The sequence below is a fragment of the Thiomicrospira pelophila DSM 1534 genome, from assembly GCF_000711195.1.
Taxonomy (GTDB): Bacteria; Pseudomonadota; Gammaproteobacteria; order Thiomicrospirales; family Thiomicrospiraceae; genus Thiomicrospira; species Thiomicrospira pelophila.
In genome coordinates this window covers 1555733-1613403 of the sequence record NZ_JOMR01000001.1, presented here as the reverse complement: position 1 = coordinate 1613403, position 57671 = coordinate 1555733, and the positions used below count along the sequence as shown (strand labels likewise).

The 57671-nt window shown below is 43.9% G+C and carries 55 protein-coding genes (2 of these 55 running past the window's edge); 26 read left to right on the top strand and 29 right to left on the bottom strand.

Features of this window, described 5'->3' with window-relative positions:
• The 3 genes from ppc to N746_RS0107725 form a co-directional block, all read right to left on the bottom strand.
• On the bottom strand, positions 1-2153 hold the 5' portion of the coding sequence (gene ppc / locus N746_RS0107735; RefSeq protein ID WP_029935470.1) for a phosphoenolpyruvate carboxylase. The gene continues 652 nt to the left of window position 1, outside the view; only the first 2153 of its 2805 coding nucleotides appear in the window; its start codon is at positions 2151-2153; its stop codon lies off the left edge, out of view.
• A gap of 165 nt (positions 2154-2318) precedes the next feature.
• A complete protein-coding gene (ppa, locus tag N746_RS0107730; RefSeq protein WP_029935467.1) occupies positions 2319-2843 on the bottom strand; it encodes an inorganic diphosphatase in 525 nt (174 codons plus the stop codon).
• 75 nt (positions 2844-2918) lie between these two features.
• Entirely contained in the window at positions 2919-3893 is a 975-nt protein-coding gene (locus tag N746_RS0107725) for a class 1 fructose-bisphosphatase (protein ID WP_029935466.1), read from the bottom strand.
• A 129-nt stretch (positions 3894-4022) separates the two neighbouring features.
• Between N746_RS0107725 and thiI the strand changes: the two genes are divergently transcribed.
• Positions 4023-5468 carry a tRNA uracil 4-sulfurtransferase ThiI gene (gene thiI / locus N746_RS0107720; RefSeq protein ID WP_029935464.1) on the top strand — a complete coding sequence of 482 codons (1446 nt, stop codon included), beginning with the start codon at positions 4023-4025 and terminating at the stop codon, positions 5466-5468.
• Positions 5469-5484: 16 nt separating this feature from the next.
• Here the strand turns inward: thiI and N746_RS0107715 are convergent, their stop codons facing one another.
• Positions 5485-6924: an MltF family protein gene (locus N746_RS0107715; RefSeq protein WP_081836005.1), complete on the bottom strand. Its 1440-nt coding sequence runs from the start codon at positions 6922-6924 to the stop codon at positions 5485-5487.
• A gap of 394 nt (positions 6925-7318) precedes the next feature.
• On the opposite strand from N746_RS0107715, the gene rnr reads away from it, so the two are divergent.
• Positions 7319-9718 carry a ribonuclease R gene (rnr, locus tag N746_RS0107705; protein ID WP_169735999.1) on the top strand — a complete coding sequence of 800 codons (2400 nt, stop codon included), beginning with the start codon at positions 7319-7321 and terminating at the stop codon, positions 9716-9718.
• A complete protein-coding gene (rlmB, locus tag N746_RS0107700; RefSeq protein WP_029935458.1) occupies positions 9715-10449 on the top strand; it encodes a 23S rRNA (guanosine(2251)-2'-O)-methyltransferase RlmB in 735 nt (244 codons plus the stop codon). Before rnr ends, rlmB begins: the two co-directional genes overlap by 4 nt.
• A 30-nt stretch (positions 10450-10479) precedes the next feature.
• Here rlmB and N746_RS0107695 read toward each other — a convergent pair whose 3' ends face one another.
• Entirely contained in the window at positions 10480-11688 is a 1209-nt protein-coding gene (locus tag N746_RS0107695; protein ID WP_029935456.1) for a PfkB family carbohydrate kinase, read from the bottom strand.
• Between the two features lie 525 nt (positions 11689-12213).
• Between N746_RS0107695 and fnr the strand changes: the two genes are divergently transcribed.
• The 8 genes from fnr (at position 12214) to N746_RS0107655 (ending at position 20796) form a co-directional block, all read left to right on the top strand.
• Entirely contained in the window at positions 12214-12975 is a 762-nt protein-coding gene (gene fnr, locus N746_RS0107690) for a fumarate/nitrate reduction transcriptional regulator Fnr (protein ID WP_029935454.1), read from the top strand.
• A 307-nt stretch (positions 12976-13282) separates the two neighbouring features.
• Positions 13283-13840, top strand: a complete 558-nt coding sequence (gene pal / locus N746_RS0107685; protein WP_029935452.1) for a peptidoglycan-associated lipoprotein Pal — start codon at positions 13283-13285, stop codon at positions 13838-13840.
• Positions 13841-13943: 103 nt separating this feature from the next.
• On the top strand, positions 13944-16598 hold the full coding sequence (gene pepN / locus N746_RS0107680; protein WP_029935450.1) for an aminopeptidase N: 2655 nt from the start codon (positions 13944-13946) through the stop codon (positions 16596-16598).
• Entirely contained in the window at positions 16561-17991 is a 1431-nt protein-coding gene (locus N746_RS0107675) for a type 1 periplasmic-binding domain-containing protein (protein WP_029935448.1), read from the top strand. The genes pepN and N746_RS0107675 overlap by 38 nt, the downstream gene beginning before the upstream one ends.
• A gap of 56 nt (positions 17992-18047) precedes the next feature.
• Complete coding sequence (locus N746_RS0107670) at positions 18048-19196, top strand: hypothetical protein (protein WP_029935447.1); 1149 nt, start codon at positions 18048-18050, stop codon at positions 19194-19196.
• Between the two features lie 11 nt (positions 19197-19207).
• Positions 19208-19528 (top strand): hypothetical protein, encoded by a 321-nt coding sequence (locus tag N746_RS0107665; RefSeq protein WP_029935445.1) that lies wholly within the window; start codon positions 19208-19210, stop codon positions 19526-19528.
• 13 nt (positions 19529-19541) lie between these two features.
• Positions 19542-20441, top strand: coding sequence for an LPP20 family lipoprotein (locus N746_RS10700; protein WP_245603347.1), 900 nt, complete (start codon positions 19542-19544; stop codon positions 20439-20441).
• Between the two features lie 22 nt (positions 20442-20463).
• Positions 20464-20796 carry a hypothetical protein gene (locus N746_RS0107655; RefSeq protein ID WP_029935440.1) on the top strand — a complete coding sequence of 111 codons (333 nt, stop codon included), beginning with the start codon at positions 20464-20466 and terminating at the stop codon, positions 20794-20796.
• Between the two features lie 84 nt (positions 20797-20880).
• Here N746_RS0107655 and N746_RS0107650 read toward each other — a convergent pair whose 3' ends face one another.
• Both N746_RS0107650 and rnd read right to left on the bottom strand, forming a co-directional pair.
• Positions 20881-22149: a 6-phosphofructokinase gene (locus tag N746_RS0107650; RefSeq protein ID WP_029935439.1), complete on the bottom strand. Its 1269-nt coding sequence runs from the start codon at positions 22147-22149 to the stop codon at positions 20881-20883.
• Between the two features lie 73 nt (positions 22150-22222).
• On the bottom strand, positions 22223-23368 hold the full coding sequence (rnd, locus tag N746_RS0107645) for a ribonuclease D (protein WP_051678580.1): 1146 nt from the start codon (positions 23366-23368) through the stop codon (positions 22223-22225).
• 274 nt (positions 23369-23642) lie between these two features.
• On the opposite strand from rnd, the gene N746_RS0107640 reads away from it, so the two are divergent.
• Positions 23643-24461 (top strand): DUF2189 domain-containing protein, encoded by an 819-nt coding sequence (locus N746_RS0107640; RefSeq protein WP_029935435.1) that lies wholly within the window; start codon positions 23643-23645, stop codon positions 24459-24461.
• Positions 24462-24627: 166 nt separating this feature from the next.
• A complete protein-coding gene (gene mpl, locus N746_RS0107635; protein WP_029935432.1) occupies positions 24628-25998 on the top strand; it encodes a UDP-N-acetylmuramate:L-alanyl-gamma-D-glutamyl-meso-diaminopimelate ligase in 1371 nt (456 codons plus the stop codon).
• Positions 25999-26065: 67 nt separating this feature from the next.
• Here mpl and N746_RS0107630 read toward each other — a convergent pair whose 3' ends face one another.
• From N746_RS0107630 to rpiA, 13 genes are all read right to left on the bottom strand, one after another.
• Positions 26066-26872 (bottom strand): hypothetical protein, encoded by an 807-nt coding sequence (locus N746_RS0107630; RefSeq protein ID WP_156018302.1) that lies wholly within the window; start codon positions 26870-26872, stop codon positions 26066-26068.
• A gap of 113 nt (positions 26873-26985) precedes the next feature.
• Entirely contained in the window at positions 26986-27825 is an 840-nt protein-coding gene (locus tag N746_RS0107625) for a hypothetical protein (RefSeq protein ID WP_029935429.1), read from the bottom strand.
• On the bottom strand, positions 27822-28652 hold the full coding sequence (locus tag N746_RS0107620; RefSeq protein ID WP_029935428.1) for a hypothetical protein: 831 nt from the start codon (positions 28650-28652) through the stop codon (positions 27822-27824). The genes N746_RS0107625 and N746_RS0107620 overlap by 4 nt, the downstream gene beginning before the upstream one ends.
• Positions 28653-29027: 375 nt before the next feature.
• Positions 29028-30440 carry a protein adenylyltransferase SelO gene (locus N746_RS0107615; protein WP_029935427.1) on the bottom strand — a complete coding sequence of 471 codons (1413 nt, stop codon included), beginning with the start codon at positions 30438-30440 and terminating at the stop codon, positions 29028-29030.
• A gap of 77 nt (positions 30441-30517) precedes the next feature.
• A complete protein-coding gene (locus N746_RS0107610; protein ID WP_156018300.1) occupies positions 30518-30835 on the bottom strand; it encodes a hypothetical protein in 318 nt (105 codons plus the stop codon).
• A 156-nt stretch (positions 30836-30991) separates the two neighbouring features.
• Positions 30992-31612, bottom strand: coding sequence for a LysE family translocator (locus N746_RS0107605; RefSeq protein ID WP_029935423.1), 621 nt, complete (start codon positions 31610-31612; stop codon positions 30992-30994).
• Positions 31613-31624: 12 nt separating this feature from the next.
• The gene (locus N746_RS0107600; RefSeq protein ID WP_051678579.1) at positions 31625-32935 is read right to left on the bottom strand and encodes a TlpA disulfide reductase family protein; all 1311 of its coding nucleotides are present in this window, start codon (positions 32933-32935) and stop codon (positions 31625-31627) included.
• Positions 32936-32946: 11 nt separating this feature from the next.
• Entirely contained in the window at positions 32947-34179 is a 1233-nt protein-coding gene (gene msrA, locus N746_RS0107595; protein ID WP_038126114.1) for a peptide-methionine (S)-S-oxide reductase MsrA, read from the bottom strand.
• Between the two features lie 181 nt (positions 34180-34360).
• A complete protein-coding gene (locus N746_RS0107590; RefSeq protein ID WP_029935416.1) occupies positions 34361-34849 on the bottom strand; it encodes a GlcG/HbpS family heme-binding protein in 489 nt (162 codons plus the stop codon).
• Between the two features lie 188 nt (positions 34850-35037).
• Positions 35038-36318, bottom strand: a complete 1281-nt coding sequence (gene hemL / locus N746_RS0107585; RefSeq protein ID WP_029935414.1) for a glutamate-1-semialdehyde 2,1-aminomutase — start codon at positions 36316-36318, stop codon at positions 35038-35040.
• Positions 36319-36475: 157 nt separating this feature from the next.
• The gene (gene thiE, locus N746_RS0107580; RefSeq protein ID WP_029935413.1) at positions 36476-37096 is read right to left on the bottom strand and encodes a thiamine phosphate synthase; all 621 of its coding nucleotides are present in this window, start codon (positions 37094-37096) and stop codon (positions 36476-36478) included.
• A 73-nt stretch (positions 37097-37169) separates the two neighbouring features.
• Positions 37170-37667, bottom strand: a complete 498-nt coding sequence (locus N746_RS0107575) for a TlpA family protein disulfide reductase (protein ID WP_029935410.1) — start codon at positions 37665-37667, stop codon at positions 37170-37172.
• 128 nt (positions 37668-37795) lie between these two features.
• Positions 37796-38458 carry a ribose-5-phosphate isomerase RpiA gene (rpiA, locus tag N746_RS0107570; RefSeq protein ID WP_029935408.1) on the bottom strand — a complete coding sequence of 221 codons (663 nt, stop codon included), beginning with the start codon at positions 38456-38458 and terminating at the stop codon, positions 37796-37798.
• Positions 38459-38640: 182 nt separating this feature from the next.
• Here rpiA and N746_RS0107565 point away from each other — a divergent pair, with 182 nt between their 5' ends.
• Both N746_RS0107565 and N746_RS10695 read left to right on the top strand, forming a co-directional pair.
• Positions 38641-39075 (top strand): hypothetical protein, encoded by a 435-nt coding sequence (locus tag N746_RS0107565; RefSeq protein ID WP_029935406.1) that lies wholly within the window; start codon positions 38641-38643, stop codon positions 39073-39075.
• A 103-nt stretch (positions 39076-39178) separates the two neighbouring features.
• Positions 39179-41239 carry an EAL domain-containing protein gene (locus tag N746_RS10695; protein WP_051678578.1) on the top strand — a complete coding sequence of 687 codons (2061 nt, stop codon included), beginning with the start codon at positions 39179-39181 and terminating at the stop codon, positions 41237-41239.
• 42 nt (positions 41240-41281) lie between these two features.
• Here N746_RS10695 and lon read toward each other — a convergent pair whose 3' ends face one another.
• Positions 41282-43960, bottom strand: a complete 2679-nt coding sequence (gene lon / locus N746_RS0107555) for an endopeptidase La (RefSeq protein ID WP_081836003.1) — start codon at positions 43958-43960, stop codon at positions 41282-41284.
• Between the two features lie 77 nt (positions 43961-44037).
• Between lon and mog the strand changes: the two genes are divergently transcribed.
• The 8 genes from mog (at position 44038) to ppnP (ending at position 49925) form a co-directional block, all read left to right on the top strand.
• The gene (mog, locus tag N746_RS0107550; protein ID WP_029935401.1) at positions 44038-44589 is read left to right on the top strand and encodes a molybdopterin adenylyltransferase; all 552 of its coding nucleotides are present in this window, start codon (positions 44038-44040) and stop codon (positions 44587-44589) included.
• Complete coding sequence (gene prmB, locus N746_RS0107545; protein ID WP_029935398.1) at positions 44586-45518, top strand: 50S ribosomal protein L3 N(5)-glutamine methyltransferase; 933 nt, start codon at positions 44586-44588, stop codon at positions 45516-45518. Before mog ends, prmB begins: the two co-directional genes overlap by 4 nt.
• A gap of 11 nt (positions 45519-45529) precedes the next feature.
• Positions 45530-46531, top strand: a complete 1002-nt coding sequence (locus tag N746_RS10690) for a carbonic anhydrase (RefSeq protein WP_051678577.1) — start codon at positions 45530-45532, stop codon at positions 46529-46531.
• 103 nt (positions 46532-46634) lie between these two features.
• Positions 46635-47741, top strand: coding sequence for a chorismate synthase (gene aroC / locus N746_RS0107535; RefSeq protein WP_029935394.1), 1107 nt, complete (start codon positions 46635-46637; stop codon positions 47739-47741).
• Positions 47728-48894: an MFS transporter gene (locus N746_RS0107530; protein ID WP_029935392.1), complete on the top strand. Its 1167-nt coding sequence runs from the start codon at positions 47728-47730 to the stop codon at positions 48892-48894. Before aroC ends, N746_RS0107530 begins: the two co-directional genes overlap by 14 nt.
• Positions 48895-48945: 51 nt before the next feature.
• The gene (gene gloA / locus N746_RS0107525; protein ID WP_029935390.1) at positions 48946-49341 is read left to right on the top strand and encodes a lactoylglutathione lyase; all 396 of its coding nucleotides are present in this window, start codon (positions 48946-48948) and stop codon (positions 49339-49341) included.
• A gap of 8 nt (positions 49342-49349) precedes the next feature.
• On the top strand, positions 49350-49580 hold the full coding sequence (locus N746_RS0107520; RefSeq protein ID WP_029935388.1) for a DUF2798 domain-containing protein: 231 nt from the start codon (positions 49350-49352) through the stop codon (positions 49578-49580).
• A gap of 30 nt (positions 49581-49610) precedes the next feature.
• Positions 49611-49925 (top strand): pyrimidine/purine nucleoside phosphorylase, encoded by a 315-nt coding sequence (gene ppnP, locus N746_RS0107515; protein ID WP_029935386.1) that lies wholly within the window; start codon positions 49611-49613, stop codon positions 49923-49925.
• 68 nt (positions 49926-49993) lie between these two features.
• On the opposite strand, the gene N746_RS10950 is transcribed toward ppnP, so the two are convergent.
• Complete coding sequence (locus N746_RS10950; RefSeq protein WP_281169732.1) at positions 49994-50125, bottom strand: hypothetical protein; 132 nt, start codon at positions 50123-50125, stop codon at positions 49994-49996.
• A gap of 197 nt (positions 50126-50322) precedes the next feature.
• Here N746_RS10950 and N746_RS0107505 point away from each other — a divergent pair, with 197 nt between their 5' ends.
• A complete protein-coding gene (locus N746_RS0107505; RefSeq protein WP_029935384.1) occupies positions 50323-51384 on the top strand; it encodes a zinc-binding metallopeptidase family protein in 1062 nt (353 codons plus the stop codon).
• Between the two features lie 40 nt (positions 51385-51424).
• Here the strand turns inward: N746_RS0107505 and trpS are convergent, their stop codons facing one another.
• The 4 genes from trpS to exbB form a co-directional block, all read right to left on the bottom strand.
• On the bottom strand, positions 51425-52429 hold the full coding sequence (gene trpS / locus N746_RS0107500) for a tryptophan--tRNA ligase (RefSeq protein WP_029935382.1): 1005 nt from the start codon (positions 52427-52429) through the stop codon (positions 51425-51427).
• 78 nt (positions 52430-52507) lie between these two features.
• Positions 52508-53347, bottom strand: coding sequence for an energy transducer TonB (locus tag N746_RS0107495; protein ID WP_029935380.1), 840 nt, complete (start codon positions 53345-53347; stop codon positions 52508-52510).
• Positions 53344-53730 (bottom strand): ExbD/TolR family protein, encoded by a 387-nt coding sequence (locus tag N746_RS0107490; RefSeq protein ID WP_029935378.1) that lies wholly within the window; start codon positions 53728-53730, stop codon positions 53344-53346. Before N746_RS0107490 ends, N746_RS0107495 begins: the two co-directional genes overlap by 4 nt.
• Positions 53731-53732: 2 nt before the next feature.
• The gene (gene exbB, locus N746_RS0107485) at positions 53733-54158 is read right to left on the bottom strand and encodes a TonB-system energizer ExbB (protein ID WP_029935376.1); all 426 of its coding nucleotides are present in this window, start codon (positions 54156-54158) and stop codon (positions 53733-53735) included.
• A 199-nt stretch (positions 54159-54357) separates the two neighbouring features.
• Between exbB and N746_RS0107480 the strand changes: the two genes are divergently transcribed.
• A complete protein-coding gene (locus N746_RS0107480; RefSeq protein ID WP_029935373.1) occupies positions 54358-55356 on the top strand; it encodes an MBL fold metallo-hydrolase in 999 nt (332 codons plus the stop codon).
• An 82-nt stretch (positions 55357-55438) separates the two neighbouring features.
• Here the strand turns inward: N746_RS0107480 and serB are convergent, their stop codons facing one another.
• Together serB and N746_RS0107470 are read right to left on the bottom strand one after the other, a co-directional pair.
• Positions 55439-56269, bottom strand: a complete 831-nt coding sequence (serB, locus tag N746_RS0107475) for a phosphoserine phosphatase SerB (RefSeq protein WP_029935371.1) — start codon at positions 56267-56269, stop codon at positions 55439-55441.
• A 9-nt stretch (positions 56270-56278) separates the two neighbouring features.
• Positions 56279-56695: an RDD family protein gene (locus N746_RS0107470; RefSeq protein ID WP_029935369.1), complete on the bottom strand. Its 417-nt coding sequence runs from the start codon at positions 56693-56695 to the stop codon at positions 56279-56281.
• A 73-nt stretch (positions 56696-56768) separates the two neighbouring features.
• Between N746_RS0107470 and N746_RS0107465 the strand changes: the two genes are divergently transcribed.
• Entirely contained in the window at positions 56769-57437 is a 669-nt protein-coding gene (locus N746_RS0107465; protein WP_029935367.1) for an energy-coupling factor ABC transporter permease, read from the top strand.
• Between the two features lie 73 nt (positions 57438-57510).
• Here the strand turns inward: N746_RS0107465 and N746_RS0107460 are convergent, their stop codons facing one another.
• Positions 57511-57671: the 3' portion of a hypothetical protein gene (locus tag N746_RS0107460; protein WP_029935365.1), read on the bottom strand. 157 nt of this gene lie beyond the right edge of the window; only the last 161 of its 318 coding nucleotides appear in the window; its start codon lies beyond the right edge, outside the window; it ends in the stop codon at positions 57511-57513.

The following is a 57671-nucleotide window of genomic DNA, read 5'->3' as shown; positions in this document are numbered from 1 at the left end:
TAAGCGTGTTCACCGTTTTCAGCCAGGTTATGCATGATTTCAAGGTGTGATTCATTATCTTGCGCGACTGGCTTCACTAAACAGGTACTCGCTTTCATTAAACCGGTTACACCCAATGAGAGCTCATAGGTGGCGGTTTCAGAGTTGCTGTATTTGTAAGATAGCACTTCACCTTGTTCCGTAAATTTGATCGAACCACGTACGGTACCCGTAGGTTGCGATAATATCGCAATGTGGGTAGGGCCGCCCCCACGTCCAATTGTACCGCCACGACCGTGGAATAGACGGCATTCAACGCCACATTCGTCGGCTAGCTTCATGATTTTTTGCTGGGCTTGGTAAAGGCTCCAAGCCGAAGATAAGTTGCCACCATCCTTGGCCGAATCTGAGTAACCCAACATGATTTCTTGTTGGTTACCCGAGGCCTTTAATAAGGCATGATAGGTTGGGTTGTTAAAGAGTGCCGACGTAACAGGCACGATGTGGCTTAGATCTTCAATTGTTTCAAATAATGGCGAGATATGAATATCACAATAAGGCTCACCGGCGTTATAACCGGCTAAACCAGCTTGATGTGCTAAGAACAAAACTTCCATTACATGACTAGCATCATGGGTCATGGAGATTACGTAATTGTTAAAAGCTTTTGGACTGATTTCTTTGCGCATTTCGCGCACGATATTGAATACTTCTAACACTTCACGTGTCATGTCATTGAGAGCTAAATGCTGAGTATCGATAATCGTTGCGGAGCTAACGTGACTAGCTAGCAGTTGCAAACGTTCATTTTCACTTAAGCTCGGATAATCAACGCCTAGGTGCGATAGCAAATCGGTCACTGCATTGGTATGCACTGTTGATTCTTGTCGAATATCCAAGCGCATTAGGTAGAAACCAAAAGTTTGAACCAAGCGTATTAGATCTTTTAAATCGGCGTTTGCAATGCTTTTATCGCCGTGACCGCATAATGAATCGTGAATCAACTGCAGATCAGCTAAGAACTCATCTTCCGATACATAGGCAAACCGACCTTTTTCGACCGGTTTATCGTCATTGAGTTTGGCTTCGATGTAGTCTAAGTTTTCTTTTAGGCGCCCCTGCATGAGGTATAACAAGCGACGATAAGGTTCATCTTTAAAACGCTCCGAACGTTTATGAAACACTTTTTCTAACAGGTCTGCATCCACAATAGTGGCCCGATTGATCACTTCCTGGTTGATATCCGCTATATAGCGAGAATGAGTAAGTAATGAACTCAGCTCGAAAAGTCGACGTTGGTATTCATAAATGACAGCGCGTGATTGGAGATATAAAGCTTGGGTCGTTGTTTCGTGTGTTACAAACGGATTACCGTCGCGATCTCCGCCAATCCAAGAACCAAAGGTTAAAAAGTTGGGTGTCTCAATGTGGTCGTCGGGATAGTTCAACTCTAAAGCACGTTCCATGTAACGGTAGACTTGTGGCACCGACTTAAATAGAGATTGGCGGAAATAGTAGATACCGTTGCGAATTTCGTCGTTGACGGTAGGCTTACTGCGACGCACCTCATCTGTTTTCCATAAAACTTGGATTTGATACTTTAATTTTTGGATCACTTCTTCTTTTGAAAAGGTGTTGTTGTAGGTTTCTGCTTCATTCAAACCGTCTAGGGTTACAAATATACGGCGCAAGTTTTCCATCACCGCACGGCGTTTGGACTCAGTTGGGTGTGCAGTAAAGACCGGAATGTATTCCAACTTGTTTAGAAGTTTAGTGACTTCTTCAGCATTCATACCATCGGCTTTAAACTGGTTGATGGTGTTGAGCATCGAACCCATCCATAAAGGGCCATCGGCTTTTAACTGGCTTTGACGAGCATGATATTGATGTTCTTCTTCGGCCAGGTTAGCTAAACTGAAGTAAATGTTGAACGCACGGATAATGAGAATAAGATCATCGGGAGTTTGTTGTTGAATAAACTCACTGAGTTCAGTACGTAATACCGGGTCATCTTGTTTGCGAAGTTGAATATAACCCGTACGGAGCTTTTCGACTGCCGCTAACATTTCAGGGCCAATTTGACTTTCAATCACTTCACCGAGTAAGCGGCCAAGCAATTTGACACGTGCTCTCAGTTGTTTGTCTTGCGGATCGTTAGTGATGATCTTGGTCATAAAAAAGAAATCTCTATGCGTAAAAAATTTGCACAATTATAGCAGATTTCAGCGGGTTCAAGATTGAAAACATAGTGAGAGGGAGTAAAGAAAGGATTTAGTGTGTATTTTTGAATAATACACACTAGGTAGATTTAACCGATAATACGAGTATATTACGAAAGCTTAAGCTTGGTAGCGCTTGGCGCCGTCTAGAATTTCTTTACGTGCGGATTCCACATCTTCCCAGCCATCAATTTTCACCCATTTTCCAGGTTCAAGATCTTTATAGTGCTTAAAGAAGTGTTCGATTTGCTCTTTTAAAAGCGGGATCTGCTCAACGGCACTGATGTCTTTATAGATGGGCGTGAGCTTGTTGATCGGTACAGCAATCACTTTGGCGTCTTCGCCACCATCATCGCTCATTTTTAGAACCCCAATTGGGCGACAGCGAATTACTGAACCCACCATTAATGGATGGGGTGTGACAACCAATACGTCTACTGGATCGCCATCGTTGGCTAAGGTTTGGTTAATGTAGCCATAGTTGGCCGGATAAGACATGGTCGCACCTTGTAAACGGTCAACCCATACAAGATCTGTGTCTTTATCGACTTCATACTTAATTGGTGCAGCAAAGGCTGAAATTTCGATGATAACGTTGATATCATTTGGCAAATCTTGGCCTGCAGTAACGGCAGCATAACCCATGATAATTTCCTTTCATTAGAGTAAAACAAAACCACCCGCGAGGAGCGGGTGGAAGTGGATTAAGGTGGGTAACCCTTAGTCTTTTAAGTAAGACATCGCCTTTTCAACTTCAGTTTTTGAACCCAACATGACTGGGCAACGTTGGTGAATGTCTTTAGGTTCAACGTCCATGATGTGTTCACGCCCAGTGGTTGATAAACCACCCGCTTGTTCAATCAGCATGCTCATTGGGTTACCTTCGTACATTAGACGAAGTTTACCTGGCTTGTTTGGCTCACGGCTATCCCATGGGTACATAAAGATGCCGCCACGAACTAAAATACGGTGAACTTCAGCTACCATTGAGGCGACCCAGCGCATATTGTAACGCTTACCTAGTGGGCCGGTTTCGCCAGCTAAACAATCGTTGATGTAGCTTTTCATGCCATCTTCCCAGAAACGCTGGTTAGACATGTTGATTGCAAATTCACTGGTTTCAGTTGGAATTTTGACCTGTTCACGCGTAATCACGTATTCACCGATATGACGATCTAGGGTGAAGAAGTTAACGCCTTTACCGGTTGTTAAAACCAATAGGCTTGATGGGCCGTACAATACATAACCGGCGGCAACTTGCTTGCGGCCATTTTGTAGGTAGATATTTTGATCGTCGCCTTGGCGGCTGTCATCCGGTGCTTCTAGGATTGAGAAGATAGTACCGACAGACAGGTTAACATCAATGTTAGACGACCCGTCTAGTGGGTCAAATAATACAAGGTATTTGCCATCAGGTGTACCGGCAACGGTATAATCTTCTTCTTCAGAGGCAATCCCTTTAACGCAGTTGTCTTCAATTAGGATCTGCTTTAGAAGATCGTTTGAAACAACGTCTAGCAATTTTTGAGTTTCGCCCTGTACGTTTTCAGTGACGCTTGAGCCTAGAATACCGGCTAATTCACCCTGGCCTAATTTGTGTGAAATCTCTTTACACGCTACCATTGTATGGCGGATTACTTGTTGAAGCTCAGGATTGACGCCGTCGCGTTTAAGAATTTCATGCAGTCTAATCATGGATTGCTCTCTTAGTTAGTTTAAAAATCCGGCTAGCTTAACGCTAAGTCCCAAAAAAAACAAGCATTGTTGAAGTAATAATGCAATCCATAATCCAGTAAATATTGTGTATAAAAAAGAACAAAATCAATGAAGTATATAGTTAAATTTTTCCCAGAAATTATGATTAAAGGTGATGCCGTTAAAAAGAAAATGGTGCGCCAGTTGCATGAAAACCTGTTGCGCTTATTGAAGCGACTGGATGAAGAGATCGTTACAAAAAAATACTGGGATAAGATTGAAGTGTTTGTGCCCGATTCATCACCAGGCCTGGTGGCGGCCGCGCAAGGCGTATTATTAAATACTCCTGGAGTTGACCAAATTTGGCAGGTAAAGCAATACCCGATTGATACTTTAGAAAGTGTGGTTGAAAAAGTTGTGCCATTCGCTTTACCTTTGATTAAAGGCAAAACTTTCGTTGTGCGTGCTAAGCGTACCGGTGAACATGATTTTGATTCAATGCAATTGGAGCGTGAAACGGGTCATGTACTGTTTAACCAGGGCGAGTCGAAAGGTGTCAGTCTGCATAATGCAGAAGTTAAAATTGAATTTGATGTGTTTGATGGTTTTTTGAATATTATTGAAGCTCGTTACCCTGGCTTAGGTGGTTACCCGCTGGGCAGTCAAAGTGAAGCTTTGTCTTTAATGTCAGGTGGGTTTGATTCGACAGTGGCGAGTTATTTGGCGATTAAACGTGGCATTAAAACCCATTTCATATTTTTTAATTTGGGTGGTACCGCGCATGAGCTGGGTGTTAAACAAGTTGCGATTTATTTGTGGAATCGTTATGAATCATCCCATCGCATTAAATTTATTAGTGTGCCGTTTGAGGGGGTGGTGGCCGAATTGTTTAAGTCAGTACATGAAAGCTATATGGGGGTGATGCTTAAGCGTTTGATGTTACAGGCGTCTGAAAAAATTGCGAAAGAGCTCGATGTATACGCTTTGATTACAGGGGAGAGCGTGGCACAGGTTTCCAGTCAGACATTGAAGAACTTAGCGGTGATTGATGAAGCGAGCTCCATGCTAGTATTGCGCCCTTTGGCAATGATGAATAAGCCCGATATTATTTCAATTGCGGAACAAATTGGTACCAAGCATTTTGCTGAAAGTATGCCGGAATACTGCGGTGTTATTTCAAAAAATCCAGTCACCAAAGCTTCATTTCATCGAACCTTATCCGAAGCCAGTAAATTTGATATGGCCGTGTTAGATGAGGCGGTCGACAAACGTGATATTCAACCGGTGGATCAATTAGTTGATCAAATTGTGGCCGCCGCTCCGGTGGAAATTATTTCCGAGCTGCAATCGGGTGATGTTGTGGTAGATATTCGAGCCGAAAATGAGCAGAAATTAGCCCCACTAGATGATGCATTAAGTGTACCTTTTTATGAGTTAAATCAATCGGTTAAAACTTGGAATAAGTCGTCCCGTTATTTGTTGTATTGTCAGAAGGGTGTAATGAGCCAGCTACACGCGCAATATTTGCGGGATCAGGGTGTGGAGAATGTATTTGTTTATCGCCCCTCTCAATAAAATGGGATCGTTCATGCTAGGGGAAGAGGCCTCTGGCTAAACGCTTTTCCAGCTCTAAACGTTGCGCCGACTCGAGTGCAACGCGATGTTTTTGAATGCTAATCACATAATTCACTGTTTCCTGTCCAATTCGCGTACGCGCTAGTTGCTCAACGTTGTAAAACCATTTGTAAGGATTCAATCCCTGGCGTTCGGCTAAGCGTTGCAGTTGTCGAATACGAGTGGGGCCCGCATTATAGGCTGCGAGGGTGAAGTTTAAACTTTCATCTTCAGTGTAGTCAGGCGTACTGAAGTAGTGCTCTTTCAAATGTGCGAGATATCGAGTTCCAGCATGGATGTTTTGCTCTATGTCGGTGATGTTCGGTATGTTGACGGATTTTGCTCGAGCTGTACTAGGGCGTACCTGCATAATGCCGATTGCGCCTTTGTTGCTAATCGTATCTTGCTGGAATCGCGATTCTTGATAAGCCGTCGCTGCGACCAGTAACCAGTCTAGGTCATAAAAATTAGCGTAAAGTTGAAAATAGGGTTTTAAAAAGTCGACTTGACGAAGAATGTCTTGCGATAGCGGCCGTTGGTTGATGCCGGCACCCAGTTCAAAATATTTGGTATAAAGCACATTGCTTAAAAAACGGCCGGGCTTGGCGTAGCGATTGATGTATTGGTTAAGTGAGGCTTTAAGCTTGGGGTTCTCTTTGCGCACAGCCCAAGCAACTTGGCCGTTATGGTAAAGAATAAAATCCTCGTGAATTTTTATATTACTAAATACCGATGACCAGGCTCGGGCGATGTGGTTATCAACTACCGTAAAGTCGTAGATTTCTGCATTTACCATTTCCAATAAGTCTTCAGCATCCAGGATTGGCGCGGCTTTGACGATTTCAATCGGGGTAAGGCCTGCTTGACCTAAAGCTTGATTTGTCATTTCCAAGTTTACGATATAGCTGCTGTCGGCGACCACTATGACGCGTTGTCCAGATAAGTCTTCTAGGCGTTTAACTGTTGGTGAGCGTGGGTGAGACACCAAAACTTCGGTGACATTCTTTATGTAAGGTACGCTAAAGTCAACACGCGCTTGACGACCAGGCGTGATGGTTAAACCTGAAGCGATCAAGTCGCCATGCCCGCTGAGTAAGTGATCCATTAGCTCGTTAAATGGCACGACAATAAAGACGATATGCGTTTGGTAGCGCTCTCTGAGAGGTCCGCGATTAAGGTAGTTTTCGTAGGATTTTAAAAGCTCAAATTCAATGCCTTGAGTACCGGCATCTGACATGAAATAGTTGGTTCGGTTGTAGCTAACTAACACGCGAATAATACGACGTTCGCGCATCTCTTTAAGGTCGCCAAAAAAAGGTTCATTGACGCGGTTGTAGAAGGATGTCTCTGCTTCAACAGGCAAAACTTGCGCTTGTGGGGTGGCAGGGCTGAAGAGTCCCGCGAGTATCACTAGCATGGATAGCGTAATTTGCAGCAAGGTTTTACCTAAAAAGTCTTAAGGATAGAGTCCAATTCTAGTAAGTGTGGTTGCAATTTACCAGTAATTCTTTGTTAAAAGCGTAACAATGAGTTTGGATAGTGGTTTTTAGCTATATAAAACAAAGGCTTAGGTAGATCTTTCTGTTTCTTAATTATAGCTTTAGCGGTTTTTTAAATTTTAAAAGAATGCCACGCTGGATATTCGTTTTTGGTTAAAGTCATCATATATCATAGGTTTGGCGAATAATAAGGTTGCAGGTGTTTGGTCGGAGTCTGTTATAATCCCAACTGTTTTTATTTGGGTTTTTAGTAAAACGCCAACAACAACTTCTGCGAGTAACCCTTGCACACGCATTTAACCAGGCTTGGTAATGGGAAATTATTTTACCGGGCCGCAAAATTTAAGATGGTATCGAGTGACTAAAGAAAATATTGCATCCGTTGATGATCCTTTTGCCCAGCGCGAAGCTGAAAAGTACGACAACCCTATTCCAAGTCGAGAGTTTATCCTAGAACACCTTGAGCAAGTCAATAAGCCGATGCGTTTGGAACAATTGGCTGATAGCCTAGATATCTTTCCTGAAGACGAAGAGCGTTTCGAAGCTTTGTCGCGTCGTTTAAAAGCGATGCTACGTGATGGCCAGTTAATAAAGAATCGTCGTGGTGCGTTTGGCTTGATTCAGAAAATGGATTTGATTAAAGGTAAGGTCATTGGCCACCCCGACGGCTTTGGCTTTTTAAGCACGGATTCTATGGACGACGATCTATTTTTGTCGGCTCAAGAGATGCATAAAGTCTTACACGGTGACGAGGTCATAGCCTCCGTTATTGGTGAAGATCGCCGTGGTCGTAAAGAAGCGACCATTATCGAAGTAACGCATCATAATTCAACCCAGTTAGTAGGTCGAGTACACATAGAAGAAAACATGGCTTGGGTTCATCCCAACAATAATCGCATCACCCAAGATGTATTTGTGCCCGCTGATGGTTTATTGGGCGCTCAGGAAGGCCAAATTGTTTTGGTAGATATCCTGATGCAGCCTTCAAGACGTCATGGCCCGATTGGTAAAATCGTTGAGATTATGGGCGACTATATGGCGCCAGGGATGGAGATTGATACTGCGATTCATGCGTTTGGTATTCCGAACGAATGGCCGGAAAGCTTACTGGCTGAGTTGGATCAAATTCCAAATCAGGTCACAGAAGCGGATATGGAAGGCCGCAAAGATTTACGCCACCTACCGCTAATGACGATTGATGGCGCGGATTCTAAGGATTTCGATGATGCCGTTTTTGCCAAACGCCGTAAAAATGGTTGGCGTTTAGTGGTGGCAATTGCGGATGTGTCGCATTATGTCAAACCAGGCAGTGAGCTTGATAAAGAAGCCTATAAGCGTGGGAATTCGGTTTATTTCCCACAACGTGTTATTCCTATGTTGCCGGAAAAACTGTCAAACGAATTATGTTCGTTGAATCCACAGGTTGACCGTTTATGTATGGTTTGCGACATGAATATTTCGGATGATGGCCAGCTTGAGCGTAGCCAGTTCTATCAAGCCGTAATGAATTCTAAAGCGCGTTTAACCTATAACCAGGTACACGATATTTTGACGAATGAGCAAAGTGAGCATAAGCAAACGTTTGCGCCGATGGTTGAACATATTGAATCCTTAAATGAACTTTACAAAATTCTATTAAAATCGCGTTCTGAGCGCGGTGCATTAGAGTTTGATACGGTTGAAACCCAAATGATTTTTGATGCCGATCGTAAGATCGATAAAATCATCCCAGTGGTTCGCAACGAAGCGCATAAGCTCATTGAAGAATGTATGTTAATGGCAAACGTGGCTACAGCTCGTTTCCTAAAATGGCATAAGCTGCCGATCCTTTACCGTGTGCACGAAAAGCCAAAAGAAGAAAAGCTTAAAAAGTTAAAAGGCTTTTTAGCAGATTTTGGTTTGCAGTTAGGTGGAGGCGATGAGCCTACCGCACAAGATTTTGATGCAGTCATGAGTCAAGTTGAAGGTAAGTCTTATTCTCACTTGGTTAAAACCGTGATGCTAAGAAGTATGAATCAGGCCGTGTATCAGCCAGAGAACAAAGGGCATTTTGGTTTGAATTATGAGCATTATGCGCATTTTACTTCGCCAATTCGTCGTTATCCAGATTTGTTAATTCATCGTGCAATTCGTCACGCTTGGTTGAAGCAAGGAACCGAAGGTTTTGCTTACACTGAAAGTCAGATGGAGGTCTTTGGTCGTCATTGCTCAGATAGCGAGCGTCGAGCGGATGAAGCTACGCGTGATGCCGTTACCTTCTTGAAGTGTGAGTTCTTGTCACACCGTTTGGGTGAGCAGTATCAGGCGGTTATTTCTTCGGTCACCAGTTTCGGCATGTTTGTTGAGTTGGACGATTTATATATCGAAGGCTTAGTGCACATTACTGAGCTGGGCGAAGACTATTTCCATTTCGATCCTGTGCGTCATTGTTTAAAAGGTGAACGTACTGGTTTGGTTTATCGTTTAGGCGATCGTGTTGAAGTTCAAGTTGCACAAGTCGTTTTAGACACGCGAAAAATTGACCTGCGTTTAATCCGCCATTTAAACCCAAACCCAGTTTTAGAGGGTGACTCGGTGGATAAAGTTGAAGCTAACAACGATTTGCCTCAAGCAGACTCGGATGAGGATGGTGAAGGCAAACCGAAGAAAAAACGCCGTTCGCGTAATTATCGCAAAAAACGTAAGCCTAGAGGCCCTAAGGCTGAATCATGAGTGTTGACACACTTTATGGTGTGCACGCGATTGAGCGTTTGTTAAAACAGTCGCCGCATTTAATCTATCAATTAATTCTGATAGAAGGTCGCTTAAACCCGCGCCAACAAACTTTGCTGAATCAAGCACAAGCTTTAGGTGTGCAAACGCGCTTTGAACCCAAATCGTTTTTTGCCAAAATGGAGGCTGTACATCAAGGTGTGATGGCCGAAGTGGCTCCCCAAGCTGAGTTTTCTGAATCAGATTTGTTGGCCTTAGTTGAGCAGTCGCCTAATTGTTTGATACTATTTTTAGATGAAGTTCAGGACCCACATAACCTAGGGGCTATTTTACGAAGTGCGGATGCCACCGGGGTAGATGCAGTCGTAATACCCAAAAACAATTCGGTTGGTTTAAATGCAACCGTACGTAAGGTCGCTAGTGGCGCAGCGGAAACAGTTCGGTTAGTTGCCGTGACTAACTTAAGTCGCACAATTAATAGCCTACAGCAAGCAGGTTTATGGGTGGTTGGCTTGGCGGGTGAGACCGATAAAACTTTATATCAAACTCAGTTTTCAGGTCGTTTGGGTTTGGTTATGGGGGCGGAAGGTTCTGGTTTACGTCAATTAACACGCCAAAATTGTGACGAGCTTATTGCGATTCCGATGCTTGGACAAGTAGAAAGTTTAAATGTATCGGTTGCTACGGGTGTGACTTTATATGAAATCCAGCGCCAAAAAAACGCGTTTTAAAGCACCAGGCCTGGTGCTTTCATTATTTGATTACTCAGCTAAATAAATACCACCGGTATCGGCATCAATTTCGATATCGACCGGTTTTAGCTCATCCCGCCAACATGGCCCCTCAACACAAACCCCGTCTTCTATTCGAAAATACGCATCGTGTACCGAGCATTTCATTGTCATCTCGAATGGATTGATATCAATCTTGTAGGCTTCATCCAACGGCACATCTTGGTGCGGACAATTGTTTTCATAGGCTTTTATTTCATTATCATGTTTAATTAATACTACTTTATGAGGTAGGCCTGGTGCCGGCACAACCGTAGCTTTAGAGCTGGTAATGAATTTTATATTAGCGATGGGTTTACGACTGGCCAAAGGTTGTAATAAGTTATCTAAACCAACTTGCTGGCATTTACGCGCGGCCAGCAGGCTGGCCTGGTGTACGGCTTCTTTTAAGTTAGCTCCAGATAATAAGTGGTGAATGACACCCGCATTGAAGGTATCGCCTGCACCTAAAGTATCCACCACTTTTTTTATTGGCTGTGCAGGCTCGTGCAGGAGCTCACCACTGGCTGATAAACTCCATGCTCCATGCTCACCCCAGGTGCAAACCAAGTTGGCGGTTGGAGCCGTCTTATGGATGTCTTTTAGCAAGCTTTCAGCATCTTCATAACCTTTTTGCTTAGCATAATGATGTGAAAACAATAACAAGTTGGCCGAGCCAAATAAGGCTTCGATACCATCACGCGCTTTTTCAACCTCAAGTGAGATGGGCTGATTATCTAAAAAGGTTTTAGCAATATTAAGCATGCCCGGTAAAGCGTCCATGTTTCGACCTTCAAAATGCAGCCAGTCATAGGACTCCACTTCAATTTTGGCAAAATGTTCAAAGTCCAGTTCCGGCAAATCTCGATAATGCGTAATACTGCGAGATCCGGTGTTTTTTGAAACCATTACGTAAGACGTGGGGGTAGCGCCTTTAATAAAGCGTTGGATGTGGTCAGTCGAAATGCCGTGATCTTGAATGGATTTTTTGAGATGTTTGGCTTGTTCATCGGTTGCCAAGGTGGTTGCAATGGCTGGCTCATGACCCAGTTGAGACAGAACGTACAAGGTGTTGGCTGTGTTGCCACCGAATCGAAACTGGCGAGATTGAGCGCGCACTTCTTCGTCTTCTTGTGGGTAGTGGTCTAGAGTTAAAATGGTATCCAATACAAGGTTACCAGTGCCAAGAATTTTTGCCATAGTTGTTTTCCGTGATCAATAAAGCCCAAAAAGTTATGCAAATGCAGGGCATGGTCATGTTTTAAATGGGCTGAAGTTTAGCATAATTTTCCATAAGCTTGGGTTTCTTGAACTAACATTAAGCGATGTGTCAAGACCTGGGTAAACAAAGTGGAACTTAATAGTAAAATTTAGGTATTGCATTTTTATTAAAAACACTAACCTGTTGAAAATAAAGTAATAAATAAATTATTCGGCTGTTTTTTTATGCTGAACATTATTCACAATATATGTGGATAACTTTGTGGACTATATGCCTGGTGATGAACTAAGTGCTTTAAATCTGCGAGGAAATATTAGATTGATTAAAAACTAGTCAAGTTATAAAACCATAGTATAAAAGAGGATTTGTTTTCATAATAAAATATTTATAGGTTAATAAAATTAGCGAGGGGTCAGTATGAGTGACAGTCATATCAAAAGCCGTTAGAATCAATTGCACGTAAACCAAAATACATAAAACAGATTTTTATCCTGGGAGCGGAAGTGGGCGAACTAAAAAATGCATTTAATATTGGATGCCCAAATTGTGGTCTTCAAAAAATTTGCTTTCCGACCGGATTAATGAGGGCTGATATTACCCGACTGGATTCTATAGTTGAACGCAAATCACCTTTGCATAAGGGTGACCATTTATATAGGTTTGGCGAAAGTTTTGATTCAGTCTTTGCCATCAAGGCGGGTGTAGTTAAGGTTTATAATCTGACTAACCAGGGAGACGAACAGATTCTAGGTTTTTACCTTCCAGGCGATGTTATTGGTTTGGATGCACTTAGTACCAAACACTATCAGTGCAATGCCGTTGCGCTGGATACTACATCAGTTTGCGCCATTCCTTTTGATCAGTTAGAAACCTTATCTATGCAGATTCCCGCTTTAAATCACCAGCTGTTTTGCTTGATGAGTAAAGGAGTTAATGATGGTCGCGTGCATTCTGAAATTTTATCTAAGCGTAATGCTGATCAACGTGTGGCGCACTTTATTTGGAACTTGTCACATCGATTTATGAATCGAGGTTATTTGCATACGGAATTTAGGTTTAATGTCTTACAGCGAGATGTCGCTATGTACTTAGGCTTGACTCCTGAAACCGTATCACGAATTTTAGCTCGATTGGCGAAAGATAAAGTAGTGCACTGGAAACGCAAGGAAGTAAAAATTTTTGATTTAGAGAGGTTGAGAGAGTTGGCAGGCGAAAAAGCCTATTCGCAGGAAATTGGAAAAGATCTTCATGTAAAGATGGGGTAGTTCGTTTACTTTAAAATTGATGTGGGTCAATTAGAATTTTAAGCGGTTATGGTTTAATGAAGCTGTGATGGAATTCGAGAGATCGTTTCCTTTGAATATGTAGCCCGCTTAGCCCGACCTTGAGTCGGGTTTTTTTATGTTTATAATTCTCAAAAGTCGATTTTTTGACGATAAAGTTAAGTTTGTTTAAAAATAAAATAGACTTTTTGTTTGTTTTGGGTGTTATTAAAGTGTATGCAATGTTGGCAATTTGTTATAATCAAACGCAATTGGATACTCTTTTAACTCAAAACCCACGGAGAAATGTATGTCATTAGAACGTTTAAAGCAGTTATTTATAGTCGGGGCCCTTGGTGTTGCATTAGTTGGTTGTAGTTCTACGCCAACTGACGAAAGTGCAGGTGTATCAACATCTGATTCTGTTTCACAAACAAGTACAGGTTCGGACGACTCAGGTAGCTTGGTTGGTCAAGTTGAGGATACCGCTGACGCAGCTGCGGTTCAAACAGCACAAGAGATTGCAGGCTTGTATGCTGCTTTAGAAGGCAAGCGCGTCCAGTTCGACTTTGACCGTTCAGAAGTGAAATCTGAGTATCATGACGTGATCAAAATGCACGCTGATTACTTGGCGCTTAACCAAGAAGCTAAGCTTACAGTAGAAGGTCACTGTGATGAGCGTGGTTCACGCGAATACAACCTTGCTTTAGGTGAGCGTCGTGCGAATGCAATCAAGAACGCATTGATTGCCGAGGGTGTAGAAGCTGATCGTATTGATGTAATTAGTTTTGGCGAAGACCGTCCACTTGTTGATGCAAGCAACAACGAAGCTTGGGCTAAGAACCGTCGCGGTGAATTTGTTTACTAATCCATAGTAGACTTTTCATTTAAAAAGCCCTCCCAGCTTTGCGGGAGGGCTTTTTTGTTTGTGTCGATGTAAAATATTCAAATTTAGATGTAAGGATGCGGATGTGGTTGCAGAAGTGAACGTGAATTATTTAAAAGACTATCAGCCCGCTGATTTTATGATCAAAACGGTCGATTTAAGTTTTGAGCTTTTACCCAATGCGACTCTAGTAACAAATCGGTTATCTGTCGAAAAACTTCACCCCAAATCTAACTTGTTAAAGCTGAATGGCGAAAATTTAGAATTAGTATCCGTGCGTATTGATGATCAAGTTTTAGCAAAAACAGATTATCAACGGGATGAGCAGTTCTTAGCCTTAAGTATTGAAGTAACGGAATGTGTAGTTGAAATCATTACGCGTGTGAACCCTGAATCAAATACAGCATTAGAAGGTTTATATCGCTCGGGTGGAAACTACTGTACGCAATGTGAAGCAGAGGGTTTCCGTCGTATTACGTACTTCCTTGACCGCCCAGATGTTTTAAGCATCTATACCACCACCATTGTGGCTGATAAGTCTACTAATCCAGTGCTACTTTCAAATGGCAATTTGATTGAACGGGGTGACCTGCCGAATGGACGACATTTTGCGACCTGGCACGATCCGTTTAAAAAACCATGCTATCTATTTGCGTTGGTCGCCGGGAATTTAGCCTATATAGAAGACCATTATAAAGCTCAAGATGGTCGAGATATTTGTTTGCGTATCTATACCGACTCAGGTCACTTATCCAAATGCCGTCATGCGATGGATTCTTTGATTCATTCGATGCGGTGGGACGAAGAACGATTTGGCCGGATATATGATCTAGATATTTATATGATTGTGGCAGTAGACGACTTCAATATGGGGGCGATGGAGAACAAAGGCCTAAATATTTTTAACTCCAAATATGTACTGGCCGACCCACAAACCGCGACCGATACGGATTTTGAAGGGGTTGAAGCCGTTATTGCGCATGAATACTTTCATAATTGGACAGGTAACCGCATTACCTGTCGAGACTGGTTTCAGTTAACGCTAAAAGAAGGCCTAACTGTATTTCGTGATCAAGAGTTTACGGCCGACCGTTTGTCACCCGCTGTTAAACGCATTGAAGATATAAAGCGTTTACGCAGTGTACAGTTCCCTGAAGATTCCGGTCCCACTTCGCATCCGATTCAGCCTCAGTCTTACATTGAAATGAACAATTTTTATACGATGACCGTCTATGAAAAAGGCGCAGAAGTGGTACGTCTTTACCAAACTCTGCTGGGTCGAGACGGCTTTAGAAAAGGCATGGACTTGTATTTTGAGCGTCATGACGGACAAGCTGTTACGGTACAAGATTTCCGTCAAGCAATGGCGGATGCTAATCAGGTAGATTTGGCACAAATGCATAATTGGTATGTTCAGTCAGGTACACCGATTCTAAAGATAGATACTCATTATGATGCAGTCAATAAACGTTATCAAATTCATTGCCAGCAGTCGATACCAGGCCTGGTGGATGCTAAACCTCAATTAATACCCATTAAGGTAGGACTATTATCAGACTTGGGTGAGCCGCTTGCTTTATATCCGGCACAAAATTGTGCTGACACGATTCGAATTGAGGCGGATAGTGCCGTTCTGCAACTTACCCAGCTTCAACAAAGCTTTGAGTTTATTGGTATTGAAAAGCCCCCAGTTCCCTCGCTTTTAAGAGAATTTTCAGCGCCAGTAAAGCTGCAGTATGACTACCGTTTGGACGAACTTGAATTTCTAGCGCAACATGATACGGATAGCTTTAACCGCTGGGAGTCAGCGCAAAGATTGGCCGTAGCAGATTTGATGCATAACGTGAAGCGTTTACAAAAGGGTGAGTCTTACCAGTTAGGTGAGTCTTATGCACGGGTATTTTTGCGTTTATTGAATGAGGTCAACAAAGGCCTCGCTAAAGATTTGGCTTTGCAGGCTTATGCGCTCAATTTGCCTGACATGAGTTACATGATTGAGCAATATGAACAAGTTGATATTGAAGCATTATTGACGGCGCATCAACAAATGAAACAAGCTTTAGGGCATTTATATTATTCAGAGTTAGAGACCGCCTATCAAGCTTTAAACAAGGTTAAACCCTATTCTTATAATAAAGAAGATATTGCACAACGAATGATGAAAAATCGTTGCTTACAGTATTTGATGGCTTCAAAATCGCCGCAAGTATTGCCGTTAGCCATCGCGCAGTATCAAGCGCAAGCAAATATGACAGATGTATTAGTAGCGCTGGAAACCTTATCTCATTCAGAAGCCGATCAAGCACAAGCTTGTATGGATGATTTTTATAAACGTTGGCAGGATGAACCCCTAGTATTAGATAAATGGTTCGCGTTAAAAGCCTCTGCAGATCGTTCGAATGCGTTGGAGCAGGTGAAAGACTTGATAAAACATCCTAAGTTTTCATATCGCACACCGAACCGCGTTAGAAGTGTGGTGGGTGTGTTTGCGCGTCAAAATCTTCGCGCCTTTCATCAAATATCGGGTCAAGGCTACGAATGGTTAGCTGATCAAATCCTGCATTTGGATGAGACGAATCCTCAAGTCGCCGCCAGAATATTAACCCCCTTAACGCACTGGTCTCGATATGACGATCAGCGTCAGCAGCTCATGCTGGCCCAGTTAAAAAGAATATCGCAACAAGCGAAGTCAAAGGATGTTTATGAGTTGGTTGAAAAATCCTTACTCGTCGCGGATTAAGGTAGGGCATCAGGGGCGAGCTTGCCTCGTTGCTAGCCTTTTAACGATAATCGGTTCAGTTACCCCAGTTTCGGCAAGTCTTGCCGAAACTGGGGTAACTAATGCTCAGCAGTTGCAAGATACGCGTATTCGCTTGATTGATTATGAGATTTTATTACTTAAGGCGGAAATTGCGCTTCGCAATAATGAGTTGATTGCTTTTGTGCAACATATGCAACAACTGGAGTCTCAGCAGACGCCTGAAAAATTTGTGAGTCGGTTTGATTATTTGCAACAACAAATGCAACTTATTGATACCAATTCTTCTCAACCGAGCATTGAATTCACGAGTGCCGCCGATGCTCAAAATATTGTGGTGTTATTGCCTTTATCTGGACCGTATGCGGAGGCCGGACAAGCCATTTTGGCGCCGATTCAACAAGCTTTTGCCAATAAAAAAGTCTATGTAATTGATACGGAACTTTATACCGATATGGCAGAGTTAGCTCGTTTGGTGAATTTGTTTAATCCTGACCTTATTGTGGGGCCATTGGAGCCACATAAAGCCGAGCCGTTTTTGCAAAATAATATTAACAAGCCGACCTTACTCTTTACCTCGATTCAACAAAAATATGCACACGTTGTTTCCTTGGCATCCTCTGCAAAAGCTAATGCAGCTGCATTACAACCGTTACTCAGTCAAGTGAAACCTCAGTATGTAGCCTGGCTAGTTGATAGTTCACCGGTTTCCGATCCACTTATTGCCGCAGTTGAAGAACAATTTAATCAAGCCGATTCGAAGGGGTTTGAATTTCCATTACGTTCTGAGGCGGCAACGGTAATAGAGCCAGAGTTGCTAAAAAACGGGGTGGATAAATCCTTGGCGAAGTTGGTGGGTGCTGAGCAGTCTAGCGCACGAGTAAACTGGTTGAAACGAACCATTGATCGCTCAATTGAATCGAATCAATATGTTCGTCAAGATAAGTCATTATTGATTGCAGCGGTACCGCATCAACCTGCGATACAGTTGGCCCCATTGATGGGATATTACGGCTTTAATTATCCAATTATATGGGTGCCAACCCAGTTGCCGGACACGAAAACATTTAATTTGTCACTGGGTTCATGGCAAAAAACCTATGTGTTACTGCCGCGCTATTTTGTGTATGAGCAAGCCTTGTCGAACAAAAAAAATCAAGAAAATATAAATATTGGTCTGTTTAGTGCTTTAGCTGAAGTAGCGGTTGAAATGATACGTCGTTCAGAGCAACCCAAGCCTTATGTGATCAACTCTCAGATAGGGCGTATAGAAGTAAAGTCGGATGGTGAATATTATTTGCTCCCCGAACTTTTTGAACTGAATAATGGGCGTATGAAGCGTATTTCTTTAGAGCGTTTAAAGCCCCCGCGTTAATTTGTCTTAAATGACGGTTAGCTGTTAACGCAATAATGAATTTAGGAGTGGCGTCTGTGGCTGAACCAGACAAAACAATAGACCCCAACGATCTTGACAGCATTGATTCATTGCTGGACGAAGCTGAGTTTGAACAGCGCGGTGCGAATGAACAAGCACGCGATGAAGATGACTTGTTAGCGGCTTTGTCGGAAGACTCTGATCAAGTGGCACCCGAGCAGGGGGCGCTTGAGAACTCTCAGGAAGAAGATGACGAGTTAGAACGCATGTTCGAAGCGCCGTTGGATGAAAGGCCTGCGGAGCCAGAGTTGACTCGACCAGACCCCGCAATTAGAACGGGGGATGCCGAAGGCTATAAACCCAGACGTGATTTTGAAGCGGAAGAAGATGACTTCTTAGCAAGACGAGCAAATAAGAATAATGGCAATGAATTAACGGTGGCAGAAATGGACTCAATTAAGAGCATGATTATTGGATTTGGATCAACGCTAATCGTATTGGCGCTAATTGGTATAGGAATTGCAACCTGGGGAGCATTGAGTACTAATGGTGGCGATAGCGATACAGTAAAAATGATTGAAGAAATTAGAGGTGAGTCCGAAATTGGCCGAGTTGCTTCACAAGCAAACGAAACTATATTGCGTGATTTGAATCGCAAGCTCGACGCATTGAGTTTTCAAATTGAACAGGCTAACGGTGATATTGTGGCCTTGTCGCAAGGTAAACAACCAATTTCAGCTGTTGTACCAGGCCTGCCGGAAAATTTATCAGCGACTCAACAAAATGACGCTCAAACTAAAAATGGCAGCACACCATCGAACACAACCGCTCCCGTTGTGAATACAACAGAAGTTCAGCCAGCAGCTTTACCTCAGCTAGATATGAGTAAGTTTGAAGAAAAGTTGGATGCGGTAAATCGCAACGTTTCGGTCGCTCAACGACGAGTGGTTGAAATTAACAACCGAGTTAAAAGCCTTCAACAGCAGTACAGCTCAATTGTCGAGACCATTAAATTGGTCGAGAAAAATATGCTAGAGCAAGAACTAAAAGCTAAAGCTGCTGAACAAGAAGCCGCTAAAGCAGAAGAGGCTGAAAAAGAACAGGCTAAGCAACCGACTACCAGACAACAGCCAGATGGTTATCGTTATCAAGCGCCAGACGGGGGCTTAGGTTACGATACTGGCAATATGAACAGCTACCCTTAAGCAGGTTTTGTATGAAAAGAGTTTGGATACTTTTTGCATCAACCCTAATTTTAGGTCTAAACGGGTGTGCGGGCTTAAGTGGTCCACAAACAGCTGCGGTAGCTGGAGTTGGTTGTTGGTTGGATGAGTGCGAATGGCTTTATCCCGCACAAGTGAGTGTGCCAGATTACTACAATCAAACAACCGAACGTAAACCACGTTATTTAGTTGGCCGATCCTATAGCATGGAACAACTACGTTGTAAGAACAACCCAACGCTTTGTCGTTATGATGGACCTGAGGTTCAAGTACGCGAGCGTTACTATTCTAAACCCTATTTACTAAGTGAATGAATGGAGTAAAGTCATGAAAAAGCAGATGTTAATTGGTGTGGGATTAGCCAGTGTATTAGTGTTATCTGGTTGCGAAACCACTCAGCCTCAACCTCAGGAAGTGGTAAGTTATTCAAGTACCACCTATCAAGGTAACAAGCCTGTCACGAAGGTGGATTACGCACTTCGTCCAGAAAGTCATAATTTGAATCAAGCTGAGAAGGGATATTTGCTACCAAACAGACCCCGTATCGAAGAAGCTAGCGTTAGTACACCTGCGCCAGCGGCTCAGCCTGTAGCGCAGCAGCCAATGCCGGTTGTGCAGCAGCAGCCAACTGAGGTTAAACAAGTGGAAGTAGCCGTTCAGAAACCGGCTCCACAACCACAACAAAACCCGCAACAAGAGCAGCAGATGGAGCAGTTACAGCAACAGGTACAGCAATTACTCCAGCAGCAAGAGATGCAGAAACAGGTACAGCAAGCAAGCCCAGCCCCGGTTATTGTTAAACAGCGTCCTCGTCAAGAGCGCATTAAAATTACGGGTGTTGGTTATGGCGCACAAAGCACCTATGAAGGTTTTACCGATGGGCAAAAACGTTTAATGGCTATCCGTGCTTCTAAATTAGATGCTTACCGTTCGCTAGCGGAGCAGTTATACGGCATTAAAATTGACAGTAACACCTCGGTGGCGACTATGACCGCTCAAAGTGACAGCTTCCGTGCTCGTGTAAATGCGGTTGTTAAGGGTGCACGTATTGTAAGTATCACGCCAATGTCGGATAATAACTACGAAACAGTACTTGAAGTGTTTGTTGACCGTCGCTTTTTTGAAGATGTATTTGTTTACAGCGGTAACCAGCAAGATGTTGTGTTAGAACCATTGGAAACTTGTACACTTGGATTTAATTGTTACGAGGCAGCAAACTATCGCTAGAATCCGATAGGGAGTGTGTGGCATGTTAATAAAAGGTCTGACGGTAAGTGTAATGGTGGGCGCGCTGGCCTGGCAAACAGTGCAGGCGTCCAGTATTTCAACTCGAGTAAGAGTACTTGAAAACAAAGTGTCTCAATTTGAGCGCCAAGTCAATCAAGAACGTGCCCAGCAGAACAACCAAGTCGAGCAAGTTAAACGCAACAGCCATGCGATTGAAGCTTTAACGGTTCGAGTGGATGAGGTTTCTCTCAAGTTGAAACAGGGTTCGGATATAGAATCGAATTCAGCTAACGCGCTTAAACGTGCCGAAGCTAACAATGGTCGATTCACCGATACACGTTATTCATTTCCTTAGTAGTTAATTTAACGTCTGTTATTAATAAAAAAGCCAGCATATTGCTGGCTTTTTTATTGGTATAAATTTAATCTGAATCTTAAATTAGTTGAAATTAGGCCGTTGTTTATTAACCGCCGTCAATTTGATTGGCGCAACATCCGGCAAGCCGTTTTTAAAAGCAACCGAGTGTTCTCCTTGAATAAGAGGGCGTAAATAATCTAGTGCTGCTTGAGTAATCCCCATACCATCCTCACGTATAAATTCATCGGGTACAGACTTTTCTAGTTCGGCAACCGCTTGTAAATCGACGCTTTTAAAGCGCCATTTAAACGGTGTGTTGGAAGTTACTTCAATCACCGGTAACGTCCCATGTTCACCACGCAAAGCGGACTGAACGGCTTCCGATCCAGCCTGGTAGGCCATTTTCCAATCGGTTAGGGAAACTAAATGGCTCGCGGAGCGTTGTAAATAATCTGGATTAGCGCTGTGAGTTTTGACGCCTAAATGTTGGGCGACCAAATGACCAATTTTTTCACTCACCCCACCCAGCTGGGTATAGGTTTGACCATGGGCGTGTTCTTCGCCTTCCACCGAAATAAAGCTACCATCTTCATTTCTGATACCTTCTGATACCGAACAAACACAATAACCGTGACATTCGATAAGGCGTTTTACTTCATCCAAAAAAGCTTTTTGCTTGAAGGGGCGTTCGGCAGGCAAAATAATGATGGGCAAATCGTCTATTACCTCTTGCACCAGGCCTGGTGCGAGCGAGAGCCAACCCACATTGCGCCCCATGGTTTCCATAACAAAAAACTGGGTGGAGGTTTGGTGCATGGAATGAATGTCCAACACCGCCTCTAAAAAGCTGGTGGCGAGATATTTAGCCGCACTGCCAAACCCGGGGCTGCAATGGGATAATGCAATATCATTATCAATGGTTTTAGCGACGCCGATGCAAATCACCGGATGGCCATGTCGACGGCAATAATCCGCTACTTTTTGGGCGGTGAGCATCGAGCCATTGCCGCCGTTATAAAAAAAGTAACCGATTTCATAGGTCATAAAAATATCGAGTACGCGCTCATATTGATCGGGACGTTCCTGTTCGGACTCAAGATCAAAACGGCAAGATTTAAAGGCCGCACCCGGTTGGGTTTTTAAGCGTTCTAGGTCAGCGTGGCCAAGCTGATCCAAGTCGATCAATTCTTCTTCTAACACGCCTTTGATACCGTTGATTGCCGCATAAACTTTACCAAATTTTTCTGGGTGTTGTTTTGCGGTTTCAATGACACCAGCGGCGCTGGCATTAATCACAGCGGAGACGCCGCCGGCTTGGGCGTAAAGTACATTTTTTGCAGGGCTGGTCATGCCAAATCCTTCGTCCTAAATTTTTGTGGGACATTATAAAGCATTCAGCTTGAGCCCATGCATTAGGATGCGGTTAAATGCCCAGCAATTTAATCTGACCGGCCTCTACACACAAGCAGGCCTGGTGGTTGAATAGTTGTTTAAGTGGTTCACCGAGTAGAAGCGCACGCCAACCCTGATCAAGCATACTGGGCTGTTTACGTAACAAGCAAAGGATATCGCGACGCTGAGTTAAGTTGTTCAAATTAACTCCGGTATTTAGCGCGACCTGATTCGCATAACTCATGGCCAGCTGAACTTGTGTGTCTTCTTGAGGTTGCGCTGGCTCGGGTTTAAGTGGCTTATTCGGCCAAGCTTTTTCGTGTTTAAATGCCCAATCCAACTGTTGCAGAATGGCTTCGCCAAACTGTCGAACTTGGCCGGCATTCAGGTCCGGAACTTTATATAATCCCTCCAGCGCACGCACTGGGCGCTTGGCCAAACTAAGAATGACATCATCGTTAATGATCCATTTACGAGGCTGGTTAAGTTGTATCGCGGTCTGTTCGCGCCAAGCGGCCAGGGCTTTCGTAATGCCCAATTGTTTGGGGCTGAAATTTTGGGTGCCTTTTAACTTTAACCAGGCCTGGTCAGGGTCGATTTGGTAGAGTGAGACATTCAATAATTGCTCAAAATCCCAGTTTAGCGCCTGTTTTTGCTCGGTGGTTAATTGCTGTTGCATAGCTTGATACAGCGGCGCTAAATAACGCACATCGTCCAGCGCGTATTGAACTTGTTTATCCGTAAGTGGTCGTTGATGCCAGTTGGTGCGGGTTTGATCTTTATCTAAAGACACCTTTAACTCATTTTCAATCACACGAGCAAAGCCTGCCATATCGCCATAACCCAAAAAAACCCCGGCGATTTGCGTGTCAAAAACATTTTGCGGCATTAAGCCGCCTACTTGAAACAAGATTTCAATGTCTTGGCGTGCAGAATGGAAGACCTTGGTGACCGCTGGGTTCGCCAGTAATGTCCAAAGAGGGGCCATGTCTTTTAGCGCTAATGGGTCAATTAAAGCTAGGTCGCCTTGCTCAGAAAAAATTTGAATTAAGCTTAACTCGGCATAATAAGTATCTTGACGCACAAATTCGGTATCAATCGCAAACCAGGTCTGGTGGCTTAAATGTTTGCAAAATTCGTCTAGGGCGTTGTGGCTGATAATGGTTTGATGATTCATGCGTCAAGTGTAGCCTTAGCTCAGGCTAGCGGCAAGTTCTAATTGGTTTAGATGTGACGGTCTATGTGCAAAAATACAGCTAATTTATTTTCTGCGAAATTGTGCTTAACGTGCACAATTATTTCTTTATAAATCAAAGCAATAATGCTTTAAAAAAATTCTATTATCTTGTCTAATAGGGTTCTGATAAGGTTTATCTGTTAGTGATAAAACTTAGGTTTTAGTTTGATATATAACGCTTAACCTTTGACCCAGTCAAAGCAAGGAGGACATCATGTCTAATCAAGCAGTATCAACACAGGTGCACGACCACTATACCGAATCGGGCGAGCACATCATTTCACGCGATGCTAAATTATCCGATATTGGACGTTGGCTTAAAAACGGTTGGCATGATATGGCGCACGCGCCGGGCATTTCACTTTTCTATGGTTTGGTGATGGCTTTATCAGTAGTGTTAGTCTTCTTTGCTTTTCAGCGTCAACCTATTCATATGTTTACCGTTGCAACGATCTTTATTTTATTATCGCCGTTTATGGCGACAGGCCTTTATTACACAGCGCACAAACTAGAGCAAGGAAAAAAACCATCCTTAGGTTCGTCAATGGTGGCTTGGAAAGACAATGTCTCCGACATCGGCTTCTTTGCGGCCACTTTAGGGGTCATCACCGCAATGTGGGCAACCTTTACGCCTTTGTTAGCGGCAGTCGTTGTGGGGTCCAGTTCATTGTTAATCATTAACCCAAATATGGGCATCATGGGCTTCTTAACCTCGGATGCCGGTTTGACCTTCTTAACCATTTTTGCCGGTATCGGCCTAGTTTTATCCGCCTTTGTGTTTGCCATCAGTGTGGTCACCATTCCAATATTATTGCGTGATAAAAATATGGGTGCCGTGTCCGCGATGATTTTAAGCTACAAAATTGTGATGGAAAACAAACTGGTGATGGCTGCTTGGGCACTCGTGATTGGCTTTATGCTTAGCGTAGGCATTTTGTCACTAGGTTTAGGTATGTTGATTGTGATGCCGTTGCTTGGTTATGCCAGCTGGCACGCCTTTAATGACCTAGTCGAAATTGATGAGCCAGCTTAATTAATCGGCTCGTTTAAACTCAGGATAAACCCGTCTTTAATGGCGGGTTTTTTTATGCGTGAAGCCTGACCCGTTAATGCCTTGTTTTAAGCCATTAGGCACGAAGCCAACCCGCTAGCAAAAGGCCTTGCTATAATAGGCGCAAAATATTGTTAGGAGACTCATCGTGCAACTTCACATACTCGGTATTGCGGGCACCTTTATGGGCGGCATCGCACAACTCGCCAAAGCAAAAGGCCATCAAGTTAGTGGGTCGGACAAAGCTATTTATCCGCCCATGAGCACACAGCTTGAGCAAGCCGGTATCGAAGTCATGGCCGAGGACGATGTGAGTTTCCTACAAAGTCCGCCCGATCAAGTGGTGATTGGCAACGCCCTAAGCCGAGGGAACGCAGCGGTCGAAGCCACCCTAAACGCCCAACAGGTCTACACATCCGGCCCGCAATGGCTGGCGGAAAACGTATTGCACGACCGTTGGGTAATCGCAATTGCCGGTACCCACGGTAAAACCACCACCAGCTCGATGGTAGCCTGGATTCTGGAATACGCCGGTTTAAACCCCGGGTTTTTAATCGGTGGTGTGCCGCAAAATTTTGGCGTATCCGCTCGATTAGGCGAAAGCCCGTTTTTTGTAGTCGAAGCCGATGAATACGACACCGCGTTTTTCGACAAACGCTCCAAGTTTGTGCATTACCATCCGCGCACCTTGGTGATGAACAACCTCGAATTTGACCATGCGGATATCTTTGCCGATTTAAAAGCGATTCAAACCCAATTCCACCATTTAGTGCGCACCGTACCCGGCAATGGACTAATCATTTATCCCGCCGATGAGACAAACTTAACTGACGTACTGGAGCAGGGTTGCTGGACACCTACGCAAAGTCTGGGTTTAGAGCAGGGCGACTGGCAAGCGGGTTTATTGCAAGAAGACGGCTCCGCCTTTAGCGTGTTTTTTCAAGGCAAATTAGTCGGCCAAGTGCATTGGAGCATGACTGGGTTGCACAATGTGCAAAACGCCTTAAGCGCCATCGCCGCCTCTGTTCATGCGGGCGTGCCCGTGTTAGAAACAATTGAAGGGTTATGCCAATTCAAAGGCGTGCAACGCCGCATGAGTAAAGTCGGCGAAGCCAACGGCATCACCATTTATGACGACTTTGCACACCATCCCACCGCAATACGCTTAACCCTGCAAGGCCTAAGAAAACAAATGAACCAAAGCACCAGGCCTGGTCGTTTAATCGCGGTATTTGAACCGCGCTCCAATACCATGCGACTTGGCGTGCATAAAGACACCTTGCCACAAGCCTTTATAGATGCCGACGCGGTGTATGCGTTTATTGACCCGGCCTGGAACTGGCCGCTACCGGTCGACGCCTTTAGCCAACCCGTAACAGTCGAAAACAGCTACGATGCCTTGCTCGACACCCTAGCCAAAGACCTTCAACCCGGCGACCAAGTCGTTATTATGTCAAACGGCAGTTTTGGCGGGCTACATCAGAAGCTGTTGGGTCGGTTAGTTCAGAGAAAGGAATAAGTGATTGAAATCTAAGCACGTCCTTTCTTTATATGGGGCGTACTTAGATTGCATATTAAAATAATTGTTATTTTATAGTTAAAGATATTAACGTATTTAAAGCACTATCTGCGTGTTCATCCATCATTCCCTTTACTGTTTCAAGTAATAACTGCTGTTCAGCTTGGGATAAGCTTAGTACCGTTTGATCTGACCAAAAAACACTTTTCTTAAATTGTTTTGAGGAGTGAACTCGATGAAGTAGAAAAGATACTAACTTATTTTCTTCAAGTTTATATATTGTAAAATCATGTGAAAAAACAACGCTTACCGTTCCGTTATCTTTTTTAAAAGTCGAGGATCTAAGCATTATTGGTGGTGTAAATAGTTCATAATTTTCAGTTTTTAATGACACTTGGCTGATCATCAGATAATCTAAATTATGATCAGTAATTAATTTTTTAAGATTAGGTATGTGACTTGTTGCAATTAGTGTATGAGGTGAACTTTCATCATTATTTCGGTTTAAATAACGCATAAAATTTACGTCACCGTTATAACCGGAACGATAATAATAGTCTCTCCTGAATTTCAATATTTTCGGATCACCAAACTCCATTCCATCGGCATAAGGTGAAATCCTTACGGCCTCAAAATCATTAGATAATTTTGATACAACGGCATCCTCATAAATACGATTTAAATTTAATTGCTCAATATTAGCTAATTCATTAATGTCTTTTGATGCTATATTTTTTTTAAAAAACAGCACATCCTCCATGCCCGCAGATATAAAACCAATTCGAGCATCGTTTTTGATTTCATGCTTGGGAAGTAACGTACATCCCTGCAGAGAGAAAACTGAAGCTATAACTACATAAAATAAATATCTCACAATATACCCCTGGTAAGTTTATAAATAAATTTTTAATTAAAAGTTTTTAACTGGCTATAAATACTTATACGGTACTTCTCCTTTCTAGTATTTGAATAAAGCATAATAAATGATTACATAGTGTCACCAGGCCTGGTGGTGTCGTTTGGGTTGGGTAGGCCGTGGAGTTCGTAGTAGTCTTTGAAGAGGCTCATATTTCTTTCATAGTAAATACTGTCTTGGTTGGTGAGGCAAAACTCCGTGTGGTTAAGAAAGTAGGGTTTCCAGCCGCAGAATCCGGCATAGTGTTTATAACTTTTAACATTGTCGACAAACTCGTAGCCACGTTGCGTCATGCATTCTGCTGTGGTCTGATCAAATGGATAATAAGACCAGTGTGTTGCTGTACCGGCTGCTATTTCGTCACAGTCGATGGCATCTATTACTTTTTGACGGTATGAATGGTTTTGAGAAGACCAGATTTGCACAAATGGCTCTGGTGTATCTTTTGTAGTCAGAAACCTATCTAGTTTTGCTTGGTAGTCGGATGTCGAGCGACAAAACGCTAGGTTTTTAGCGCGGAAACGTTCATGACCGCAAAATCCATTATAGCTCGCATCAAGTCCAGTCATTGACTCAGCGAAATCGTATCCTTTATTAAGCATGCATACATCAACTTTGTATGGCCAGGCTAAAGCAGGATTTGTAAGTGATGAGTATGCTTGATTGCCACAATCTATATAGTCATCAACTGATTGAATCTTACTGTAGCCGGGTTTCGTATAGATTTCGCCAATTTTGGACTCTAATATGACTTTTCTGCTGGGGCCGACAGCAACAGGTTGGTTTTTACCGACGCCACCCCATTGCTTTATTTGTTCACTTTCGGGTGCACCGGGGCCGTAGGCGTAATCTCCGCAAGCGGTTAATCCGATCAGAGCGATAGCTAAAATCAATAGGTGTAACGCTTTCATTGTTTATCCTTATCACCAGGCCTGGTGGTGTCGTTTGGGTTGGGTAGGCCGTGCAGTTCGTAGTAGTCTTTGAAGAGGCTCATATTTCTTTCATAGTAAATACTATCTTGGCTGGCGAGACAAAACTCCGTGTGCTTAAGAAAGTAGGGTTTCCAGCCGCAGAATCCAACGTATTTTTTATAGTCTTCGACATCATCAACAAATTCATAACCGTGTTCTGTCATACATTCGGCCCAGGTCGAATGATACGGATAGTAGGACCAGTGGCTAGCTTTCATACCTGCAATCTCGGAGCACTCAATATTTTCTATTACTTTTTTCTGGTATGAATGGTGTCGAGAAGACCAGATTTGTATGTCTGGTAAAGGGTTATCCTTTGCTTCTAGGTTAGCCTTTAGGCGTGCTTGATAATGTGAAGTCGAACGACAAAACGCTAGGTTTTTAGAACGGAAATTTTCAAAACCACAATATCCCTCATGCCTTCCACTTAATTCTGTCATCGATTCAGCGAAATCGTAACCTTTATTAAGCATGCAGATATGTCTTTGATAAGGAATGCTTAATGCCGGATTATTGGCTTTAAGGTCGCAGTCTATGTAGTCATCTACGGTTTGATATTTATCACGGCCTGGTTGTATAAAGAACTTGTTGACATCACTTTTGAGAAGGAATTTTCTGCTTGGTCCAACGCGGATAGGTTGATTATTACCCACGGCACCCCAATGCTTGACTTGTTCGTCTTTAGGTGCGCTGGGACCATAAGCAAAGTCGCCGCTACAGGCTGAAAGGCCGAAGAGCCATATTAAAAATAAAAACCGCTTTATCATCGTTTGTCCTTTTCTGTTGTCTCATCAACTCAGCCACCAGGCCTGGTGGCTGAGAGTATAGCTTGCCTTTGTAGAATTGTTTCATGCTTGTCTGTGAGCGTTATGTATTCTTTATACCTTGGCTGCACTTAAAATGTAAGTAATTTTTGTTTTTATATGGTGATATTGTGGTATTTAAATAACGCATATCAATTCTTATATAGAACGTCTTTACGTTTCAGTACTAATTAAATAAATTAAGTAATTTAGACCTGGGTATTTATTTGATTAAATGGAATTATTTGGGCGAGGTTTGAAATTTACGGTGTTTGGTTTTAATGGCGATGATTGATTTTAACCTTGGTTGGAAGGTCACCAAGCGTGGTGCGTAAATAGTTAAGATGAGCAGCTGAGTTGGTGGCCTTTTAGGTGGCTGTGGGGTGGTTGAGTCCATTGTTGCCATTCTGGGTTTTCTATAAAGGGGGAGGCTAGCCATTGGCGCCATTGGTCGACAATGTCGCGGTCGCCTTTTTCGGCTTGTTCGATGATGTGTTGTGCGATGTAGTTGCGCAGCACTAAGGCTGGGTTGGTGTTTAGAATTAACTCGCTTCTTTGTGCTTCTGTCAGTGTTTCTTGTTCGAGCCTTTGTTTATAGGCGAGCAACCAGGCCTGGTAGTCGTCGGTTTGTGGCCAAACTGGATGCGGGTTGTTTAAGTCGGCTAGGCTGCGCATAAAGACGTGATAATCCACCCGATGTTTGTCTAGGCAAATTAATAGGTCGGCGATTAAAAGTTTGTCTTTAGGTTGTGGATTGGTTAAGCCTAATTTGGCGCGCATTAAGTCCACATAATTTTGGTTGTAGGCTTCTACATAATCGTTAAGGCTGTCCTGACGCTTTTCGGCGGATTCGATGAGTGGCTCAAACGCTTGCGCTAATACTTGGCCATTCCACAAGCCAACGTTGGGTTGTTCGTTATAGGCGTAACGTCCGCCGGTGTCGGTGTGGTTGCAGATATAATCGATCTGGCAGTCATCAAAAAAGGCATAGGGACCAAAGTCGAAAGTTTCACCTAGGATCGACATGTTATCGGTATTCATCACGCCATGATTAAATCCGACGGCTTGCCAGTGGGCAATCGTGCGCGCTGTGCGTTGTAGGATCAATTTAAGCAGGCTTTCGTAAGGCTTGGGTTCGGATGCACATTCTGGGTAATGGTGTTTGATTACATAGTCGGCTAGGGTTTGGCTGTGTTGTGGGCTTTGGCTGGCGGCCCATTCAAAATGGCCAAAGCGGATATGAGTGGGTGTAACTCGAATCAAGTTGGCGCGCGGTTCTAAGCTTTCGCGCCAAACTTGTTCATCGCCGCTGGCAATTGCTAACGCACGTGTTGTGGGTACACTTAACGCATGTAACGCTTCAGAGGCTAAGTATTCACGAATCACGGAGCGTAGCACCGCTCGGCCATCGCCTCGGCGAGAGTAGGGTGTACGCCCAGCGCCTTTTAAATGCCAATCAAAGTGTTCGCCTTGTGGTGTTTGCCATTGGCCAAGCAAAATCCCGCGTCCATCACCTAAGTCTGGATTGTAATAACCAAATTGGTGGCCGGTGTATTTTTGCGCTAAGGGCGACATGCCCTCAACTACCTTGCCAGCGGCGATATCTAAAATAGTTTGCTCAGATAGATCAACGTGTTGCTGCTGAATTAAATCGCGGTTTAGGGCAACCAAGTGGGCTTGTACCAAGGGTTCTGGTGACAATTGGGTGTAAAAGTCGGCCGGGATTTCGAGATAGGTTTGGGTAAAGGGCATAAAAAACAACCAAGTTAATAACTGAGTAAAAAGCTTGGTTATAGCTTAGAGGGTTTTATTGCGATATGCAATCGCGTTTAGACCATGTAACCCGACATGGACAATAAAATCAGCGCTAAAATTAAACTGGGTAGGATACGTTTGATATTAACGTGTGTAGATTGGTAAATATAGCGGCCATAAACTTGTCCGTTTGGCGAACCTTTATGGCTCCATTGGTGCATATCTCGAAGTTCGTTGGTCATTTTTCTGACCAGCATTCTGTTTTCTGGCGGCAAACCATTTACGATTCGGCTGATGACTCGGTCATCGTAAAGGGATAGCTGATTTGCTAGGCGTTTAAAATCTTTTACTTTAGCCATTTCATTGGCAATTTCGGCATCACTTTTCTTCATGAGGCCGCTAATGGCTGAAAACTCAGAGCTGCGCTGTGCGGGCATATTATGGTTTCTCCAAAAGGCCTAAATAGACTTGTTTGATTAATTGTAATTTTAAGGGCTGGAAACTTGAAGATCAAGCAATGTATTTGATTAGACGCAAGTTATGGAAACTTAGTTTGCTTGAAGTGCTGTAAAGCTAGATAAGGCTAGCCAAATAGCGAGCGCTAGAAAAATAAAGGCGCTTAAACGGTTCATCCAGATCTGTTTGTGATGGTTGAGTAATTGCGTATGTAAGTGCGCCGCGACAAATGCGTAACTTAATAAAACCAAGCTTAAAGAAACGCCTATAAGGGCAATAAGTAGCAGGCTGTCTAAGAAGTTTAAGTCCGACACATCTATAAAGGCCGGTAAAAACGCGAGATAAAAAAATACAGGGTTGGTTAGGCTGACAATGATTCCGGCTAAAAAATCGTGCTGAGGTAGTGGGGTATCGGTGCGTTTGAAGATTATTGGGCGATGCCAGCTTTGCCAACTGAGCCAAATCAGGAACAGCGCGCCCAAAAATTGTAAAAACACCAGGCCTGGTTGTGACCACTGCGCGATCAAACTTAAACCACTTAGGGTTAAAATTAAAACCAATACATCCATTAATACTATGCCGGCGACGACCCAAGCGCCTGCGCGAAAACCATTTTGCAAACTGCGTGTAATGGTCATTAAAACACCAGGGCCCGGGCTGGCGGCAATAACCATTAATGCGACTATTAAGCTGATTAAACTGGTGATTGACATAATCTGTCGGGTTTATTCATTGAGTAGTTGTTGGATGCGTTCTATATGATGTGGCTGATCCCATTCGGTTCCGCCGAATAGGGCGTAGCGAATTTGGCCTTGTTTATCAATTAGGTAGGTGGTGGGGTAAGCCATGATGCGCCAATCTTTAATTGCCTGACCTTGTGGGTCGAGTAATACCGGAAAGTTAACCGGATTGGCTTTTAAAAAAGGTTCAAAATCTTTAGCTTGTTCGGCTAGGTTTACGGCGAGTATTTCAAAATTCTGTTCTTTAAATTGAGTTTTTAGGCGTGTCATTGAGGGCATTTCGTGCAAACAAGGCGGGCACCAGCTAGCCCAGAAGTTCAGTAGCACGACTTGTCCTTTAAGGTCGGCTAAAGATACTGAACCTCCAGCGAGTTTTGGCAGGCTAAGCGGTCGATTTTGTTGGCCTGAGTATGTCTGCAACGTATCTTTTTCGGTTGATGGTGTCGTAACGGCGGCATTTTGTTTGGTTTTAAGCGCGGGGCTTTGGCGAGCTTGAGTCATGTAAGGTGTCAGCAATCTCATAGCTTGGAGTAGTTGATCTGCAAAGCCGTCGCTGTAATTCTTTTCGATGGCTAAGGCATCTGGACGAAAATAAAAACGGTCTCGCACTTGGGGGAGTAATTGGATAAATACTGGGCTACCGGATTGTGATAATTGTGTTTTCAACTCGGGCAGTTGCCAGCGCCAGGGCGAAAGTTCGGCTTGTAACACAAAGCTCGGCAGATTGAGGTTTTGGCTGGCGGGCCAATATTGTGGGGGTTCGCCGGGAGCGGGTGTTTGGGTGTACAGGTTCGGGTTGATTAGAATTAATCCGATTTGGTCTTGCGGTGTTTGCTGAAAAGATACTAAGCCACGCGCCGCTAATTGAGCGGCTTTGTTCGTTGCGACAATATACAAGGGTAAACCATCTTGACGTGCTTTGACTAGGAGTTCGGTTAACCATTCAGTTGGCACGGCATCCACCGCGCTCGGGGTGGGTGATAAAAACAAGGCTTCATATAAATCCACATGCCAAGATTCAAGACCATATTTGGCGAGGGATTGGGCGAGTCGCTTTTCTTGCGGCAAAATTCCGTATTCCGATGGCAACCACAACACGCGTGCGACCGGCTGGTCGGCTTGTGTGACCTGTAGCGTGATTTGTGTATCGCTTAAATCTAGGGTTTGTGCGTGCGCCGTATAAAAAATGCCCCATAAAGCAAGTAGAAAACTAAATTTGAACCACCAGGCCTGGTATGAAGGTCTGGATAGGTTGTTAAGGTTTGTTTTAGTGTGTCGAGTAGTTTTATGGGTCATGTTTGGTTTTCTTATTCGTCCGCAACAAACTTTAGCACGTTGCCATTAATGCAGTAACGTTTGTAGGTTGGCGGAGGGCCATCATCAAACACATGGCCTAAATGAATGCCTGAGCTTGCACTACGCACTTCGACACGAGTCATGCCGTGGGCGCGATCTTCGTGATACGTGAGTGCGCCTTCAACTGGGTTAAAAAAGCTGGGCCAACCCGATCCGCTTTCAAATTTAGTATCGGTACGGAACAGTGGGGCGCCGGTAATGGGATCGACAAAGACGCCCGGACGTTTTTCATCTAAATGCGAGCCAGTAAAAGGACGTTCTGTACCTTGTTCAAAGGCGATGCGTTGTTGTTCTGGTGTCAGAAGCTCAAAACCGAGCCATTGCCAAAACCGCTGTTTATCGCCGTTATAACCGGTGTAACGTGAGACTTCTTGACCTTTTTTGAATAAGACGATGGTTGGTGTCGCAAATAAAGGTTTGCTGAGTTGCCAACCTTTAGGCGCTTCAGACGATAAGCTGGTGGTGACTGCGACATCAGCTTGCCAGTTTTGTAGAACTTCGGCTTTAAATAAATCGCAGAATCCACAATCTTTGGCTTCAAACACGATTAGTTGTTGTGCTTGATTTAAGTCCTCGCTCGACAAGGGGGTGACAGAGGCTTGCGGTTTTGTTTGGCTTTCTGCACTGGGATAGGGGACATTGGTGCCACCCAGGCCGCAGTAACCATTTGGATTCTTTTGCAGATAATCTTGGTGATAATCTTCAGCCGAACTATAGTTTTGCAGCGGGGCGATTTCGGTTGTGATCTGGCCTAAACCGGCTTGGCTCAAAGCTTTTTGATATTCGTTACGTGTGGCTTCCGCTAGTTGGCGTTGTTGATCGTTACTAAAGTAAATAGCGCTGCGGTAGTTGGAGCCCACATCGTTACCTTGTCGATCGCCTTGAGTTGGATTATGGTTTTCCCAAAACTGAATCAACACTTGCTCGAGACTAACTTGGTTAGGGTCAAAAAAAACTTTTACCACTTCGGCGTGATTGCGTAAATTCGCGTTCATGCCACGTTGCAAGGCACGTTCGTGCTGCAAAATGGCTTCGTAATTGGCTTCAATATCACCGTTGGCATAGCCGCTTTCAACATTGACCACACCCTCTAACTCGCCCATACGACGCTCGGCGCCCCAGAAACAACCCATGCCAAGCACAATGGATTCTAAGTTAGGGTTCGATGCTTGTGTCGGTGTCATAGATTGCTCCTGGGTGCAGCCGCTCAGCCATAAACTGCCGACTAATAAACCGTAAGTTAACCAGCGAGTTGCTGAGAGGGAAAAGTGCATATTAAATATCCTAGTAATTAAGTCAAGTATACGGCTTTTAAGCCTGCAAAACTAGCCATAAACCTTTTATAGAATTTGAACTTCCAAATGGCTATTCAGCGAAAGCGATGCGGTCGGCCAGCTTATCTAGGGCGGTCATAACACAAGCTTCGTCACGCTCCCCACCTGGTGCACCACTGACACCAATCGCGCCGACTCGACTACCGCCTACTGTAATTGGCACGCCACCTACCATCATTAAAATGCCGTTTACATGATTCATTTCTGGCCGAATATCGGCGCGTTGTTCTCTGAACGTGCCAGAATTAATGCCTGACATTAACGCCGCATTGGCTTTTTCTTCAGCGATTTGCAGGGTGAATTTGGAGGCCACATCGTCACGTAAAGCCACGCGTTGATTGCCATGACGATCAACCACCACGGCACTGACTGAATAGCCATTTTCTCGACACGCCAGTACGGCTTCGGTCGCTAGATCACGGGCGAGCTCCATGCCAATGCTGGATTCGCGGACTAAATCACCTGCGAAAGCGGGCCAGCTCGTCAAGGCGATCAGAGTTAATAGCCATGTTTTTTTCATGTCTACATCCTAGTTGTTTGGGAAACGGGTTTGGATTCAACCAAATCATTGAGTGAGTTAAGACTATAAGTGGATCACTTAAAAGGCAATGACTTAGGATTAAAGTTCACTATATTTGTGAAAAGTACCAGGCCTGGCAGAAAGGAAGGACGCCTTTCAAATAGATTGAAAGGCGTAATAACGCGAAATTACAGAGTTTTCATCACAATGCGCGCGGCTTCGATCGTTTTATCAATATCCGCATCGGTATGCGCGCTGGATACAAAACCGGCTTCGAAGGCCGATGGAGCTAAATAAACACCTTCGTTTAACATGCCATGATAGAACTTACGGAAACGTTCCATGTCGCATTTGGCGACTTCGGCGAAGCGAGTAATGTTTTTGTCTTCTGAGAAGAAAAAGCCAAACATCGCGCCGACTTGGTTAGTGGTAAACGGAACACCGGCTTCATCTGCTACGGCTTGTAAGCCATTCACTAAACGCGTGGTTTTAGCTTCTAAGTTTTCAAAGAAACCTGGGGCGCGCAATAGGTGTAAGGTGGTTAAACCTGCCGCCATCGCAATTGGATTGCCTGACAAGGTTCCGGCTTGGTACACCGGGCCTAATGGTGCGATATGACTCATGATTTCTTTTTTACCACCAAATGCGCCCACCGGCATACCGCCGCCGATCACTTTGCCAAAGGTGGTTAGATCCGGAATGACGTTATAACGACCTTGCGCGCCGTCTAAGCCTACTCGGAAACCACACATCACTTCGTCAAAAATCAGGACTGCGCCCGATTGGTCACACACTTCACGCAAGGTTTCTAAAAACCCAGGCTCTGGTGGAATGCAGTTCATATTACCCGCAACCGGTTCAACGATAATGCAGGCGATTTGGTCGCCAATTTCTGAGAAAACTTTGCGAACTTCGTCCGAATCATTATGGGTCAGGGTGAGGGTTTCAGACGCTAACGCCGCAGGCACACCAGGCGAAGACGGGACACCTAAAGTTAAAGCGCCAGAGCCAGCCTTTACTAATAAAGAGTCCGAATGTCCGTGGTAGCAGCCTTCAAACTTAACGATTTTATCGCGTCCGGTATAGCCGCGTGCTAATCGTATAGCGGTCATGGTGGCTTCGGTGCCGGAGCTGACCATGCGCACCATATCAAACGAGGGGATGAGTTCGCAAACTAAATCAGCCATGGTGGTTTCAAGCACGGTTGGTGCACCAAAGCTTAAACCGTGTTCGGCTTGTTTTTGCACGGCTTGAATCACTTCTGGGTGGGCGTGGCCTAAAATCGCTGGGCCCCATGAACCTACATAATCAATATATTGCTTGTCGTCTTCGTCGGTTAAGTACGCGCCTTTGGCCGATTTAAAAAAGACCGGATCGCCGCCTACGCCTTTAAAAGCTCGAACGGGTGAATTCACACCACCTGGAATGTGTTTTTGAGCGGCGATAAATAAATCATGAGAGCGAGACATAAGCATCCTTTTTGTTGTTTATCCACAAATACACAGAGATACGAAGTGGGTTGTATTTCGTTCGAAGATGGGAGTAAAAATTCCGATTAGAGGGGAAGGTTATTTCCGCTAATTCCATAATCTTCGTATCGTCGTGAACTCTATTTTAAAACCGAAATTATACATTGAATAGGCTTGCGATGTCAGTCGCCGCTTGGCGGATATTGGCTTGCGCAAACAATCCTTGAATAATCGCGACACTGTGTGCACCACTTTGAATTAACGGCGGTGCATTCTGGGCGGTGACACCGCCAATCGCCACAATTGGAATATGAAGCTGCGCACGAGCCTGAGTTAATGTGTCCAAATCGGCGGGCGGGGCATGGGGTTTGGTTTTTGAGTTAAAAAAACGGCCAAAGGCGACATAGTCCGCGCCCAGTTTTTGCATTTGATGAGCACGATCCAAATCGTTATAGCAGGAGACACCAATAATGGCCTTGTGACCAAGTTGAGCACGCGCTTCGTTTAAGGCGGCATCGTTTTGTCCAATATGAATTCCGTGCGCTTGACTTTGTTTTGTTAGTTCAATCGAGTCATTAATAATCAACCAGGCCTGGTAGTGCTCGCACAGGGTTTTAAGTTGGCGAGCGGTTTCTAACTGTTGGTCAAAGTCAGAGCTTTTATCACGATATTGGACTATACGAGCGCCGCCTTCGAGCGCTTGACGTACGTGCTCAATAACCACCAGGCCTGGTGATAGGGCTGGGTCGGTAATTGCATATAAACCCTGAATAGGCATGATTAAAAAGTAGGTAGAAAATTGAAACAGCCCAAGACTGGGCTGTATGCATGGTTCAGATGTTTCATCAAACTTAGAGTTGCGGACTCAGTTTTTCAATGCGCTCGTGCAAATGGGTCATATCGGTGTCACCAATTTTTCGGTAGACGATATTGCCATTGGGCGCGATTAAAAAAGTGGTCGGCGTCAACTTGATATCACCGAATGCTCGGCTCAAAGAACCGTCGGTATCTTTAATAAAGTTAAACGGGTAGTTGTGCGCCTTAATAAAGGCATCGACTTGGGCCGCCGGATCATAGTCCATTGAAATCGATAGCAACTCAAAACGGTCGCCTAATGCATTTTTCAATTCCGCCAAACTCGGCATTTTGCTAACACAGCTTGGGCAAGAGGTCGCCCAGAAGTTGACCAATACGGGTTTGTTAGGCTGATTAAGTTGTAGGGTTTGACCATCAGAGGCCTTAACTGTAATCGCCGGTGCTTTTTCACCGCCCGATAAGCTGAAAAACAAGACCGCACCTAAAAGCGCGATTATGAACCCGCCAAATAGTTTTGTAGAAAGCTTGTTCATAGGTTTCTCCTATTCTTTATTGGTCAAAAACTGAAACGATGATAGGTCATTTAACAGAAATCGTGAGTTCTGACAAAAAGGGCGAACACTTAGGTTCGCCCCAAATTTGGTTAAATACCCATTAAAGCTTAGGCCGTAATCGTTTCAACACCTTTTTGACTACCACATAAAAATACATCAGCTTTGCGACAGGCAAATAGGCCGTTCGTTACTACGCCAACGATTTGGTTGATTTCGGTTTCCATCGCGACCGGGTCGGTAATTTTTAAACCGTGTACATCTAAAATAATGTTGCCATTGTCGGTAGTGAAGCCTTCACGTAATACGGGTTCGCCACCAAAACGTTTAACAATTTCGCGTGCAACATAACTGCGCGCCATTGGAATCACTTCGATTGGTAAAGGGAATTTGCCCAAAACATCGACTTTTTTACTTTCATCGGCGATGCAAACAAATTTCTTGGCCACGGCTAACACAATTTTTTCACGTGTTAAAGCTCCACCGCCACCTTTAACAAGGTGTAAAGCCGGATCAGCTTCGTCGGCGCCGTCTATGTAGACAGAAATTTCACTGACGCTGTTTAGATCAAGTACCGGAATACCGTGTCCACGTAAACGTTCGGCTGAAGCTTCAGAGCTGGCCACCGTACCTTCAATGGTATGTTTAATTTTAGCCAATTCGTCAATAAAGAAGTTGGCCGTTGAACCCGTGCCTACGCCAATAATGGTTTCCGGAACTACGTGTTCAATGGCGGCTTTGGCCACCAGCTGTTTTAATTCATCTTGTGTCATCTATGTGTCCACCCTTTGTATTTATCTTATTATGATTTCTATAAGCAAAACTGCCGGCCATTTTAAAACAAAACGACTACAAAAGTATAGCCAAGATGGTCTTGATGCTTGTTTTGTCCATTGGATGTTATACTTTTAGTCGATTTTTGATTGAATGAATTGTTTTATAAGAGGTTTTTACGATGCGACGTTATTGGGTATATGCGCTGTTATGGGTTTTAATTTTAGGCTTACAAGGTTGCTTTGAAAGTAAACCATCAGACTTGGCGGTAGAGGTGATGGCCAAACGTTATTGGCAAGATAACTTAAAGTTAAATGAATTGTTTCCATTGACTGATACCCAAATGCTTAATGCGCATAAGCAAGGGGCGGACACCTATGTCGCGCAAGTTCGTTACCGCGTAAAATCCGCGATTAATGAAACGGATCTAGTCGCACGTTTGCAACAAGCTGATCAGGAAGGGATAGAAACGCATTTAGATCAACCGGCTGTGGTTTCTGTTTTAAAAGCCTTGCCGACCGGGTTTCGTCAAAATGATACATTTGAATTGGTGAAACAGTTGCAGTTCCGGAATGGCTCAAGGGGGTGGTTGCTGGAGCAAGAATTGGCCTTGTAGTATGTATTTTATCTGTATAAATACTTAATTAATACTTCTTGTATCTGTTTTTTTTGCTTGTTCTATGCGATAGTGGAATTCTGTTTGTTGGGGAGTGATGCGGATGGATCGTTTAAAAGAAACAGAAAACTGGCTATTCAAACGCACCTGGTGGGGGTTGCTGAGTTTGGTCCTAATTTTAACCCTGAGTTTTCAGGCCTTGTTTTTCTTTCTGCAATACCGCGATAACACCCATCAATTAGAATCCTTTCAAAATGACCTTTTTCACAAAGAGTTTTCTGCGCTTCAATCGCATTTAGAACGTGAACTTAACTTAATTAAACAATCGCTTAACAACAATAGTTTTGATGCCCAAGAAGTCATTGACCGCTTACGTTCTCAACGTTTTGGTCTTGAGGATCGGGGTTACTTTTTTGTTCTGAAATTGCATGATATTGAAGGCGGTCCCGGGTTTGCCGAGCATTTGTTGTTACCGATTGATCCGAGTCAAGAAGGTGTGCTGATCGATTCTGGGCTATTGGATGAAAAAGGCTTTGCTTATCGAGAGCAATATTTATCTCAGTTGCGTGAAAGTGGTCAATCTCAAGTCAGTTATTGGTATACAAAACCCGGAACGGATTTTTCCAGTGAAAAAACCAGCTATATTCATTTAATTCCTGAATTGAACTGGGTACTAGGTGCGGGTTTGTATTTAGATGATTTTGATGCCTTGGTCAGCCAGTATCATGCCAGCCAACAAAGCCGATTAATTACCAGCGCGATTTGGTCTTTGGGGGCAAGTTTCGTATTGGTATTCTTGGCCTTATTAGTTATGCACCACTATAACCAAAGATCGATGAGGCGGTTGCGCAAATTGCACCAGCAGGTATCGGACTTTCAATCTCAAATGGTGTCTTACAGTCATCGTTTACAGGTAGACGTTGAGCGCAAGGCCCGGCAGTTAGAAAAAATGTATCAAGTTGATACTTTAACTCAGGCACTTAACCGCCGTAAATTAAAGCAAGACTTGGTCAGTTTACGCAAAAATGAAGCCGTGATCATGGTGAATATTGATGGATTTAAAGAAATCAACGAAGTATTTGGCAACGAAATCGGCGATGTAATCTTATGTGAACTGGCTTATAAACTGAAGCAGCGCTTTGTCGAAGACCGGGTTTATCGTTTAAATGCCGATGTATTTGTACTGATTTTTACACCGGATTTAAATGAAGATGTACACGCACTATTAAACGAATTGCATCATCATTTAGTACAAGATCGTTTACCGCAGTTTAATGACCACGATGTCGAATTTAATGTCACGATTGTGGGTACGCAGGAGCATGAAAACACCCTTGGTCGCTTAGAAATGACGATGTTGCATGCCAAGTTCAAGCGTTTAAATACCTTATGTTATAGCCCTGATTTAGATTATTCGGCGCAGTATCGCTCTAATTTATCCATTAGTCATGAGATTCGAACCGCGATTGAACAAGACCGGGTGACCCCTGTGTTTCAAGCGATTCGTGACTTGCAAACCAATCGAATTACCCATTATGAATGCTTGATGAGGATTGAGGATGATAGCGGGCATATAAACCCAGCGAGTTTTTTACATGTCGCGCAACGCTCCAAACTTTACCCACAATTGGTCAGGATTATGTTGCAAAAATCGTTTGCTGCGTTTGAAGATTCAGAACTCAATTTTAGTATTAACTTATCGTATGAAGACATTATTAGTGACGATATTCGAAAAACGATTTTTGGTCTGTTAAACGATAAAAATGCTGGGCGCGTGATTTTTGAGATTCTTGAATCGGAAGGTATTGAGAATTATCCTGAAGTCTCACATTTTATTAGTGAGGTCAAATCTCGTGGTTGCAAAATTGCGATTGATGATTTTGGCACGGGTTACTCTAATTTCGAACATTTGTTAAAGCTTAATGTTGACTATATCAAGTTGGATGGCACCTTAGTTGAGGGCTTGCTGGAAAACAAAGAAGCGCAATATGTGGTCGAAAGCGTGGTGTATTTTGCCAAGCATGTCGGGATTAAGGTGATCGCTGAGTTTGTTAGCCAACCGGCTTTAATTGAGATGGTAAGAAAGCTGGGGATTGATTATGCGCAGGGTTATGCGATTGGTTATCCAAGTGTCGACTTAGTGTCTGACGAGTCTAACGCCTAAAAGAACAAGCACCAGGCCTGGTGCTTGTTCTAACTCAAGCTATTAACTTTCTTTAGTCGCACTTTCAGGTTTTAATGTGGTTTTTTCAAGGCGTTTAACTGCGTTGGATTTGCTGCGAATATTAAACGTCAGTTTCGCCACATCATCAAACACCTTGGCAAAATGCACCGTCATATCGGTTTTTAGATAATCCGGTAATTCATTGTAGTCTTTGCGGTTGTCGTCCGGCAGAATCAACTCTTTTAAACCGATGCGTTTGGCGGCGATGACTTTTTCACGTATCCCACCTACGGGTAACACTTGGCCGGTTAAGCTGAGCTCGCCCGTCATGGCGAGTGGACGAATTACAGCTTCATCTCGCGCTAGCGATAACAGGGCGGTCGCCATCGTCACACCGGCGCTTGGGCCGTCCTTAGGCGTGGCGCCGTCCGGTACGTGCAAGTGCACAAAGGCTTCATCAAAGAATTTTGGATCGGCTTTAAATTTATCTAGGTTGGATGAAATATAGCTATAAGCAATACCCGCCGATTCTTGCATCACTTCGCCCAGCTGACCGGATAATTTAAAACCGCGATTAAGCGTGTGCACGCGACTGGCTTCAATGGTTAAGGTCGCGCCACCCATTGACGTCCAAGCTAAGCCGGTAACCGTGCCGATTTGTTGTTGGTGTTTTTCTAAATTAAATCGAGGTTGTCCTAAATAGGTCTCAAGCTGATTTAAGTGTAAGCGCGCCTGCTCAATTTCCCCCGTCACCAATTTAATCGCGACTTTGCGAATGAGTTTCGCCAGTTGTTTTTTCAAATTACGCACACCGGCTTCACGCGCATAACCTTCGATGACTTGTCGGATAGCGGCCGGTGTTATTTGCATTTGTTGTTTGCTTAAGCCCGCGTCTTTTAAGAGTTCAGGCCAAAGGTGATGTTTGGCAATCTGAATTTTCTCTTCGGTGATATAACCTGATAAACGAATCACTTCCATGCGGTCTAATAATGGCCCTGGAATCGTGTCCAAGGTGTTGGCGGTGCAGATGAAAACCGCTTTGGATAAATCAAAGCGTAAGTCCATGAAGTGATCCATAAATTCATGGTTTTGTTCTGGATCTAATACTTCGAGCAAAGCCGAGGCGGGATCGCCTTGATAGGAGGCGCCGATTTTATCGACTTCATCTAACATGATCACCGGATTGGCGGTTTGGCAGTCTTTTAAGGCTTGCACAAATTTACCCGGCATCGCGCCAATATAGGTTCGGCGATGGCCTTTTATTTCGGCTTCATCTCGCATTCCGCCCACTGAGAAGCGATAAAACTGGCGGCCTAGCGTATCGGCGATCGAACGCCCAATCGAGGTTTTCCCCACGCCGGGTGGGCCAACCAAGCAGATAATCGATCCCGATACTTCACCTTTTAAAGCGCCCACGGCTAAGAACTCGAGAATACGGTCTTTAACATCGTCTAGACCATCGTGACCTTTATCTAAAATTTTGCGCGCTCGTTTTAAGTCGAGTTTATCTTTGCTGTGTTTGCCCCAGGGAAGTTGGGTTAACCAGTCAAGCCAATTACGCGATACGTTATATTCGGGTGATTGGGGGTCTAAAATAGCCAGCTTATTGAGTTCTTCTTCGGCTTTCTTTTCGGCTTCTTCAGTGAGCGCTAAACTTTGCATGCGCTCTTGAAAAAGGTCCGCATCCGCTGTGCGATCATCTTTGACAATGCCAAGTTCTTTTTGAATTTCTTTTAATTGTTGACGCAAGAAAAAGTCACGTTGTTGATCGCTTAGATTTTCTTCTACTCGTTCACGGATATTGAATTGAAGTTTGGTGACTTCAATTTCATGCTTAAACAAGGCCAATACTTTTTCTAGGCGTTCCATTAAATCCAAGGTTTCGAGCACATCTTGCAGCTGCTCAGCATTTGCAGTAGTAATGGCGGCGGCAAAGTCGGCCAGGTGTTCTGGGTCTTCTGGGTTGTAGCGATTTAAAAAGTAACGTAATTCCTCGCTGTAGAGCGGGTTAAGTGGTAAAAGCTCACGAAACGCATTCATGATCGCTAAGCCGTAAGCTTTGTATTCTTTGTCGGTCGCGGTGCGAATATCTTTTGGGTAGCTCACTTGTGCTTTGTAAGGTGCGCTATCGCTTAACCAATGTTCGATTTGAAAACGGCACACGCCTTCGGCCACTAACTGAATATGATGGTCACGAATTTTTGGTTCGTGAATACGGATTAGCGTACCAATTTTATGGAATTCTTCGGGTTTAGCGTTGTGGTGGTCGTCGTTATCGACATAAATGACGCCCACATGCTTAGCTCCACTTTCGGTTATGGCTTCAATAGTTTCTAACCAAACACTTTTGTTCAACACCACAGGTAGCGTTTGACCCGGAAAGAAAGGCCGCTCTTTAATGGGGATTAAAAAAATCGCCTGTGGCAAACTGGCGGTGGCTTTAGCCAGTAATTTTGGGGTAATGTCGGCTTCATAATGTACTTCATCGTCGGATTCGATGTCATCAAATACAGCGTCTTCTGACTCGGATTTTTCGAGTTTGCTATCAGCCGCATTCGGTGACGCATCATTTTGCTCCGCCTGGTTAGTTGGTTCAAATGAATCGTCTGAACTGTACACTTCATTGTTGACGGCATCCCACGAATCCTGGGTTGGATTGTCGGAATCTTCTTCGTTTGCGGATGTTTTTGAATTTTCGTGTTCTAATTCTGAGTCGCTCATACGGGCTTCAATTTTATATTAGTTAATGAATTACGGTATCATATGCGGGTCTTAATGCTCAGTTTCAAGGGGAGTGCATGCAAAACATTAAAATTGGCTTTGTGACGGTTTCAGATCGCGCCAGTTCTGGCGTTTATGAAGACTTAGGCGGGCCGGCCATGCAAGAATGGATAAAACTCGCTTTATCAACAAGTTGGCAAGCGGTGCCAAAACTAATTCCAGATGATCAGGCCACCATTGAGCAAACCCTAACCCAGATGGTGGATGAAGACGGCTGTTGTTTAATTTTAACCACAGGTGGTACTGGTCCGGCTAAACGCGATGTGACGCCTGAAGCGACCATGGCGGTTTGTGATAAAGTTTTAGATGGTTTTGCCGAACAGATGCGCGCTGTATCATTGCAATATGTGCCAACCGCGATTTTATCGCGCCAAATTGCAGGCACACGAGGATCTTGTTTGATTATTAATTTACCGGGCAAGCCATCGGCGATTAGTGAATGTTTAGAAGCGGTTTTTCCAGCGGTGCCTTATTGCATAGATTTAATTGAAGGGCCGTTTCTAGAAACCCATGATGACTTTGTGAAAGCGTTTCGCCCCAAACATGCAAAGCAAAAGGCCAGCGAGTGAGTAATTTAAATTACCAGCCAGAAGGCTTGGAAAGCGTAGAAGATTTTATTCGATGGGGTGGCTCATTATTTCAAAAAGCAGGCCTGGTGTTCGGACATGGCACGGATAATGCATTCGATGATGCCAAGGTGTTGGTTTTGCATAGTTTAAGCTTGCCTTGGAGTCTAGCTAATCAATATTGCAAAGCGCGTTTAACCGATCATGAACGTCATGAAGTAACGGAGTTGTTACGTCGACGCATAGAAACTCGTAAACCAAGTGCGTATTTAATTGGCGAGGCGATGTTTGCCGGTTTGAAGTTTTATGTGAATGAATACACGTTAGTACCACGCTCGCCCATCGCAGAGTTAATTGCGCAGGCGTATCAACCTTGGGTTGAACCTGAATCGGTGACACGGGTGTTGGATTTGTGTACCGGTTCGGGCTGCATTGGCATCGCATCGTTACAAGCTTTGCCAAATGCCAGCGTAGACTTGGTGGATATTTCGCCGCAAGCCCTAGAAGTGGCACAGAGAAATATTGCGCGTTATGATTTAGAAGCCGAGGCACGAGCAATCGAGTCAGACTTGTTCTCGGCTTTAGCGGGTGAGCGATATGACTTAATTGTGTCAAACCCGCCTTATGTTGACCAAATTGAAATGGATGCGTTACCCGAAGAATTTAAAGCCGAGCCTGCATTGGGTTTAGCCGCCGGTGAAGATGGTTTGGATTTGGTTCGCAAGATTTTGGCTCAGGCCGCCGATCACTTAACCGAAGAGGGTGTATTAATCGTTGAGGTGGGTGTGTCGCAATATTATTTGGAGCAAGTATACCCAGAACTTCCCTTCTATTGGTTTGAATTTGAACATGGAGGAGAGGGTGTGTTTGCTATTAATCGCAATGAGTTGGTGTTGTTTCAGGATATTTTGAACCAACGTGTAAATGCTTGAGAGGAATTGAGATGAAAAAGTGGCTAGCGGCATGGGCATTCAGTCTTTTATCGACAGGCGTATGGGCTGAAGAGCCTTTAATTGATTTGGCTTCTGAAGTTCAGCCCGCTGTGGCCGAACAAGGCCAAGTGCAAACGCAGTCCGAACCTGATCCTGAATCCAAATCGTCTGAGAGCACTGAACCTGCGGCTTCAAATACGGACGGTGCTACCAATAAATCTGACACAAAACCAGATAAACCCAGTTTGCCGCCTGTAGTCGCGGAACCTGCAGAATGGGGTTATGTGGCTGAGCAAGCCCCACGTTATTGGGCCCAGTTGGATTCGCGTTATCAAACCTGTGCTTTAGGCAAAAACCAGTCGCCGATTAATTTAACCAGCCAGCAAGCGGTTCAAACTCGTGGGTTACCAGCTTTGGATATTGCTTATCGCGATGTTCCGTTGCGTTTGATTCATTCGGATCACGGTTTGCGTGGCAATTATCCTTTGGGCAGTTACATTCAACTAGGCAAGCAACGCTATGAACTTACCCATTACACTTTTCATACGCCCAGTGAACATCATATTGAAGGCTTTGCTTATCCGATGGAAATTCAATTAATGCATCGCAACGGTGAAGGCAATCAAGTGGTGATGAGTGTGATTGTGCAAGAAGGTGAAAATAATGAACAGCTTGCGACGATTCTGAAAAATTTGCCGAATAAAAAAGATAAGTTACAAGTTTTTGAAAAGGTAAATTTTAATCCGGTTAAATTCTTACCGGGCGATAAACGGTTTTACCGCTATATTGGCTCGATGACACAACCGCCTTGTGAAGAAGGCGTGGTGTGGCTGGTGTTTAGCAAACCGATTCAAGCCTCAATCAGTCAGCTGGTAAAATTGAACGAGTTGATGGGTGATAATGCGCGTCCATTACAAGGCTTAAATGGCCGCGTGCCGATGAAGTCTTGGATGCAGGAATCGGCGGACAGTCATCCAGCTCAATCCTCCCCCGGTTATTATTTTGATTATTAAAGCGGATTATTAAGCTGGCTAGACAAATTTATTTGATTTAGCCAGCTTAAATCACAAGACCAAGCGCTAGCAAAGCGAAACAATAGATTAGGAAAAAGTGATTATGGCGGGCAATACCTTAGGGCAAGTTTTTCGAGTCACTACCTTTGGCGAAAGTCATGGCGTAGCATTGGGTTGTATTATCGACGGCTGTCCACCAGGCCTGGTGATTAGTGAGGCCGATATTCAAGCTGAGCTTGACCGTCGTAAACCTGGCACATCAAAATTCACCACTGCGCGTCGTGAGCCGGATCAAGTCAAAATTTTATCGGGCGTGTTTGAAGGGGTGACCACCGGTACGCCGCTTGGTTTGTTAATCGAAAATACCGATCAGCGCTCGCAAGACTATTCTAAAATTTCGGAAACGTTTCGCCCAGCCCATGCTGACTATACCTATTTGCAAAAATACGGTGTGCGAGACTATCGCGGGGGTGGACGTTCATCTGCACGTGAAACCGCGATGCGTGTGGCGGCCGGCGCGATTGCTAAGAAGTATCTAAAAGAGCGCTTAGGAGTCGAAGTGCGCGGTTATTTATCGCAACTTGGGCCGATTAAGGTTGAAAAGGTCGACTGGTCAATCATTGATAATAATCCGTTCTTTTGCCCAGACTCGGCCAAGGTTTCTGAAATGGAAGCTTATATGACCGAGCTGAAAAAAACCGGTGATTCGATTGGTGCCAAAATTACGATCGTGGCCAAAAACGTGCCAGTTGGCTTAGGTGAGCCGGTGTTTGATCGTTTGGATGCGGATTTAGCTCATGCTTTAATGAGCATTAACGCGGTCAAAGGCGTCGAAATTGGTGATGGTTTTGCGGTGGTTGAGCAAAAAGGCACCCAACATCGCGATGAAATGTCACCGGAAGAAGGCTTTATGTCAAATCATGCTGGTGGTATTTTGGGTGGTATTTCAAGTGGGCAAGATATTACGGCGCATATCGCACTTAAGCCAACGTCGAGTGTTACTGTGCCGGGTAAAAGCATTAATCGTCAAGGAGAAGCGGTCGAGATGATCACCAAAGGTCGCCATGATCCTTGCGTTGGTATTCGAGCTACACCGATTGCTGAGGCGCAGATGGCGATTGTGTTGCTAGACCATTTTATGCGTCAGCGTGCCCAAAACGCAGATGTGGTGCCCCCTGTGATGGATTTGGCGAAAATTGCACACTCCTAGCGAATCATTGGCGCGCTTACCAGCGGCGCGCTTATCGAGTTACTATTTCTTTTATTTCACTCTGTTTGGTACTTTATTGCCATTTTTTGGCCTGTATATGCAATCGCTGGGTTTCAGTGCTTGGCAAATTGGGCAGGTGATGGCGGTTCTGATTGGTACTAAAATTGTCGCCCCCTATATTTGGGGGTGGTTAGCTGATCAAACTGGACATATGATTCGCTGGGTCCGGGTGTGTATTGGGTTTGCCACCTTAGCCTCAGTTGGACTTTTATGGACGCACAGCTTTGAAGGCGTGTTGTTGGTAGTGGCCTTGTTTAGCTTTTTTTGGCATGGCGGCTTACCTTTATTTGAAGCTTATACCTTCAGCCAGCTCGGATCCCAGAAGGCACGCTATGGCAAAGTGCGTTTATGGGGTTCTATCGGCTTTATTGTGGCTGTATTAGCTTTAGGTGAACTGTTTACACGTTGGGGTTTGGCTGGGTTTCCGTGGGTGATTTTAGGGTTGTTTGTGGCTTTGTGGTTGACCAGTTGGACTTTAAAAGATCAACCCAAAAAAGAGTCCGAAGGAACCGATAATCGATTTTGGGGGATTGCACGATCCCCTGTGGTTTTGTCACTGTTAGCCGTTAGTTTTTTGATCCAGTTTTCGCATGGTACCTACTACAATTTCTTTTCAATTGATCTGGTTAGCTATGGTTACAGCAAAAGCCTGATTGCGGGATTATGGGCGCTGGGCGTGACCGCCGAAATATTTGTGTTTTTTTGGATGGTGCATTTATTTTCACGTTATCGAGTGCGAGCCTTGATTATCGCGAGTTTAGTCTTAACCTTAATTCGTTGGCAACTCAATATATGGGGCGTGGAAAGTTTAAGTGTCATGATGTTTGCGCAACTCTTGCACGCCGCAAGTTTCGGTTTATTTCATGCCGCGGCTTTGCATTTAATTGACAGTTTATTTTATGGCGCTAATCGTGGGCGCGGCCAAGCCATTTATGCCACTGCCAGCCAAGGTTTGGGCGGAGCGTTGGGTGCGTTAGGGGCGGGTCTAACTTGGACGTTGGGCGGCGCTATGCTATCGTATATGGCCTCAAGTTTCGCTGTACTTATCGGTTTAATGATTGCCTGGCGTTGGTTGCGACCAGTCACGGTGTAAGCCAACCACCAGGCTTGGTGGTTGTGCCAATATTTAGAAAGGAGAAGCAATATGCGTTTTTTACACACTATGCTACGAGTGGGTGATTTACAAAAGTCGATTGATTTTTATACCTCTGTAATGGGAATGACATTGTTGCGTCAAAAAGATTATCCGGCGGGCGAGTTTACGCTGGCGTTCTTAGGTTATGGGGATGAATCGGATCATACGGTATTGGAGCTAACCTATAACTGGGGCGTGTCGAGCTATGATTTAGGCGAGGGCTATGGTCATATCGCGATTGAAGTCCCTGATGTTTACAAAGCGGCCGATGCAGCAAAAGCCAAAGGCGCGAAGATTTTGCGTGAAGCGGGCCCAATGAATGCGGGAACCACTATTATTGCGTTTATTGCCGATCCAGATGGTTATCAGATTGAATTAATCGGTGCCGACCATCAACGAGGATAAGTTAAATTATGATTTTTTCAGCCAAACATCAGCATGTTGTGTTTGCCTTTTTTATGTCTTTTATGATGTCGGCGATTATGTCGTTTGTGATCAGTCTCATTAATTTGGGCTGGGTTGATAATATTCTATCCATCTGGTTTCAGGCTTGGGTAATGGCATTTATTGTGGCTTTCCCTGTCATCTTAATAGTGGGGCCCTTGGTAAGAAAGCTAGTTAGTTGGGTTGTGAAACAACCTTAAAATAATATAAATAAATCAGTAGGGAAAAGTATGTCTGCAAACTTTGAAAATGTCACAGTCGTTAAACAAGCAAATATTTATTTTGACGGTAAGGTGACCAGTCGAGTGGTTAAGTTTAATGATGGTTCACGTAAGACCTTGGGTATTATGATGCCGGGTGATTATGAGTTTGGCACGGATGAAAATGAGTTAATGGAAATTATGGCTGGTGAAGTAGAGATTTTGTTGCCAGGTGAAACTCAGTGGCAAACCATTAAAGGCGGGCAGTCGTTTGAAGTTCCTGCAAATGCGAAATTTGGTATTAAGGTCAAATCAGTTACAGATTATTGCTGTACTTATTATTAACCGCTTTATTCAATATGCCTTAAAGCACCAGGCCTGGTGCTCCAGGTTTATAAAGGCTGAATCTGATTTTAAGATTCGGCCTTTTTTTGTTTGCGCTTGCGGTATTTTTGCCATTTAAAAATAAACATAATGCCAATTTTTAAAGCGATAAGTACCACAAACGCAATCATGCCAATGGTACCAATATGTTCAATCCACATGCTGGATCCTTTGATTTATTAAGCTTGAGTTAGGGCCGATATTATCCCATGTAAGCCGGTGAAAACACAGTACATCAAGCCTCACAAAATTGGGTTTTAAAAAGTGGTGGTAATGCTGGCTAGACTGACTGATAATGCGAATATTAGCTATTTTCTGACAAAGCTTGGCTGAAAGCCTATTATCAAAAGGACCTATTTTGAACCAGTTTGCTGAATTTATTGATCTGCTTAAATCGTTGATTCGAGAACCGAGTGTGGTGGGGGCAGAGCATTCATTTTTTCGTGTATTGCAACGCGAGTTGGAAGAGCGTGGCGCCAGGGTGACCTGGTATGAAGGTTTATTAGTGGCGCAAGGTACTGAACCTCATTCATCTATGTTTTCGGCGCATATTGATCGGCATGGTTTAATTTGTACTGGGCCAAACGAGTTTCAGTATGCGGCTTTTGTGTCTGGTCATCGTTCAGATTTATTAGGAAATGCGGTGAGTGAAGAGCTGATGCTGCGCATTAGTGATCGTTTTGATGCTACGCCTGTGATGGCTTATGAGCCTTGGTCTGGTGCTTATCGCGGTTCTGGGGTGATTCGGAACACTTATATCTGTGAGTTTCGTAATAACTTGATTTTTGAGCTGGAGGGGTTGGAGCATTTGGTAGCTGGCACGCCAGTGGGCTTCCGAGATAGTTTAAAAGTTGAAGATCAATGGCTAAAGGGGCAGTTGGATAATGTATTAACCGCAGCTCTGTTAGTGCATATGTTTAGTTTAGGTTATCAGGGAACCGCTTTTTTTACCGCACAAGAAGAGTCGGGGAGTAGTTGGCGTTATCTATTGGAATGGTTTCGTCGTTTTGGCGGTTCGACCAATCAGTTGATTGTGTTGGATACCAGTCCCTATCCAAACCGTGAAGCCGTGTTAAAGCAAGAGGTGGTGTTACGTAAAAAAGACAGCCACGCGCATTATCACGAAACGACTACACAAGCCTTAGCTCAAGCCTGTCAAGAGTTAGGCATAGGTTATAGTTATAAGGATGAGTTTGTTGAAGCGCAAAACCGAGAACTACAGAAACAAGGCTTGCCGCCTAAGTCGCTAGGCAGTACGGAGATGGGGCGTATTATATTAGCGTCAAATGGTTTCGTGCATGGCACCACGTTACAAATTCCGACCACCGGTTACCATACTATGCAGGAATCCGCTGCGATTCAATCTTGCCAGTCGTTTTTGAATTTATTGATGAAGGTAGCGAAGTTGGATTTCACTTAAAGCTTTAACCACCAGGCTTGGTGGTTAAAGTTGAAACGGGCTAGGGTAAAACGAATCCAATGCTTTGTTGGACATCTTGTAGCGTTTTATGTGCTTGTTCACGAGCACGTTCTGCACCTTGTTTTAAAATGCCTTTTAAGTGGTTTTCATCTTCACGAATCTCATGAAAGCGTTGTTGAATTGGTGCGAGATAATCCACGATGAGTTCTCCCAGTTCAACTTTTAAGTGACCATACATTTTGCCTTCAAAATATTTAATTACTTCATTTATTGGTTTACCACTAATGACGGAATAGATGGTTAGCAGGTTTGAAACGCCCGGCTTATTCTCAACATCATATTCAATTACATCACCAGAGTCAGTCATGGCTTTTTTGCACTTCTTTAGAATCGTTTTAGGGTCGTCCAATAAAGCAATAAAGTTATTTTTATTGCTGTCGGATTTCGACATCTTACTGGTCGGATCTTGTAGGCTCATAATGCGTCCGCCGGCACTGGCTTCAGCAATAAAGGGTTCAGGTACTTTAAATAGCTCACGCTCAAACCGATTATTAAATCGATGCGCTAAATCTCGTGTTAATTCAAGATGTTGTTTTTGATCCGCACCCACCGGAACCAGTTCGGTTTGGTATAGCAAAATATCCGCCGCCATCAGAACTGGGTAATTAAATAAACCGGCATTAATATTGTGCTCATGTTTTTGTGATTTGTCTTTGAACTGGGTCATACGGTTAAGCTCGCCCATATAGGTTGAGCAGTTTAAAATCCAAGCTAGTTCAGCGTGTTCGGGGACGTGCGATTGAATAAAGACCGTGCTTTTATTTGGGTCAATCCCAGAGGCTAGGTAGAGTGCAACAAAATCTAAACTGCGCTTAGCCAGTTCTTCGGGGGACTGTTCGACAGTGATTGCATGCATATTCACTAAAGAAAACAGACATTCGTAATCATCTTGTAACTTGACCCAATTTTTGATCGAGCCAATGTAGTTACCAATCATTAAGTCGCCGGAAGGCTGGATGCCGCTAAACAGGATGGGTTTGCTCATAGTGCCGTCTTTATTCTTTGAGTGAAAAGAAGGTATTCTAACCTAACTCGCTTTAGGGCTGAATACTGAAGCGGAGGTTTAGCGTAATTTGTATTCGATTGGCACGGTGTGACGCCATTCTTTGCGTTGAATTTCTTCTGGAAAGGCCTTAAAAAACATCTGCATACGTTCGGTGAAAATACTTAGAGCCGCTTCATCCAGTATTTGTTTGCCTGAACTATCAACGACGCTTATATTCGTTATAGAGCCATCCGCTCGCGTGGTAAAACGCAAAATAACCCGTCCTTGCCAGTTACGACGTTTAGCCATCGTTGGGTAAGTATCTTGGGCATGACGCATGAGCGTTGTAGCTAACTCGGATAAATAACGTTTCTCAGCTTGGTCAATTTCGGATTGGCTGAACTGCGGCGCTAAGGGTTCCGGCTCCGGCTGAGGTTCCGGTTCGGGCTGAGGTTCCGGTTCGGGCTGAGGGGGCTGAGGTTCCGGTTCGGGCTGAGGTTCCGGTTCGGGCTGAGGTTCCGGTTCGGGCTGAGGTTCCGGTTCGGGCTGAGGTTCCGGTTCGGGCTGAGGTTCCGGTTCGGGCTGAGGTTCCGGTTCGGGCTGAGGTTCCGGTTCGGGCTGAGGTTCCGGTTCGGGCTGAGGTTCCGGTTCGGGCTGAGGTTCCGGTTCGGGCTGAGGTTCCGGTTCGGGCTGAGGTTCCGGTTCGGGCTGAGGTTCCGGTTCGGGCTGAGGTTCCGGTTCGGGCTGAGGTTCCGGCTCAGGCATCTCAAACATATTGAGCGTAACAGGTACCGAACTTTCGGTGCTGACTATTGGTGTTTCTTCTGACCTAAAAAACCATAGCAGAACCGCTACCGTGAGCAACGCATAAATAAGGAGGGTGAGGATAAAAGCTTTAACCGAATCGTTTAATTTCACGGCTGCTTGCGTTCCGTCAGAATCGTTAAATTGTCATGTTGCTGGCGTTTAAGCATGTCCATTAAACGGACAAAATGGCGAAATTCCACGAGCTGATCAACGCGTAATTGAATATGAGTGCTAGCCTCAAGTTGATTGAGTTGCTGGCCAAACTGCTCGCTATTAACTTCCTCGCCATCCCAATAAAATTGGCCGTGTTGATCAATGGATATATTCAGTTTGTCTTCATTATCTGGATCATACGTGCTGGTATGTTCGGTTTTTGGCAGTTGAATATCGAGTTTATCATTCACGATAAAGGATGCTGTGAGTAACACGATCGCTAACAAAACCAACATGACGTCAATAAGTGGTACAACGTTCATTGAATCAAAACGCTTCATACTTATTGATCCTGGTGGACTTTATAGTGTGCCTGTAAAACATCCACTCGACGCAAAAGACCGTTGTAGGCCATTAAGGCTGGAATTGCGACCGCAATACCAGCGGCGGTTAGTTTAAGTGCGAGTGCTAGACCAGTCATGATGACAGAGGTTTCGAGGCTGTCTTGTTGGCCTATTTCGTAAAAAGTAATTAATATGCCGATGACTGTACCCAAAAGTCCAACATAAGGTGCGTTGGCACCTATGGTTGAGAGGGTGGTGAGGTTTTTTGTGATTTCAATATTGAGCAGCTCTATATGGTTAAAGGCCTTAACATCCAAGCGGCGATATAAAAATAGTCGCTCTAGTGTGATCCAGATGGCCAGAAACCCCATCAAGCCTAAAATGCTAAAAAAAGTGATGTCTAGGTAGAGGTGTATATTTTGCATGCTAAAGCAGTCCTGTGATTGTTTAAAGTCGAGAAGTACTTTAAAAATTGTGCTTGGATTATGATTGTTCAAGATGGCTATGTCAATACAAATGATAATGGTTCTTAGTTGGTGGGCTTTTGAGTTGCAGTTTTGGGCACCGAAGAGTAATATTAACCCTGATATTTTTGGATGAATTTAACAAATATAAGGATTCAAAATGAAGCGTCGTGATTTATTAAAGTCAGCCTTTGGTCTGACCGCTGGTTTAGCTGGTTTTTCGGTGATGAAGCCGGTTTATTCGGCCGATGATTGGGTAGAAAAAGGTCCAGATATGCCAAATGTACCCATCACAAAAGTAACCAATCGCTGTTATTACTTTTTAGCCCAGGATGGTGAACCATCCCCTTCAAACCAAGGCTTTTTTAGTAATCCGGGTTTTATCGTTACCTCTGAAGGCGTAATGGTTGTGGATACAGGCGGCTCGCTGCAAATTGGCGAAATGTTAGTTCGTCAGATTAAAACCGTAACCGATAAGCCAGTTGTTAAGGTGATTAATACACATATTCATGGTGATCATTGGCTAGGTAATCAGGCGTTTGTTGATGCTTACCCTGATGTTGAAATTTACTCGCATCCAAAAGTGATCCAGCAAGTTAAAGACGGTGCCGGTGAATTTTGGGTTGGCTTTATGAGTCGTAACACCAATAACGCGACTGCAGGAACAGCGGTAACGCCTCCGACTAAAGAGTTGCATGGTGGTGAAACGATTAAAATGGGTGATACTACATTTAAAATTCATTACTTGGGTAAGGTGCACACGGACTCGGATTTAGCGGTTGAAGTGGTTGAAGATAAGATTTTGTATAGTGGTGATATGATGATGCGTCGTGTTGCGAACATGGCGGATGGCAGTTTTCCAGGCTCTATTTCTGCAATGGAAGAGCTGGCAAATATGGATATTAAAACCTTTATTCCTGGGCACGGCTTGCACGACGGTAAAGCTTTAGTAAAAGAACAAAAAGAGTTTTTTGAAGTGATATATAACACGGTTGGCAAGTATTATGACGAAGGTTTGTCGGATTTTGAAATCAAACCGAAAATTGAAGCCCATCCATTTATGCAAAAGGTGGCTAGTAAGTGGCCTGGTTATGAGCATACAATTGGCCGTTTCGTAAGTGATGCTTACCATGAGTTTGAAATGAGTTTATTTTCATGAATTTAGTTTAAACGCAATAAAAAAGCGGGCCTAGCCCGCTTTTTTATTGCCAGAATATTCCACAATTTTAGAAGCGAAGTTGTTAGTTAACGAAATCCAAAATTGCGTCTAAGCCTCGATAATTGAGTGAACAGCTAGCCTGTTGCTGAACTTTTGGCTTGGCATGATAAGCAATGCTTAAACCGGCCTGAGACATCATAAGTAAATCGTTTGCACCATCACCAACCGCTATCACTTGATTTGGTTTTATTTCTAATTGTTCACAGAGTTCGAGTAAAAAATCCGCTTTTGCTTGTGCTCCAATAATTGAACCGTCAATTTGACCAGTGAGCTGATCTTGAGCGATTTTTAGTTTATTAGCGCGTGCAAAATCTAAATTTAATGTTTGTTTTAAACGATCAGTAAAAAAGTCAAAGCCACCGGATACTAGAGCAAATTTTATGTTTTTTTGCTTTAAACCGGCTAAACACTTTTCTGCTCCTAGGTTCAGTGTTAAGCGTTCATCGTATACTTTTTGCAGCGCTTGAATATCCAAACCTTTTAATAAAGAGACACGCTGTGTGAGGGACTCTTCAAAGTTAAGCTCGCCCCGCATGGCGGCTTCTGTAATTTCTGACACCTGGGGTTTTAGATCCATCATATCAGCAATTTCATCAATGCACTCAATTGCGATCAAGGTTGAATCCATGTCACTAATGACCAGTTTGACTTCAGCAGGATTAAATCCTGTAGGCAGGACATTCAGATCCAAATTAAGTTCTTTTGATAGGTCAGCCAACTCCACTGAGTTAATAGGTTTATCTGTTTCAATTTTATAATGTTGGGCGTGTTGATAGGGTTTGCCATAAAGGCGTTCGAAGCTTTTTATCTGTTCAAAGTTTAGGGTCTGTGTGTGAATTATAATAGTCGACATGGTTGTCCTTTATATAGCTGAATCTGTTGTATCAACAATGTGAGTGAAAGATAGTTGATCGTGCAAACTTTGGTTGTTTTTGCTGAACCATAACCACAACCAGCCGAAGCCAAGTGTGATGATGGAAAATAAGCTCAATACAAATCTTATGGTTGCATCGCGACGGGTAAGCAAGTAGTTGTCAGTTCGAACCAGACGCAATTTCCAACTCCGTAATCCAGGTGTTTGACCAGTCTGTAACCAAAAATAACTCAAATAAATATAGCTGACACCCAGTAGGTAAATTTGAAAAGCGAGTAAGGTCATCGGCTGGCTTTCAAACCCCTCTCCTTGCCAGATGACAAAGGGTATCGCCGCCACAAACCAAATAGCGAATAGTAATAGCAGGTCGTAAAATAGGGCAAAAATAATTTTAGCTTTAAGCATGGTTTTGGGTCATAGAGTGAAAGAATGTATTATAGAGCTTAGAGAGGTTTAGTGTAAAAGAAAGGATGCAATCATGAATTTACCCGATGGTTTGTTAGGTTGGCAATGGGCTGTTACAGGTTGGGGGATTTATTCAATCGTGATGGTGTGGGCACTAAAGACGGCCCCTTGGTATAAGGTGAAAAACGATAAAAATGCGCAACATGTTTGGTTTGGCGCGGCTTTTTTATTGATTTTATTGTGGAGTATGAGTGCGAGCATTAGTGGAGGGTTTAGTTTTCATTTTTTATTGATGACGACTATTACTTTGATGTTTGGGCCACAATTTGCCTTAATGGCGATGACGTTGGGCTTGCTAGGTGTCACTATAAACGGCGAAGAGGGTTGGGGTATGTTTGGTTTAAATGCCTTGTTGATGGGCTCGATTCCAATCGTTTTAACTTGGTGGCTTTATAAGCTAGCTTATCGATACTTAGATCGAAACTTTTTTGTTTATGTTTTTTTGAATGGATTTTTAGCGGCGGGTTTAGGCTCGCTTTTGGCGATGTTAAGCGCAGCAGGCGTTATGTATTGGGGAGAGGTATATAGTTATGAAGAGTTGCGTTATAACTTCTTGATTTTTATACCGATGCTTGTTGCACCCGAAGCTTTTTTAAATGGGTTTATAATAGCCAGTCTTGTGCTGATGAAGCCAGAGTGGGTCAGTAGCTTTAGTGATGCAGATTACCTTAAGGGTAAGTGAGAGTTGAATAAGGTTTAAGAAATTAGGGTATAAAAAAGCCGGCTGGCGCCGGCTTCTAAATTAAGCATTTCGCTTATTTGCTTTGATACCAACCAGGAGTTAGATCTTGCGCTTCTTTAGTTTGTGCGATTTGTGCATCCGCTGAACGTACGGCTTCTTTAGCTAAACGAACAGATTCAAGGCGTGCTTTTTCAGCTTCCTCTAAATAATGCTCAACATAAGGCTTTTTCATTT

Coding starts and splice junctions, on each gene's coding strand:
- pal (WP_029935452.1), top strand. CDS start 13,283: ATGTCATTAGAACGTTTAAAGCAGTTATTTATAGTCGGGGCCCTTGGT.
- gloA (WP_029935390.1), top strand. CDS start 48,946: ATGCGTTTTTTACACACTATGCTACGAGTGGGTGATTTACAAAAGTCG.
- N746_RS0107715 (WP_081836005.1), bottom strand. CDS start 6,924: ATGCTAGTGATACTCGCGGGACTCTTCAGCCCTGCCACCCCACAAGCG.
- N746_RS0107605 (WP_029935423.1), bottom strand. CDS start 31,612: ATGTCAATCACCAGTTTAATCAGCTTAATAGTCGCATTAATGGTTATT.
- ppnP (WP_029935386.1), top strand. CDS start 49,611: ATGTCTGCAAACTTTGAAAATGTCACAGTCGTTAAACAAGCAAATATT.
- N746_RS0107695 (WP_029935456.1), bottom strand. CDS start 11,688: ATGGCAAAAATTCTTGGCACTGGTAACCTTGTATTGGATACCATTTTA.
- N746_RS0107615 (WP_029935427.1), bottom strand. CDS start 30,440: ATGCCCTTTACCCAAACCTATCTCGAAATCCCGGCCGACTTTTACACC.
- N746_RS10700 (WP_245603347.1), top strand. CDS start 19,542: ATGAAAAAGCAGATGTTAATTGGTGTGGGATTAGCCAGTGTATTAGTG.
- lon (WP_081836003.1), bottom strand. CDS start 43,960: ATGAGCGACTCAGAATTAGAACACGAAAATTCAAAAACATCCGCAAAC.
- thiI (WP_029935464.1), top strand. CDS start 4,023: ATGAAGTATATAGTTAAATTTTTCCCAGAAATTATGATTAAAGGTGAT.
- N746_RS0107620 (WP_029935428.1), bottom strand. CDS start 28,652: ATGATAAAGCGGTTTTTATTTTTAATATGGCTCTTCGGCCTTTCAGCC.
- N746_RS0107470 (WP_029935369.1), bottom strand. CDS start 56,695: ATGCTTAAAGCTAAAATTATTTTTGCCCTATTTTACGACCTGCTATTA.
- exbB (WP_029935376.1), bottom strand. CDS start 54,158: ATGCAAAATATACACCTCTACCTAGACATCACTTTTTTTAGCATTTTA.
- rlmB (WP_029935458.1), top strand. CDS start 9,715: ATGAGTGTTGACACACTTTATGGTGTGCACGCGATTGAGCGTTTGTTA.
- N746_RS0107575 (WP_029935410.1), bottom strand. CDS start 37,667: ATGAACAAGCTTTCTACAAAACTATTTGGCGGGTTCATAATCGCGCTT.
- N746_RS0107625 (WP_029935429.1), bottom strand. CDS start 27,825: ATGAAAGCGTTACACCTATTGATTTTAGCTATCGCTCTGATCGGATTA.
- N746_RS0107650 (WP_029935439.1), bottom strand. CDS start 22,149: ATGACCAGCCCTGCAAAAAATGTACTTTACGCCCAAGCCGGCGGCGTC.
- N746_RS0107465 (WP_029935367.1), top strand. CDS start 56,769: ATGAATTTACCCGATGGTTTGTTAGGTTGGCAATGGGCTGTTACAGGT.
- N746_RS0107655 (WP_029935440.1), top strand. CDS start 20,464: ATGTTAATAAAAGGTCTGACGGTAAGTGTAATGGTGGGCGCGCTGGCC.
- N746_RS0107480 (WP_029935373.1), top strand. CDS start 54,358: ATGAAGCGTCGTGATTTATTAAAGTCAGCCTTTGGTCTGACCGCTGGT.
- trpS (WP_029935382.1), bottom strand. CDS start 52,429: ATGAGCAAACCCATCCTGTTTAGCGGCATCCAGCCTTCCGGCGACTTA.
- mog (WP_029935401.1), top strand. CDS start 44,038: ATGCAAAACATTAAAATTGGCTTTGTGACGGTTTCAGATCGCGCCAGT.
- N746_RS0107725 (WP_029935466.1), bottom strand. CDS start 3,893: ATGATTAGACTGCATGAAATTCTTAAACGCGACGGCGTCAATCCTGAG.
- aroC (WP_029935394.1), top strand. CDS start 46,635: ATGGCGGGCAATACCTTAGGGCAAGTTTTTCGAGTCACTACCTTTGGC.
- rnr (WP_169735999.1), top strand. CDS start 7,319: ATGGGAAATTATTTTACCGGGCCGCAAAATTTAAGATGGTATCGAGTG.
- N746_RS0107520 (WP_029935388.1), top strand. CDS start 49,350: ATGATTTTTTCAGCCAAACATCAGCATGTTGTGTTTGCCTTTTTTATG.
- N746_RS0107640 (WP_029935435.1), top strand. CDS start 23,643: ATGTCTAATCAAGCAGTATCAACACAGGTGCACGACCACTATACCGAA.
- N746_RS0107590 (WP_029935416.1), bottom strand. CDS start 34,849: ATGAAAAAAACATGGCTATTAACTCTGATCGCCTTGACGAGCTGGCCC.
- rnd (WP_051678580.1), bottom strand. CDS start 23,368: ATGAATCATCAAACCATTATCAGCCACAACGCCCTAGACGAATTTTGC.
- N746_RS0107565 (WP_029935406.1), top strand. CDS start 38,641: ATGCGACGTTATTGGGTATATGCGCTGTTATGGGTTTTAATTTTAGGC.
- N746_RS0107675 (WP_029935448.1), top strand. CDS start 16,561: ATGAGTTGGTTGAAAAATCCTTACTCGTCGCGGATTAAGGTAGGGCAT.
- N746_RS0107490 (WP_029935378.1), bottom strand. CDS start 53,730: ATGAAGCGTTTTGATTCAATGAACGTTGTACCACTTATTGACGTCATG.
- N746_RS0107610 (WP_156018300.1), bottom strand. CDS start 30,835: ATGAAGAAAAGTGATGCCGAAATTGCCAATGAAATGGCTAAAGTAAAA.
- rpiA (WP_029935408.1), bottom strand. CDS start 38,458: ATGACACAAGATGAATTAAAACAGCTGGTGGCCAAAGCCGCCATTGAA.
- N746_RS10690 (WP_051678577.1), top strand. CDS start 45,530: ATGAAAAAGTGGCTAGCGGCATGGGCATTCAGTCTTTTATCGACAGGC.
- thiE (WP_029935413.1), bottom strand. CDS start 37,096: ATGCCTATTCAGGGTTTATATGCAATTACCGACCCAGCCCTATCACCA.
- N746_RS0107665 (WP_029935445.1), top strand. CDS start 19,208: ATGAAAAGAGTTTGGATACTTTTTGCATCAACCCTAATTTTAGGTCTA.
- N746_RS10950 (WP_281169732.1), bottom strand. CDS start 50,125: ATGTGGATTGAACATATTGGTACCATTGGCATGATTGCGTTTGTGGTA.
- N746_RS10695 (WP_051678578.1), top strand. CDS start 39,179: ATGGATCGTTTAAAAGAAACAGAAAACTGGCTATTCAAACGCACCTGG.
- hemL (WP_029935414.1), bottom strand. CDS start 36,318: ATGTCTCGCTCTCATGATTTATTTATCGCCGCTCAAAAACACATTCCA.
- N746_RS0107600 (WP_051678579.1), bottom strand. CDS start 32,935: ATGACCCATAAAACTACTCGACACACTAAAACAAACCTTAACAACCTA.
- serB (WP_029935371.1), bottom strand. CDS start 56,269: ATGTCGACTATTATAATTCACACACAGACCCTAAACTTTGAACAGATA.
- msrA (WP_038126114.1), bottom strand. CDS start 34,179: ATGACACCGACACAAGCATCGAACCCTAACTTAGAATCCATTGTGCTT.
- ppa (WP_029935467.1), bottom strand. CDS start 2,843: ATGGGTTATGCTGCCGTTACTGCAGGCCAAGATTTGCCAAATGATATC.